Below are 57,032 nucleotides of genomic sequence, written 5' to 3' on the forward strand. Positions count from 1 at the left end.
TCACGTAGTGGGGAATAAAAAGAAAGGAAAGAAGCTTATAAATCCTTTCCAAGTAGGGTGTAAATGATGATTTTGATGTCATTCCAGAAGGACCAGTTATCCAAATATTCAATATTCATCCGTACCTTATCCGGAAACAATACCTCATCATTATATTTTTGAGGATTCTCCTGTTCCGCCAATATCTCTTCCTCATTCCGGTATTTTAAACTTGCAGGGCCGGTAATGCCGGGTTTCAAAAGAAGTATCCGCCTATTCTCTCCTTCAAGTTTGTCAGCATAGCCGGGAACATCGGGACGGGGACCGACGAGACTCATGTCACCTATCAATACATTCCATAATTCCGGCAATTCATCCAGTTTATATTTCCGTAATTTGGCTCCCAAAGGAGTAATGCGGCCTTCTCCTTTTACAGATACGGAACTGCCCGAATGGCTGACAGTCATAGATCGGAATTTGTACATGGTAAATAATTTCCCGTGTCGTCCCACTCTTCTCTGAGTAAAAAGCACAGGACCGCCCGGCATCTTGATGTGAATCAAAATACCAACTATGATCAAAACAGGAAACAAGAAAATTAGACCGAAAAAGGAAGCGATACGGTCAAAAATGGATTTTAGGAACATGAACAGAACTTTGTTTATGAATTTTACGCCATAAGTAAGAGCAGAAGGTCTCTTTACGTATAATAGCCATCATTCAAATTCTTTTTAATACTGCATGCAATACATATCCGCAAAAACAATACATCGCATATAAAACAGACAACCTTTCAATCTTTCGATATACTTTCCATACATCCTTTGCAGCTTTCCATTTTTTCGAAGTATTGGAAGTTGAAACCAAACGATAACCTGCCAACACTTCTTTCAGCCCATACGCTTTAAATCCTCGCTTCATAATCAATAACCACAAAGCCATATCATGACTGCTCTTTATCAAAGGCATTCTGAAGTCACCCGTTTGTTTTCTATCAATCATTACTGTCAGACAACCTATTATTGTATTCCGCAAATATTGATGATAGGTCAAAGAAATAGGAACTCTCACAATATTCCCTGTTTTTCTTCCATCTTCTTCCATCACATAATAATCAGAAAACACAAAAGCATAAGAATTTTGTTTCATAAAGGCCAACTGTTTTTCCAGTTTGTCTTCATTCCACACATCATCACTATCCAGAAAAGCTATATACTGCCCTTTTGCCTGTCCTATAGCTACATTCCGGGCTGCGGCTGCCCCTACATTCTTTTCTAACGGAAACAACCTAACCCTTTGGTCTATATCCACAAACTTTTGTACTATCCTTACAGAATCATCTTTTGAACAGTCATCCACTACTAATAACTCCCAGTTCAAATATGTTTGTAAAAGAACAGAATTAATACTTTCAGTAACGAACTGTGAAGCATTATACGATGGCATTATTATAGACACTAGCCCCTCTGTCATAACAATTATCCTATTTTTAAGTAAGTAATACCTTCCAATTCCGAGGCACTAAATACATTTCTTCCATCTATCAGTACCGGCGTTTCTTTCATAGCCTTCTTTATAACTCCCCAACTTGGCATGCGGAACTCTTTCCATTCTGTTACATGGAAGATGGCGACCGCATCAATGACCGTATCATACATATTTTTACCATAGGAAATCAAATTACCGATACGACGTTTACATTCATCCATTGCTACAGGATCATAAGCACAAACCTCACAACCGGCTTTCAACAAACTATCAATCAACACCAATGCCGGTGCCTCGCGCATATCATCGGTTTCAGGCTTAAAAGCAAGTCCCCAGACAGCTACTTTTTTCCCTTTTATGTCCCCATTGAAATATTTCTCGAATTTCTCAAACAAGATATTCTTTTGACTTTCATTCACAGCTTCCACTGCATTCAGTACACGCATATTGTATCCGTTCTTTGCAGCAGTCTTTATCAGAGCCTTTACATCCTTGGGAAAACAGGAGCCACCATATCCACAGCCCGGATACAGAAACTTACTCCCTATACGGCTATCAGTACCAATACCTTTGCGTACCATATTGACATCAGCCCCTACCAACTCACACAAATTGGCTATGTCGTTCATGAAACTGATACGTGTAGCCAACATAGAGTTGGCAGCATATTTTGTCATCTCAGCTGATGGAATATCCATAAAAATCACACGAAAATTATTCAACAGCATTGGTTTATAAAGACGAGTCATTAACTCTTTGGCTCTCTCGCTTTCTACCCCTACCACTACACGGTCAGGCTTCATGAAATCATCAATGGCATTACCTTCTTTCAGAAACTCCGGATTGGAAGCCACATCAAATTCCACTTGCACACCACGTTTATCCAATTCCGCCTGAATGGCAGCTTTCACCTTCCTCGCAGTACCAACTGGTACAGTACTTTTGGTCACCATTACCAGATATTTATTCATGTGCTGCCCAACAGTCCTTGCAACTTCCAGTACGTAACGTAAATCTGCACTGCCATCTTCATCCGGAGGAGTACCCACCGCACTAAATACAATTTCCACTTCATCCAATACTGAAGCCAGATCTGTTGTAAAGTGTAAACGGTCCGCTTTTACATTGCGTAATACCATACTATCAAGATTAGGTTCATAGATAGGTATTTCACCTTTCCTCAAACTTTCTATCTTCTGTGCATTAATATCTACGCACGTTACATGGGCACCCAGTTCTGCAAAACAAGTGCCTGACACCAAACCGACATAGCCGGTACCAACTATTGCTATATTCATAATTTATCTTTTTCTATTTGTAAGTGTATCGTACTTCCCGCATAATCTCCAGTAGGCAAATTTATAACCTGCTTATAATCATTTATTTTTAAATTTATTTTATTCTCCAATTGAGTTGGCTCAGCTATATACACATCTATATTTTTCATATCCACATTCTTCACCATCAGAATGCATGGAGTATCTACTGAAAAAGTGAAATTATTATACGAAAAGGTTCCCACAGAAAAAAAAGTCAAATATATAACAGAATCAATTTTATCAACTACAACCTGCATTTCCTGATCATTTTTCAAAATTTCAATATTCTTTTGCAAATCCTCTACTATATTCATACTTGAAGGATTAGGAATTACCATATAGGCATAATAGTTACAGAGAGAATGTTCTATAATTATAGAGAAAATAGGCTTTATTACAGGAGATAGATGATAAGAGGCTTCATTTATAGATGACCAACGACCAGTTTTATTTTCTATATCCATTAAAAAAGTATCTGGAGAAAGAAGTAAGTACCAAATATTGTTATGGCATATTTTGCCTATAACATTTTTATCCTTAATGTTATATATTTCAGAATTTCCTCTATATACACATTGTTCAATGCAAGTATGTAACAGATTATTATCCTGCGATTCTAAAGAATTTCCCAAACAAACAAGAGCATCTTTTGTTGTGTAATAGCCCTTTTTACCTCTCAATCCGCTATCATTCAATTCCAACACATATGAACTAACATTTCCATCAGAAACACCACCAGAGAAATTACTCTTTCCATAAACTCCTCCATCATATTCAAAAGAAGGTATTGTCATAGTAGAGGTTACTCCAGGAATCATATTCCAATTCCATACAGGAAATACATTATAATACTCATCACCTAATATTCTAAAAGAAGTAGCCCCTAATGATAATAATGAACCTAAGATATTTTCGCCGTTCATACGTTCAGGTTTTCTTATACGTGTAGAGGTTCCTCCTACACTTATATTATACCGTTCATTACAATGAAGTAAATAGTCTACCTTCCAAAAATAATGACTAAACTTATTATTACGAGGCTGTAAATCTTCCACGAAATATTTGAGATATTCATCATAAATATTTTTATTTTGCGAATCTATCAATCTCATATCTTTCAATAATGGAAGTAATGAAATCCGTTTTAGATAATTTTCTCGAGATATTTGCCTTCCCAATGCTATATAATCAATATATTGTCCTCTTAGGCTATTTAAATAGGTATTTATCAGATAGTCTGATATAAAATTTACATTATCAACAGACAAAGCATAGTCTGTGCCACGTGTAAACATCCCTATTTTTATTATACCCGAAAATAAAACTTCACCATAACCGCCAATATACCGAATATCATGTGATAGAGAACTTCCATCTACTTGTACGCCTTCATGATCAATGTATTTAAGTTCGCCATATGCAGCCTGTACACTCTTACTTAAAATACTATCATTACTTAAACAGACCCCTCTTAAAAAATGATATGTTGCTATATCTATTTTATTAGCACCTTGGAAATCATCAAGTGACAATTTATCCAAATACTTAACAAAATAGTTCCAATTCTCATCTGTTATATATTCATCTAATAAAACCAATATTTCACCAACAACTGTACAAACAGCGATTGAATTAAACCACCAATTATTAGAAACATACTTTCCAATTCTCCAATGTTCCAAAGCATCGTTAACAATATTAATAATTTCCTCATTTCTATTGGATAGTTTTAAATAATAAGCCACAGCTAGCTCTTTAGTTCTCAGCAAATGATAATAAGGTTCCCAATCGGCCATTCCTTGCTGATTTTCATAATTTATATCAAGCCATTTTCCATCTAAGAAATTATTTATATATACATCTACATTGGCTCTTATTGCTTGGCCTCCATCATCAGCAGCATAATTTAAAATAGTCGCTCTTGTTTGTTCCAAAATCAAAAACGCTTCTTCATTATTTATCGCAATATGAGTAGTGCTTACTTGCTCAACAGCTTTCTCTGAACATGATATGAACAAAAAGAATAAAATCATCAACGTTTTAAAAACTGCCAATATTCTTGACATATACAATAAAGCATTGTATTTAAAAGGATTCTTAATGTATATAAATGAAAAGGCCAATTGCTGTTTTACTACAGTAAATAGTCTATCTATTAATCGCATTTTTTTTCTAGATGCTGACATTTCCCTAATCCTTCTATAATAGATACAATTAACATCTGTTTTTTGTATTCGTTTGATTTCATCAGAAATGGCAAACATAAAAATAGCATCTTCTCCTTTCGTAAATTTTATGTCAAAACGCTTATCCCTTATTACAGATATAGGAATCAGTTTGCAACAAGCATTCGATAAATAACACCTGTTCTTGAAGATACCAGAACTATTATCTTCAAAAGTCAAATAGTCTTTTATTCTATCATTTATATTGGACTTAAAATTATAAACATTTGATACAACGATAGATGATTCCTGCACTTTTTCATATAAACATTCCAAATAATTATCTGAAACAATATCGTCATCGTCAACAAAACTAACATACTCTCCTTTGGCTTTTTCAAGACCAATATTTCTGGCATTAGATACTCCCTTTTTATTCGTGTAATACAGTGTCATATTACTTTTATCAGACAAAAACTGTAACAATTGATTATAATATGGTTCTTTAAAACCATTCAATACAATAATCACTTCATACAAGTCCAAATCTAATGTTTGAGAATGTAAAGAACACAAACATTCATAAATATATGCTTGTGGTCTATATGTTGGTATAATGACACTTATCATTTAGTAAATAAAAAAACTATTAATACTCTTAACAAGTCAAAAGACTACAAAACACATTAAAGAATAAGCATTTCAGAAATACGTAACAAAGACTGAACTATACAAATATTCTCCAATAGGAAATACAATAACCTTTAGGCTATACAAAGCTATAAGATATAATATGGATAATACGTATAATTTAAATTTACGTTTTTGTAAATCAACTAGATAATAAAAAAGCGGAAATATTGATAATATGAAAAAATAATGTCCAAATCTATAAGTTACAGAAGAAACTATGCATATTGTTTTTATTAAATAAGAAAAAAGTCCAAACTGAAATATCCGTATATCCTTAGCTGATATTTTGTGTGTCTCAATTATGGAAACAGAATAATAATATAAAGGAAACAATATCAACTTCGTTAATTTGTTAGAAACAGAAACACCTTGTTGCAAATAGTCACTTTCTGCATAATGAGAATATTGAGGAACTACTACAATTAATTGTTTAATGATTTCATCAGCAGGAATAAATGCTAAAATAGCTGTAATAATTATCAAAACCTTTGCAAGTCTTGATGTTAAGATAATATTCCTAAAAAAGAACAAAAAAATAATTGAAATAGCACTGATGTGAAAGCCTGTCGCCAAAATAACATAGACAAAAAATTTTTTTTTCTTCTCTTGCAACAATTCAAGTATAGCTAATGTCACAAAATATACAGCTGTACATTGCCTTATTCCATTCATCTGACTATGCAACATTGTTGAAACAGTCACAAATAAGAAAAATAATAATGTATAATTATGCCCGACAATTTTTGCTATAGCTAAATATAGAAAAACATAAAGTAATGCAAATAAATAAAAGAAAAATTGCCCTTCAAATCCCCAACTTTGAAAAGCATGAACTAATCCATAAAAAAAAACTTCTCCCTTATTTAAATAAAAACTTAAATCCGCTTTTCCATTAAAAATGCCTAAATAGCTATAGTAATCTGTTCCAACATTTAATTGTCCACCAATAAAAAAAGTCCATAATGCTATAAATGGAGAGATATACAATAATAAGAAACTATATGACTTAGCATGATACTGCTTATCATAAACATAAAAAGCCATTAATCCCGAAAACAGGAAAAGAATATATAACATTAACCGTTAACTTTTAACATTTTGTCATATTTTTCTATTGCAATAGAAATATTAGGAATATTCAAAATACGATATTCGTTAACTTTAAACATACGCCTTGACAATCTTATCATTGCTTTTCTATTCAAAAAGAGAAAGAAAGATAATAAAATACTTATCCTATTTCGCTGTCGATCCATACTTTTAACCTTATCCCTTATTAACGGAAACAGAGAAAGGTTATTACCTATAAGTCCAGCTAAAAAGCATCCTTGACTAAATTTCGGCAATAAGTCAGAACGTTTTAATTCAATAATAGCTTTCAATGCACTTTCAGCCCAAATTGTTTCAACTGAATACAATTCAGGGATTCTTCTATCCCAATGATATTGCCTTCCAAACAAATGAGGAGCAGAAGATAACTCTCCTCTGTGACCTCCTTTATGGCTTTCAGCTGTAGAACTGCGAGGACAAGCACCTGCCACTGTAATAGGATAGTCTATAACCACATACTCACGACACAATATGGAAGCAGCTACAGCCAAATAAATGTCCGGTGACAATCCACCTATATAGTGCCCTGTTATTTTTTTTATTTTTTGCAAAATATCATTTTTCACTATTCCATGATAAACTTTCGGTAAAAGGTAACTACTATAATTTATAATACCATTTTTAAGTAGCCGCTTCAACTGCTTCTCTCCATTAAGAGTTTTAGTTTTTAAAGTTCCTTTTCGCCATAATAATGTCCCAGATTCTCCAATTAATTTATCAGGCCAACTATATTTTAGCTGATAACTTGGAGAGACACACAAGTAACCATTATCTTTGGCCCAAACAGCAACATCAAAAATACAAGATAATACTGTATCATCATCCCCTATCATTACAACATATTCCCCTGTAGCCATAGACAATGCGTAATCCATATTAGTCACAGAGTTAATACGACCAATGACATGATTATACAATAATCGTGAGTCATCAATTTCTGCTACAAACTTTTCTACCTTATTAGAATCTGAATTATCTTGAATGACCAATTCAAAGTTCTTATTATCATGAGCTAAAATATTTTTTATAGCCTCAATACAATAATATTCTCTATTTCTCGTTGGAATAACGATAGTTAACAGCGGATTCATATGCATAAATTAACATGAAAAAAAATCTTTCAATTCGTTTTTACTAATCTCTTCAATCCCTTTAAAATAAAACCTGGTTTTAGCTTCTGGATTATCAATGAAATATTGAGTAATTTCTCTTTCTCTTTCAAAAGATATGACACGTTGTTTATTTCGTCGAACTATTTTAGCTGGCATTCCGGCAAATATACATCCAGAATCAGCTTCGCCATAAGCCTTGTTCAATAACGCATAGCGAGTTGTTATACTGCAATTTGGCAATTCACCTCCACCAAGTATGCTCGTATTCATTGAGAGCCAACAATAATCTCCTATCTGTATGCTTTGAGTTGGATTAGACACCACACCGGTTTCCGTATCACGTATGCAATGGATATTGGAATCCATAATAAAACAGCCTGATGAAATCATAGCATATTTACCTACTGTTACATGATGCACAGCCTTCAACAATACCCCACTACATATCAAAACACCTTCGCCTAATTCCATTACAGCTTGCGGCCATACCACTACACTAGCGCTCTGATTTATAATGCAAGTACCTTTTACCACTAATTTCCCTTGCAGAAAAATCTGTGCTGGCATATAAGAAATAGGCATATTATCCACATCTTTTCCTATAATAACCGTACCAAAACAAACGGGACACTGAAATTCCACTTTACCAATCAAACTTCTTAAATGAACTTTCCCTACTACTACAAAAGGAAAATGAATTGCCTGATTAATAGGCAAAAGTTTGAAATTTAAATAAAAAGTTTTCAGCCAATGTACTCGAATCCCAACACCAATCCAATGACGAAATTTTCTATAAGTGTTTTTTAATTTCATTTTTCAACGATGCAACAATATTAATACGCATTTGTTTATGCACATAGTATAATGAATAGCAACACGAAGTAATCAACAGCATACTTCCAACTAAATATCTCATCCAATCCGCCTCTATGTCTCTAGCTTGCTTAGAAAGAAAGGCAAAAGACAAAACTACGAATATCTTAAGAATCACCGACCAATTGAAAGAGATAGAAAATTTCCATTTCATTATGTAATTAAAAACCACTAATTGTATAAAACCGGATAAAAAATAGGCTATGCCCAATCCTTTCAATCCACAATATTGATACAACAAAATATAAAAAACTAACACAGCCAGATTTATCATCAATGATGAAGTTAAAAATAATTTAGAGCGTTGCTTAGCCAACAATATCATACCCATACTGTTGGAACAAATTATCACAATAGTTCCAAGAATAGCGTAGTCAATATATTGTGACACAACAATGAAATCAGATGAATATAAAAAAGTCAAAAAGAGAGGAGATAGAAATACGAATAAAACGACTAAAGGTAATGCCAATAACAGCCCTACTTCCGATTGAGAATTTACCGCATCATTCAGTTTTTGATTATCTTTGTTGACCGCTGAGATACGAGGGTAGTATTCTGTTGACATAGCAGTGATAATGATTCCAAAATAACTACCAATGATAGTTATTCCCGATTGATAGTAGCCCAAGACACCCAAACCTCCATAATTGCTGATATAACTTGCCACAATAAAATTAGTAACTTCAAGCATAAACGATAGTAGCATCAATGAGATTCCCATTTTTATCATAGGAAAAGAGCGAACAAAAACCTCTTTTATAGACATACAAAGAGAAAAGCATTCCACTTTCTTTACATAAAAACATGATATCACCAGGGTAGCAATAGCCGAGAATACTAAAGAAGGTGCAATCCCTTGTATCCCCCATAAAAAATAGAAAGGAAGAGCTATGAAAAGACCAACAAACGCTCCTAATATGCTAGCTTTAGCCAAAGAGCGAAGTTGTCTGGTACCAGTCAAGATAGCTCTCAGTCCATCATTAAAAATAGTAGCAGCTACTGCAACGGATAATAGCACATAAGAAAAAACATAGTCATAATTTCCAAAAGAATAGTTGCTCAATATTGGCGACAGGACTACCATTAATACAAGTCCCAACCCACACGTAAACCATATAATCCTTTTGACAAATGATATTGTTTCTGAGCAATTCTTACTATTTCCACTTCCATAAGCCTCCGAAATATCCCTCACCGCACTTTGATTGATACCCAATCCAGCTCCTGTTTTCACCATATTTATCGAAGTTTGAAACAAACTGATGATGCCCAGTCCTTCTGCTCCCAGCAAAAGTGCAACCACCTTGTTAATTCCTACCTTTACAATAATATTAAAAACCTGAACAAAGCCAAACAAAAAAGTTGTTTTGAGAATATTTTTATATGACACAGAGTCTGCCATATCAATCTTTTATAAAGTCTTCATCATCAAGCCACCACCCACAAGGTAAAGCTATAAAACGAGAATAAAAGTTTTCTACTCCGGACAAAGACAACTGTTTACCGAAAACCGAATAACAGTTATTAGGAAGGTGCACCCCTGAAGCATAATATCCCATTTCCCTAAAATGGGAAAGGTCTATACGCTTATTATTTGACAACAAACCATATACCCAATAATTAGGTTCCACATCCTCCCTGCCCATTAATTGACATTGCACATCAAATAATCGTTGTTCCCAATAATGCCCATTTCTAGTTTGACAAATTAACAAATTCACAATATTCTCCATAGCACAACAACCAATATAACTATTAATTTCACTCATAGTAGCCCCATAACCTTTCATATAGATGTCGCATGCAGAAGATATCTCTCCTATATCATCACGGAAAATCTGCCGCCTGATACCAAAATCTCGCATAAGCAGTGCCTTATTATAAAGTTCCTTATCTTTAAAAACCACAGCACCACCATCTATCGTGTTAGGTAATCTAACTGTCTGAAAAGAATAGATAGAGATATCAGTACCCAAATTTCCTGTATAGTTGCCTTTATATTTAGAGCCAAAGGCTTCTACGCAATCATCTATAACCGGAATACCATATTCCCTTCCTATCGCATTGATTTCATCCACATAACCTACATAGCCACAAAAATGGTTATGAAAGATCAGCCTTGTTCTGGATGATATTTTCTCTCTCACACTATCGGGCGATAGCGTTCCCGTAGTAGGATCTATATCTGCCCAAACTACCTTTAATCCAAAAGTAAGCAGAGGCATATTGGATGCAAGGCAACTCATAGGAGAGGTTATAACTTCATCCCCCTGTTGCAAATCCAATGCGGCCAATGCTATTTGTATGGCGGAAGCATAAGAATTCGTAGTCAACAGATAGTTGACACCAAGGAATAATGATAACTTCTCCTCAAACAAATGCCCCCACTTCCCATAAGACAAAGCACCGGAATGAAGAATTGCATCCAACTCCGGCAGTTCCTGAGGCATGTAAGGTTTATAAAGTGGTATCATAATTCAGAACTTTAATACTGTACCCGCCCAACTCAAGCCTACGCCGAAGCCTGTTACCATCACATCCATACCCGGTGTAATCAGACCGGAGGACACACAATCTTTCAGTCCTATCAGAACTGTGGAAGACACTGTATTACCCGTACTTTCAAGGTTTATGTAAAAACGGTCCTTAGGCAATCCACATACTTTCCGAATCGTATTGAGCATGAATTTGTTGGCTTGGTGGAAAATATAGTAATCCATACTTTCTTTTTCCATCCGATTCTTTGCCAGCACATCATTCATTAAAACAGGAACCGCTTCAAGAGTGAAATTGAAGATTCCTCCTCCATTCATATAAAGAAAGTCATCATAGCATGCATGTCCTTCATCATCTAAAGTGTGCTGACCCGTGGACTGTCTATAACGGGACGCGCCTGTTTTTACAATAAGATTTTCAGCACCGGCACCATCGGTACCCATGGAGAACTCTCCTATTTCAGCTATACCATCCGTTGAGACCAAACATGCGGCCGCCCCGTCACCAAAAATAGAACGGTTGCTCTTATCCGAAGGATGAAGATATTTATTATAGGTCTCAGCAGTCAGCAATAACACATTCTGTGCAATGCCACCTGCAATCAACCCTTTTGCAACAGCCAATCCATAGACACAGCCCGAACAACCCAAATTGTAGTCAAAAGCGCCTATATTGGTACGTAAGCCCAGACGATGCTGCAGGATACAAGAAGTGGAGGGTAGAAAATAATCTGGACTTTGGGTACAAAGAAGTAGGAAATCAACGTCTTGAGGATCTATACCATATTCCTCAAAAAGCATACGGGCAGCCTTTTCGGCCATGTCACCCGCTGTCTCGTCAACTGCAGCCAGATGACGGGAACTGACACCTACTTTAACAGCAACCTTATCAACGCTCCATTCCGGAAATTCTTGTAACAGTTCCTCATTGGTAACAACCCTTTCAGGCAAATAATAAGAAATCGCTTTTATATACGCATTCATGTATTCAGAATATTAAATGTCACTCCCCTCCCCCTGTCAGATCCACACACGTTCCCGTCATCCATGAAGATGCATCCGACAACAGATAAATGGCAAGATTCGCCACATCTTCAGGAGTACCATACCGCTTTAGGGGATATTGAAGCTGAGCCTTCTCCAAATCATCCTTTGTCAGCCCTCCTTTCAGAATCAGGTCGGTCCACACCATGGCCGGGCAAATACAGTTTACCCTGATTTTCCGGGAAGCCAATTCCAAAGACAGACACTTGGCATACGAGATGATTGCACCTTTGGATGCACTGTATATGGCATTACCGATACTGGGGGAAGAAGCGGCACGGGAAGCTATATATACCATCGAAGCGGAGTTCTTGACCTTCTTTGCCCGCAATAGTTCCGCCTGCAACAATACATGGGATTTAAAATTGACGTCCATGACAGAATCCACATCCGATGCCGTTATAAATTTGCAAAGTTGACGTTGTCCTATACCAGCACAAAAAACAACACCGTCAAGTGGGGGAAGTGACACTACCAGACGTTGTAGATCACTCTCAACTGTAAGATCCGCCACGGCAACATGGTGACCATCACCCCATAGTCTGCCATAGACCTCATTGAGCCGTCCTTCATTACGCCCTGTCAGTATGACATTCGCACCCATTTGGGAACATGCAAAGGCTATACCTTTACCTATACCGGCGGAAGAACCTGTAATCAGCAGGGTTTTGCCTCTGAGTGCAAACGGATTAAAAGCTGAATCTGGCATCATTTGGAAAACACCAAGTTAAATAAATCTTCTACGGTCTCACATGCACGTATTTCTTTTCCGGTCACGGTTTTGTCATAAGCAGTCTTTATAAATGCAATGACAGACATACCAACCAACGAACTCCATTCATCAAGCTCTTTAAAGTTTGTAGCCGATGTAATTTCAGATTGTTCTGTATCATCAAACTGCTCGGCAAACCCTGATACAAATTTCTCAAGTTCCTTATTTTCCATTATTCATCTATATTAGTTGCAGGCACCCCAAACATACGGGCACCGGATTTGACATTTCTCGAAATAAAAGAGCAAGCGCCTATAAAAGCATTATTATCGACAACAACCCTGTTCATGACAGCTGCATTAGGAGCCACCCAAACATTATCCCTCAGTTCGCAAGAACCAAACAGCGTACAATTGGCTGCCAAAACACTATTTTTTCCAACCGTGCAGTTATGGGCTATATGAACATGGTTGTCAATCTTCGTGTAATCCCCTATTGAAGTAAAGCCTTCGAAAAGGCTCTTAGATATGGTACTGTTATCGCCGATTGAGACATTATTGCCAATCTTGACTCTACCTACGTGGGGAATAGACATATTCATTCCCCGGATGTCCTTTATCAATTGAAAACCTTCACCGCCAATGACACTGCATGCTCCTATTGTTACATTGTTACCAATAATCGTTCCTGATTTGATTACCGAATTGTTACCGATCAATACATTTTCACCCAGCACCACACCGTCTTCAACAACTGCACCATCCATAACTGTCGCATTCTTGATATCCGTTTTCCATGTGTAATGTGGATAATGGGAATCTGACAACTTAATCAACAGTGTATAGAAAGTACTTTCCGGAAATTCATCAATAATAAAAGAACGGGATTGCCTTTCAGCATCCGACAGTTCATCATACATCGAGGCCGTTATTACAAGCGCCTTAACTTTCGGATTGGAAAAAGCCTTTCTTACGTATTTAAGAGAGGTACAATAAGACAAGACACTTGATGACAGAATTTCGCGATTAGAAAGATTCAAGCCATTAATCATGATATCATCGCCCACAAATGAAAGACCGGAAAGCCCGGTAATCTCGGACAAGCGTAAGTCAAGCAAGTCATATCCTTGAGTGATCATTACCAACCCTTTTTTATTACTTCAACTATTCTTTCACGTTCCTCTGCAGAAACCCACCAGCCACATGGAATATGTACAAAGCTATCATACCATTTGTCCATATTCGGCAGTTCACGTTGTGACTCCTTAAATATACTATGAGTATCACTACGGTGATGTAAGGGAGACGCCATTATACCTTCGGACTCCATCATCCTCATGAATTCCTCACGACGTTCCACCCTCATGGTATAAAGCCAATAGGAGGCTTCTGTATTGGGTGAGTAATCTACCATAGTGACACCATCCACACGCCCCAATACATTGTCATAGAACTTTCCATTATCAATATATTTGCCTACAATCTCGTTTACATAACGCATCTGTACAAGGCCGATCGTAGCGTTTACATTGTTCATGGAATATTTGTACCCGACCTCCGTTATATCATTTTCCAAACGGGAACGTTTTTTATCAAGTCCAAACCAACGTAATCTTCGGGCACGGTTCAGGTCCTCTTCACTTTTCACGCACAAAAAGCCACCGTCAACAGTGGTCATGTGCTTGATGGCTTGTAATGAAAAAATAGTATAGGGGGAATTACATCCGACCATTCTACCACCATATTTACTACCTAAAGCATGCGCGGCATCTTCTATTATAGGAATGTTATACTCTTCGGAAATCTGATTGAACGCATCCATATCACAAACCATGCCGGCATAATGAACCAAAACTATAGCTTTGGTTCTTTCCGTAATCAGACTACGGACGCTTTCCGGATTTAAAAGTCCATTATTAGGATTTACATCACCCCAGACCACCTTGCCTCCCACCATAGCTATAGATGTATTGGTCGGTTCGGCAGTCATCGGGGTACTTATAACCTCATCACCGGGCTTTATTCCGGCAAGGATAAAAGAAAGGTGGAGTGCATCAGTTCCGGAATGCAATGCCAATAAATAAGGATTGCCAATATAATCTTTAAACTTATCTTCAAAATCATATACAGGTTGTCCCTCAGCTATATAGCCACTATACAGTATCTTTTCCAGTTCCGGCATCAAGACATGGCTATCTGGTATATAAGGTTTTACTAACGGTATCATTGTTATTATTTGTTGGTGTAATCGGCAAGTTCATCTTTCACATAATCCAGAGTCAGCAGGAGTTCCTTCATTTGTTCCACGTCCAATCTACGAGTATTATCTGAATTATACTGTTCGCAATCAACCCGATGGCCAAAAATATCCACATACTTTGAATAGTTCAGATCGCGAAGGTCTGCAGGAACCCGATAAAAGTCTCCAAGGTCAACAGCCTTCGCCATTTCCTCATTGGTACAAAGCGTCTCGTACATTTTTTCACCGTGACGTGCACCAATCACTTGGATTTCATTATCCGCACGGAAAAGTTCCTTTATGGCCTGAGCCAATACCTCTATAGTGGCAGCAGGAGCTTTCTGTACAAACAGGTCACCAGGTTCAGCATGCTCGAAAGCAAACAGGACCAAGTCAACGGCATCGTCAAGAGACATCATAAAACGAGTCATCTCAGGCACCGTAACAGTCATGGGAAGACCGGCTTTAATCTGATGAATGAACAACGGAATGATAGATCCTCTGGAACACATCACATTGCCGTAACGGGTAGCACAGATCACAGTTCCGTTATCACGGGCCCTCGGATCACGGGCTTTAGAAATGGCAAGCTTCTCCATCAACGCCTTTGTCATACCCATCGTATTTATAGGATAAGCAGCCTTGTCCGTACTCAATACCACAACACGTTTCGCTTGGTTCCTGACAGCCGCTTCCAACACATTCTCAGAACCCACAATATTAGTACGGACTGCCTGCATGGGATAAAACTCGCAGGAAGGGACTTGCTTCAAGGCGGCCGCACTAAATACATAGTCCACTCCACGCATCGCGTTATTTATACTTTCAAAGTCACGGACGTCACCTATTATAAAATTCACTTTACTGTTTTGAAGCCGATGACGCATATCATCCTGTTTCTTTTCATCACGACTGAATATCCGGATTTCTTTCAAATCAGAATCCAAAAAACGATTGAGAACGGCATTACCGAAAGAGCCTGTGCCTCCAGTAATCAATAAAACTTTGTCTTTGAACATTTTATCTATTATTATAACTTTCCTGCCACAAACTCTCTAAGCTCTATCCCAATAAAGCATTTGACCACAAATGCCCATATCAGATACTCTGTATCTGATACATAAAATTACACAATAAACAGCACTTTGGATTTTATATTCCATTTACTTTCATTAGGGTAAACATAAGACTCCATTATCAGCAGTTACCACACTACTTATATACCCACGAACTATAAAATCAATTGAATAGAAACTTTATCAAATATTAGAATGCATCATCATCCTTCCACCGCCTCCACCAGCGACGGATGAATAAAAGTAGTAGCAACCGCCATCACCCCCTCTATGCTCACCACCACCCGGCGATCATGACGGATACGGACAAATTCCCCGATAACACCTTTGAAGATGCCATCCGTAATACGCACCTTCTGCCCTTTCACTAAGGCAAGTTCCATAGGCTCCAGATAAAGCACAGCCTCGTCGTAATTGCCGGAGACAAGAATAAAACTACGCATCTGCTCATCAGGGATAACAATGGGCTGGCGGGTTTCACGATCCATGATATAGCGTATAGGAACCTTGGCACCAAACAATTCCTTTATTTCATCCATTTTTTTACGGGTACAATGAATGAAAACGAGATTGTGGATAGCGGGAACAAGTTTGCGCATCCGCTTGCCATTCCTGGAAACGTACTCATAACGCATAGGGATGAAACTCTCTATCTTTTCCTCATCTAACATGGCTTTTAATACCAATTCACGGCCATAAGTGACACGGACGGCAAACCAATTATATAAAGTATTCATTGTCAATAAACAAAACTCGATTATCGCTATCGATTATTAGCTGAGAAAAGGATATTTTCGGGGGACACCGGAGTAGTGAAATACCTCCCGGTCAAATTATGTAATGCGATTATTTTCAATAACTTATTCTGCATTCATTTTATTTCAAGACTCCCCACTATCACAGAAAAAGAGCAGTGAAACACATATGTGGCCTTCCAAACCTGAAAGAAACCTTAAACAAATCAATTAAGAACAGCCTGTATTCAAAAGACATTCGCTTAATGGTCGCAAAGGTAGCTTCAAGAAATGAAATTACAAAATATTTTTATAATTAAAAATGAAAATCTTTAGGCTACAACCTACTAATATCATGTAGCACAAAGTATTAATATCATGCAGTACAAAAAATTAATATCGTGTCTGCATGATATTAACTTCCTGCAAACACGATATTAACTTTTTATTTGGACTTATCTTTAGAATGGCAACGGTCCATCCGTTCCTACTCCCCCAAAAGGATTGTCTGTCTGGGGAACGAAATCGGCCGATGAGGGCGGTGGCGGTGTAGAAGGACTCCCTATAGGAGTGTTCATGCCCGAACCGACCATATAGCCTCCCCCCTCCGTTGGAGGTGGGATAACCATATCATCTTCCGGATTCTGAAAACGGGTATATTGACCGATAAACCGCAGGCGTACATCACCTACAGCACCGTTACGATGCTTGGCTATGATAATTTCCGCCATACCACGCAGGTCACTGCCATCGGCAGAAGTATAGATTTTATAATATTCAGGACGGTGGATGAAGCATACCATATCGGCATCCTGTTCGATGGCACCGGACTCACGGAGGTCACTCAATTGGGGACGTTTGCCTTCCTCGCCTTCACGGTTCTCCACACCACGGTTCAACTGTGACAGCGCTATAATAGGAATATTCAACTCTTTGGCCAGACCTTTCAAAGAACGCGAAATGGTACTTACCTCTTCCTGACGGCTACCAAACGACATACCGCTTGCATTCATCAACTGAAGGTAGTCAATGATGATGATTTTCACCCCATGCTCACGCACCAGACGGCGTGCTTTGGTACGCAGCTCAAAGACCGACAAAGATGGGGTATCATCCACATACAAGGGGGCATCCAACAGGTCGCGCAACTTATAGTCCAACTGTTGCCATTCATAATCCGCCAACTGTCCACTTTTGATTTTCTCACTCGGAATCTCGCACGTGTTGGATATCAAACGATTCACCAACTGTACGTTACTCATTTCAAGAGAAAACAACGCAACCGGATTGCGGAAATTTACAGCGATGTTCTTTGCCATAGAAAGTACGAATGCCGTCTTACCCATGGCAGGACGGGCAGCTATAATGATAAGGTCGGACTTCTGCCAGCCGGAAGTCATCTTATCCAATTTGGTGAAGCCGCTTTCCAAACCGCTCAAACCATCCGTACGGGCAGCAGCTTTCTGGATAAGATCGTATGCCTCGGCAATGACAGGATTAATCTGCGTATAATCCTTCTTCATATTCTGCTGGGAGATTTCAAACAGTTTGCCTTCAGCTTCCTGCATCAAATCATCCACATCCAGAGTCTCATCGAAAGCCTTACTCTGAATATTGCTGGTAAAAGTTATCAGTTCACGAGCCAATGCCTTCTGGGCAATGATACGGGCATGATACTCAATATGCGCAGAAGACGCAACCTTACTACTTAGCTGGGTAATATAAAACGGACCGCCTATTTCCTCCAATTCTCCCCGCTTGGAAAGTTGTTCCTTCACGGTAAGGATATCAACCGGCTTCTGGTTTACAGCCAAATCCGTGATTGCGGAATAGATCAGTTGATGCCGATGCTCGTAGAATGACTCCGGACGAAGAATTTCACTTACTAAAGAATAAGCGTCTTTCTCAATCATCAAAGCACCCAACACCGCCTCTTCCAACTCCGGTGCCTGGGGCTGGATACGTCCGTAATCTGTAACGGGCTGCGGATTCTTGCTCTTCGGAGTGCGGAATGTTTTTCTTTGTTCTGCCACTTTATGAATTAAAAATTGAAAATTAGAAATTAAATGAACTCTCCCTTTTTCAAAAAGGGGAAGCAAAGATAATCGATTTTATTCATAGCGATAAATAAATCATTGTTAAGTTTTCAATCTATTATCAATCTATTATAAACAGAATTCACTAACTTTGCCTACGGAAGTCCTGCTCCGCCGCTTCCTCTTTTTAATTATTAATTATTCATTTTTTAATTTGCCTGTCAAATCATGCTTGTCTTTCCAAATGCCAAAATAAACCTGGGGCTGAATATTACTGAAAAGCGCCCTGACGGATATCATAATTTAGAGACGATCTTCTACCCGGTTCCCGTTGAAGACGCACTGGAGATAAATATACTGAACGAAGGAAACGAAAAGTTCCGCCTGCATCAGGCAGGTATGGAAATAGCCGGAGAGGCAGAGAACAATCTGGTGGTAAAAGCTTACAAATTATTGGATGCCCGGTTCAATCTCCCACCGATAGACATCCACCTGTTTAAGCACATACCGTCGGGGGCAGGACTGGGAGGAGGATCGGCAGATGCGGCTTTCATGCTGAAGTTGCTGAACGAGAAGTTCAATCTCGGACTGGCAACTGAGGAATTAGAAGATTATGCCGCCAGACTGGGTGCAGACTGTGCATTCTTTGTCCGGAACCAGCCTACATACGCCGAAGGGATTGGCAATATCTTCTCCCCCATTACATTTTCACTGAAAGGATATCAGATATGGTTGGTCAAACCGGATATTTTCGTATCAACCAAAGATGCATTTGCCCGGATCAGACCGCATCGCCCGGACAGATCCTTGAAAGATATCGTACAGTTGCCCGTAGAAGAATGGAAAGGGATTATGGTCAATGATTTCGAAGAGAGCGTATTTCCCCAGTTCCCGGCTATAGGAGAAATAAAAGAAGAGATGTATCGGCAAGGAGCTATCTATGCCTCCATGAGTGGATCCGGCTCATCGGTTTATGGAATATTTAAAGAAGACGCTTCATTACCGGAAGTGAATTTTGGAGAAAAGGCATTTGTCTATCAAGGGAAATTTGAATGATAATCTATGGTTAATGATTAAAGTGGGTTGGCAATCATATGATAAGATTACCCGCCCACACTAATCATCAAGTACGAATTGTTTAATATACTTCCACTTTGGCGGCAATACCCTTACATTTATCGCGTAAGGCATCAAGATCACTGCTCAACGGTGCATAGCATAATACAACCCCCATACGCCGGTTCACACGGGTAGTAGGTTTGCCGAAGATCCGAAGATAAGTATCCTCCTCCTTGGTTACTTCCTCCAGACCGCGATAGTTGGGACGTTCCTGACTGGCAATCGGTGAAAGGATTACAGCGCTGGTACCGATACGCTCTTGCTTGATACCCGGAATAGGCAAACCAAGCACTGCCCGGCAATGGAGCTCGAATTCATTGAGATTCTGTGTTCCCGCCAAAGTTACCATGCCTGTATCATGCGGACGCGGAGAAAGTTCGGAGAAGTAAACTCCATTTTCATGGCTGAGGAAAAATTCCACTCCCCAAAGTCCTGCGCCGGTCAATGCACGGGTCACTTTCTCTGCCATATCCTGTGCTTCTACCAGATGGGCGGGATCGATATGGGCAGGCTGGAAACTCTCACGGTAGTCCCCACCCTTCTGCACGTGTCCGATAGGCGGACAGAACAAAGTGGGACCATTCTTTTGAGTCACGGTGAGCAAAGTTATCTCACTGTCAAACTTGATAAATTCTTCAATGATAAGTTCCTTGATATCACCCCGGCTCCCATTACACCCATATTCCCAGGCATGTTCCAACTCGTCGGCGCTCTTGACCAGTGACTGTCCTTTACCGGAAGAAGACATCAGCGGCTTTACCACACAAGGAAAGCCTATTTTCTCGGCAGCGGCTTTCAACTCATCCAAAGATTTGGCGTAGAAATATCTAGCGGTTTTCAATCCGAGTTCTTTGGCGGCAAGATCGCGTATAGCCTTACGGTTCATGGTGAAGTTTACGGCACGTGCACTGGGTACCACCTGGATTCCCTCCTTTTCAAAGTCATACAGACGTTCCGTACGGATAGCCTCTATTTCCGGTACAATAATATCCGGCTGATGCTTACGCACCACACGTTCCAAGGCGTCACCATCCAACATGCTGAACACTTCACACTCATCTGCCACCTGTATGGCGGGAGCTCCGGCATACGAATCACACGCAATGATATACTGGCCTTTGCGTTGGGCGGAGATCACAAACTCCTTGCCCAGCTCACCGGAACCTAACAATAAAATTTTCTTCATCTATTTATTTACGATTTAACGATTTTATAACCTTATTGATGTTGTTCTCTCAACAAATCATTCACCGTCTTCACCGGATTGAATGTAGTCAAAGGAACTTCCACGAATACCGTATTCCAGTCGCTCATGGCACCGTTCCACAAACCGGGAAGTTCAAGAGCCTTCAGATCCTTGCCGTTCTTGGATTTATAGGAGATAAAGCCAGTCTCCTTATCCACATACTTTACAAGATCGAATTTATGTCCTTTATAATCTCTTACGGCACATACCAAATCTACCGGGTTGAAATGGGTACCCTTTTCAAACATATCCTTTTTCTCCGGATCATTCATGTCAATCTGTGAACTCTCAAGAATCTGCAGAGAGATGGTACCGTCACTGTTGTATGCAAGGAACGGACCGCCACCGGGTTCACCCACATTCTTCACCATGCCACAGACACGCATCGGACGGTTCAGTTTTTCCTTCAGATAGATGACCAGTTCAGAATCTTCAAGGTTCTTGACCTCAGGGTTCTTACAGTAAAGTTTCTTCTGCAGGAACTGCAGAATATCAAGAATCTGCTCATGCGTGTATTTACCGCTATCCAGCAACTGCAGATAAGCAAAGGCCTGCTGCTGTAAAGCAACCAGTACACCGGCTATCAATTTCTTATATAATACGGTATCGCCTTTCAGTTTATCGGGCACCACGTTATCAATGTTCTTGATGAAGATAACATCCGCATCAAGATCATTCAGATTTTCAATCAACGCACCATGACCACCGGGACGGAACAGCAGTTTACCGTTATCGCGGAACGGATTGTTCTCCATATCGGCAGCCACCGTATCAGTACTGGGCTTCTGTTCAGAGAAAGAAATGCTGTAATCCACACCATACTTTTTGGCGTATGCGGCTGCTTTCTCGTCAACCAATGCCTTGAACAGGGCGCGATGTTCGGGAGAAACCGTGAAATGTACATTAACCTTGCCGTTCTTGTTGGCCGCATACAGCGCACCCTCCACCAGATGTTCTTCCAATGGAGTACGGTTGCCGTCCTCATATTTATGGAACTTCAGCAAACCTTTGGGAAGAGCGCCATAGTTCAGTCCCGCCCCTTCAAGCAGCGCAGCGACTACGGCTTTGTAGTTACCTTCAGCCACCAAGGTAGGAATCTCTTTCCCGGCAGTTTTCTGGCAAGCGGCATTCAAATCATCATAAAAGGCGAACTTCTCTATTCTTTCAAAGAAAGTCTTTTCAAAATTGGTCTGGGGAGTATCATAATCAGCTCCCAAGAACTCAAACAAATTCTTAAACATACGGCTGGCAGCTCCCGAAGCCGGAACAAACTTCACTACCGTCTTGTCCGTTTGAGTATATGCCTCCCATGCATCCAAATATTTCTTTTGTTCATCAGTATCCGGAGCCAGTATGCCATTCTCCACAGAAGCGGCTGCAAACAGCTTCAGATAAGGAAAACCTTTTTTGAAACAAGCCAACTGGGCGGCAATCTGTTGTTCAGAGATACCCTTCTTTGCGAGCAATTCTTTGTCTTGCAGTGTCATCATAATATCTTGTTTTATTAATTTATGCCCAAAAATACAAAAAAATAAACCGACTCTCCAAAAGAAAATGCAAAAGTTATTTTTTTCTTTATATAGCGTCACAGTATTCATATCTTGCGGTTTCTTTCCTAAAATAGAGATTTGATTTCATATTAGTATTGATTTGGTTTCATATCCTTTCTCAACTTTAAAACATTCTAAATATCCAATTATATTTGCTAAAAAAAGATGCATCAGAACTTTTTTCCACTCCTAAATGTTAATATTATATGGAAATGCTATTTTTATTAGAGAAATTATATCGTGATCCTCTTGCGTTATCCAGATTCAGTCAATTCAGATGTTTTCAGATGAGCAAAGGGGAAATAATCCAGGACCTAAACGAAAATCATGAATTCCAAGTTTGTTTCGTGCTAAAAGGCTCATTGTGCCTCTTCAAAGATCAAATTGAGTCGATGCCGCTGATAGCAATCCAGAATGAATTCTTCTTTATCAGCAGTTTACATAAATGTAAAATCAAGGCCATGAATGACGTACAAATCGTTGTCCATGCATGTAACATTGTGGCTCCTTATCTGCACAACAGGATAATAGAATATCTGAAAGACGTAACAGTAAAGGATATAAAACCCATAGAGGTACTTCCTGTCCATCCACTGATGCGCTCTTTCCTGGATTTATTGGTGGATTATATGAAAAACGGAACGGAAATCCCGGATTTACACAGGGCGAAGGAATATGAACTGTTCTCATTGTTCAAGATTTGCTACAGCAAGCATCAGATAGCTTCTATCTTTCATGATGCCTTATCAAACGACTTGCAGTTCTTCGTTGCTGTCATGACGCACTATAAGAGTTGCAGAACAGCTAAAGAATTGGCTACTTTATGTGGATACAATGAACCTGTTTTCACTCAATTATTCAAAAGGTGTTTTCATGGAACTACCCCGTACCAATGGTTACAAAAGCAAACATCTTGCGACATTGAATTCCAACTGAAAGAAAGCACATTGCCTATTAAACAGATAATGTTGGATTATCATTTCAAGACTTTTTCCCACTTCACCACCTATTGCAAAAGAAATATTGGAGCCACACCCAATGAAATACGTAAAAAGGGAGAAGTGCTGAAATGCCAAACTCCCCTTGAATAATGCAGCCACAGACAATGTCAAGCCAGCATTCAATGTCTCAAAAGACAACAAATATAGATAATATCGTATTACCGCTGAAGGACAAGGCATAGGAAATATGTTCTCAGAAACTGACTGGAACCGTGTCAGTATCTGCACCATCTTCCATAAAATAAGAAACAAATTCTGTATAAATATGAAAGAAAGGTACGGTTATACGCAACCGTATCTCTGTGATATGAAACTCTCCTTTATGGCAAAACAAAGAAATTTGCACCGATATAAGCACTGATATCATTGCGATCCAAATCGCATAAGCACAGTAGTTTAAGATGTAAAACGAATCAAACCGCCTGTTGGGGAATGTTTTATTTTAATTATTTATAATTATGCATACAAAAAAAGAACGTAAAAACTATTTGTTGGTATTACTACTATGTATTCTCTATTCTTCATGTAGTAGTATTGATTTTGAACTGCCTCAGGGTCCTCAAGGCCCCAACGGTAAGTCTGCCTATGAAATATGGAAAGAAGAAGTGGAGGCCGGCCATATAGACTGGCCTTCCGATAAAATCAACCTGACTGACTTTCTGGTTTACATCAAGGGGGAAAAAGGAGACAAGGGAGCAGACGGTATGTCTGCATACGAGCAATGGAAAGCCATGCTCGCCCAAGGCAATGTAACCAACCCTCATGATCCTTCCCAAAATTGGCCTTCCTCAAAAAATACAGAATCTGATTTCTGGGATTTCCTCAGCGGAAGGGATGGACAGACACCTCATATCGGCGAAAACGGAAACTGGTACATCGGTAATAAAGATACCGGCATAAAGGCTACAGGCAAGGATGGGAAAGACGGAATCAACGGAAAAGACGGGCTTTCCGCCTATGAATTATGGAAACAATCTGTTGTTGAAGGAAGTATAGACTGGCCCAAGGACCAAACAACCATGGAACATTTCTTCTTATACTTTAAGGGGAAAGATGGTGAGAACGGTATCACTCCGCATGTGGGTGAAAATGGTAACTGGTACATCGGCAGTCACGATACCGGTATCTCTGCCCAAGGAGAAAAAGGGGAAAACGGTAAAGACGGAGCATCTCCCTATGTAGGTCCGAACGGAAACTGGTGGATCAATAATTCTGATACAAAAGTAAAGGCCCAAGGAGAAAAAGGCAGTGACGGACTTACTCCTTATATCAAGGATGGGTATTGGTGGATAGGAAACTCCAACACAGGAATTGCAGCACAAGGTCCCAAAGGGGAACAAGGGGAAAACGGTAAAGACGGACTTACTCCGGTCATCAAGAATGGAACATGGTGGATAGGAAACGAAGATACCGGAATTGCAGCACAAGGTGCCAAAGGAGATGACGGAGTATCACCACAAATAGGCACTAACGGCAACTGGTGGATAGGAAACAAGGATACCGGGATAAAAGCACGGGGTGAAAATGGAGTGAACGGAGCATCTGCCTATGAATTATGGGTAAATGACGTCAAAAATGACAAAATCAAAGACAAGAACAATGTTCCATGGCCAAAGGATCAAATCACAATGGCGGATTTTTACACTTATCTAAGTGGAACAAACGGCAGTAACGGAAAATCAGCTTACGAGCTATGGAAAGAAACCGTAACTGCAGGCAATGTGGATGACCCCAAGAACCCCGGACAGAAATGGCCTTCCGATAAAGTAGCAGAAAAGGATTTCTTCGACTATCTGGCAGGAAAAGACGGCATAAACGGAACGAACGGTCTATCAGCCTATGAATTATGGAAAAACGACTTAGCCAAACGTTGCGGAACATTAGACGCGCTTACCGACCATAGAAACGGTGGCGTCTGGGACTGTGACAAAAATACTCCGGATGATTTTTACGACTACCTGCGCGGAAAAGACGGTAAGGATGGTGAAGACGGTAAAGATGGAAAACCGGGAGAACCGGGCAAACCGGGAACGGAAGTAACCATCATCAAAGGAATACCCAATGTCATTGCGCAATATTCCCAATCGGAATATGGTGAGTATGTACGTACCTCTGACGGTGGAGTACTTTATAAAGTCTATGACGAAACCGGACAAATCGCGCCCAAAGCCCAAGTGAAAGGCATGCCCGGTATCAGCGCGGAAAAGGTATATACCGCCGATGATAAGGGAGAGTTCATCGTCCCTAAAGAAGACCTGCCTGAAATTCAGGATATAAACCTGCGTTGGGGAACGGTAAAAGAAGTCACCATAGCAGGAAAAGAGCCACAGCAATCTGCCAAAAACACGTATGTACCTAATAGAGTACGCATGAGAATGGTCCTTAAGGACAACTCTAACTCATTAAGCAGTTATCAATATTTATATTTTTATATACAACGGAGACTAAACCCGGAGGATGAGTGGCAGATAATTCCTTCCTATTTGCCGAACAGTGCTTCAAGATATCTGGATGCTTATAGAATCTCCGATAAAAATAACCCTAAAAGTATTTTATCAGATAAAAAATTATATTCATCTCAAAGTAGTAGTTCAAGTAGTGGAGGGTATTATTACTATATTTATACTTATCGGTTTGTTCAGGAGAATCCCGGAAAATTCAAGAACAACCAATCTGAATATTGGGATGGTACCGATGTTTACTACACGGTAAAATCCAGAGATCCTTATTATGGAGAAAGTTTCCAATGGAACGGTGTATGTTTATTGGCTCCTTACCAGATGGGACCTACATTAAAAAAGCTAAAGTTGAAAACAATCTCAAATGGTGAGGCACCCAGTTTCTCATCTGTTGAAGGTGAATTTGATTTTTCAAAGATGGATTTTACAAAAATCTATAAGTCATCAACTAAACGTACCGTAAAAGAAAACGAGATGGATTATGTAGAACCCGTTACCTATACGGAAGAAGAAGCTAGAAAACTTAAAATGGCATACGTTACATTCAATTATACTTCATCAGCCGGTTCACAGACGGCCTCAAGTTCCAACAACACTTCTTCTGCCGAAGTCCCGAATTTTAAAGTGTTTGCACCATTCCTCAACGCAACCATTGGCGTAAATAATAATGGTAGTGTATATTTCTATTCGTACACCCAAGGTTGGCTCAGAAAAGGAAAGGATGACAAGACATTCGTTGTTGAAAACTATAACAGTTCCTATGAATTACCAGAAGTAGAAGTTACCTATGAAGAATAAGAATATGAAGAAGATATACATACATAAGATTTATGCAACACTATTCCTTGTTCCTGCTTTGTGCATCGGCGTACCGGCCAATGCACAAAAGTCCTCAGGGAACAGTGCAGAGGAAGACAATGTCCATACAGGCATGGAACGCACTAAAAAAGCCTGGGAAATTGGTGTAGGAGGTACAGGACTCCAAATGACACGGTTCAATGTGATTAATTTCCAGACTAACCACAAAGGCGGCTATACCATAAATACCAGCAAGAAGGATCTCCTTTTTGGAGGACACCTGTATGTTGCCCGGGAACTTAACTCTCATTTTTACCTGGATTTGCAGGGGATGTTGGATTATAGTTCAGACCCCGTACGCAACGGACACGAGTCAAGATGGGTAGGTATGGCAGGCCTGGGACTTCAATGGCGTCTGGGTGAGTACTTTCACTCCAGCTATATCGATCCTTTTCTGCGGGCAGGAGTGAACTACATGTATAAGAACTTCAACGTCAATTACAACGGGATAGAAGAGTTCGACAGCAAGGAAATGGGCTGGAATTTGTCGAACGACTACAACAAAGAAGGAAGCGACAAGCATAATCTGGTCCCTGTTTCGTTGGGAGCGGGAGTAAACATGTGGTTGAATGACAAATTCGGCATGGGGCTCCAAGCAGACTATCTCATAATGCCATACAAGCACATCGCCAATTCATGGCAAGGAACCGTGAGGCTTATATGGCGTATTGGAGGCAAATCCAAAAAGGCAAAACCGGAAATCCAATATGTAGAAAAGATAGTAGAGAAAGTAGTGGAAAAGCCTGTAATCATGGAGAAAGTGGTGCAAGCTCCCGCCCATGCAAACGTATTGTGTGATTTGTTCAACAATATATATTTTGAGTTCGACAAGGCAGAAATAACAGAGAAATCGGATGCTGTTATCGACCAGATAGCCCGAATCATGCTGGCCGACACCACTAAAAGATACCTCATAACAGGATGTACGGACGCCAAAGGATCACCGCAATACAACATGGGGTTGTCACGGAGACGTGCGGACGCCGTTGTCAATGCCCTCCTGCAAAAAGGTGTTCCCGAAGAAATGCTGAAATCAAGAGGAGTCGGCAAAAAAATATCTTACGCCTCGCAAGATGCTTCCAATGAGATACGGGAAGGAGACCGTAAAATCATAGTGGAAATCATTACGAACATGGATTACTGGAACCATCTGCGGTAAATAATCTTTTTATCTATTTAAAAACGGTGTATATCCCTTAATTGTGCGGGGATATACACCGTTTATTTATTTTTTTCACTTACCTTTGAAGCACAAAATACGGACGATTATGGAAACAGATGATTTTTTCACTACTGACGAGAAAAAACGACTTTTCTCTCTCTATCGAAAATTATTGCAGCTTTCCGGAGAAACTCTCTTGAAGGGTGACTGCAGGAAGCTGAAAACACATCTTGTCAACACTATACAAAACCACTATATCCGACGGGATACGTTTGGCCTGAATCCGGTTATCAAGGATATGCAGACAGCGGTTATCGTTGCAGAGGAAATCGGCATGAAGCGGGCTTCCATTCTGGGGCTCATGTTGCACGACTCCGTACGATGCGGCACTTGTACCGCCGAAGAGGTGGAACAGAATTATGGAGAGGATGTAGCAGGCATCATCCGCGGACTGATACGCGTCAACGACCTGTATTCCAAAAGTCCCACCATCGAGTCCGAGAACTTCCGCAACCTGCTGTTGTCCTTCGCTGAAGATATGCGCGTCATACTCATCATGATTGCCGACCGCGTGAACATCATGCGGCAGATCAAAGATTGCGGCAATGACGAAGCACGCCGGCAAGTAGCCAATGAAGCGGCATATCTCTACGCTCCCCTCGCCCATAAGTTAGGCCTATATAAACTGAAGTCCGAACTGGAGGACCTCTCGCTGAAATATACCGAAAAAGAGGTTTACTACCATATTAAGGAAAAACTGAACGAAACGAAAGCATCGCGTGACAAGTACATCGCCGCTTTCATTGCTCCGGTACAGAAGAAATTAGAAGAAGCCGGACTTAGCTTCCACATCAAAGGACGTACCAAATCCATTCATTCCATCTACCAGAAGATGAAGAAGCAGAAATGTCCTTTTGAAGGAGTATATGATTTGTTTGCCATACGTGTCATCCTGGACTCACCCCTGGAAAAAGAGAAACTGGAATGTTGGCAGGCTTATTCCATCGTGACGGATATGTACCAGCCCAATCCCAAACGATTGCGCGACTGGCTCTCCGTTCCCAAAAGCAACGGATACGAGTCACTGCATATTACCGTTATGGGTCCCGAAGGCAAATGGGTGGAAGTACAGATACGTACCGAACGCATGGATGAGATTGCGGAACGCGGTCTTGCCGCCCACTGGCGTTACAAAGGCATAAAGGGTGAAACCGGCCTGGACGAATGGCTGACCTCCGTACGCGAGGCCCTTGAAAACTCCGACAACGGACTGGAGGCAATGGACCGCTTCAAATTGGACCTATATGAAGACGAAGTTTTTGTCTTCACTCCTAAAGGTGACCTGTTCAAGTTGGGCAAGGGTTCTACCGTGCTCGATTTTGCTTTCCATATCCATAGCAAGTTAGGATGCAAATGCATCGGTGCCAAAGTAAACGGCAAGAACGTACAGCTGAAGCAGATACTCCAAAGCGGCGACCAGGTAGAAATCATGACTTCCAACACCCAGACTCCCAAACAGGACTGGCTGAATATCGTGACTACTTCCAAAGCCCGTACCAAGATACGCCAGGCATTGAAAGAAATGGCTGCCCGCCAGCATGCCTTTGCCAAGGAAACTTTGGAGCGCAAGTTCAAGAACCGGAAGATAGAGTATGACGAGGCAACCATGATGCGCCTTATCAAACGTCTCGGTTTCAAAGTAGTGACGGACTTCTACCAGGCCATTGCCGATGAGACACTTGATGTGAACAACATCATCGACAAATATCTGGAACAGCAGAAGCGTGACAATGATGTGCGTGACGAAATAACCTACCGTTCCGCCGAAGGCTACAACCTGCAGCAGAGTTTGCCGGAAGAGACGGGAAGCAAGGAAGATGTTCTTGTCATCGACCAGAACCTGAAAGGGCTGGATTTCAAACTGGCACGTTGCTGCAACCCTATTTATGGGGATGACGTATTCGGCTTTGTCAGTGTCACGGGCGGCATCAAGATACATCGCTGCGACTGCCCCAACGCCAGTGATTTGCACTCACGCTTCGGCTACCGTATTGTAAAGGCGCGCTGGGCGGGAAAATCACAAGGTACCCAATATCCCATTACCCTGCGTGTGGTAGGCCATGATGATATCGGTATCGTGACGAACATTACCTCCATCATCTCCAAGGAGACGGGAATTACGTTGCGGAGCATCGGAATCGACTCTCATGACGGCTTGTTCTCCGGCACACTGACCGTTATGGTAGGTGACACGGGACGACTGGAAGCGCTGGTCAAGAAGTTGAGGACAGTGAAGGGAGTGAAACAAGTAAGTAGGAACTAAGGTTCAGGAACGGATTCCACCTATAATCATGAAATACGACTTCAGAAAACAACTTCGCAGTTTTGGCTATGCCTGGAAAGGCATCTGCTGTTGCATAGGGAAGGAACAGAACCTGAGTTTCCACCTCATTGCCACGGCGGTAGTGGTCATTGCCGGATTTGCATTGGGAATCACACGTACAGAGTGGACGGTCATTCTCCTTTGCATAGGAGTAGTGATAGCTGCGGAATTGTTCAATACCGCCATTGAAAAGTTGGTTGACTTGGTCTCACCCGAACGTCATCCCATTGCCGGACAAGTAAAAGACATTGCCGCCGGAGCAGTACTGGTATGCGCTGCGGCGGCGGCAATTATAGGATTGGTCATTTTCATTCCTTACCTCACCCGCTTCTTCTTACAATAAGGATAGGTCAGCAGGACAAAGAAGAATATGGAAAATATGGCCGCCGTCATGGCAACATGATAAATCGCAGTAACATCCATCATACGGCATGACACTGCGACACCAATCAGCAAACCGGCTTCCATTGACAGCTGGCAGGTGGTATTTGCCGTTCCCCGCTGGCAGTGATAAGAGAGCTTCACGAACATTCTTGTAAACGGTACGGTGACAAAGGCCAACACAGCCAAAGCCAACAAAGACCAGTAGTCCCCCGTGAACATCAGCGGCAACAAGACCCCCGGCACAAAGGCTATCAGCATCACGTTGGCTGCCGGCAGCCATGCACGCGGAAGCAGGAAACGATCCACACTGCACAAGGACATCCCCATCGGGGCACGGAACGCAACATACACTCTTGATACAAGAAACATGCTGAGCAGTCCTATGGCAACGGAAAGATAAGCCATCATACGGAAACCGTACATCCGGTACAGCCACACGCCCAATGCCACCCCTACCAACATACCCAGACGAGCAGCCCAGGCATAAATGACATTGCCCTCGCTGCGGCGTGCAGAAGTAGTGATATCAATGGCTACGGTAATGCCCGCCGTCGTAGCCAACCCGAAACAGCCTCCCTGCACGAACGCGAGCAGCAAAAGTTTCGGATAACTATCTACAAAAGCATAGCCCAAGGTAGCGGCAAGCATAACAAGCATGGAATATAAAAACACATTCTTCCGCTTGTATGCATCACCTAAATAAGCATGGAACGGTCCTACCACAAACAAAGCCGCAGCAAACGCCAGAAACATGCCACCCGTTTGCGTAACGGGAATACCCAATTGCTGCCCCATCATAAAAGGCAGTAAGGGAAACAGCATGTAAACAGATGTAAACAGCAACAAGTTTGCTACACACACCCGCCAGAAATTCAGTGTCATAAGTCCGTTAGTACTGTTCTTTTTCATTCGGGAAGTCTAAGTTCTTCACATCCGATACATAACGGCTGATGGCATCCGTCATCACCGTATGCAAATCGGCATAGCGACGCAGGAAACGGGGACGGAAACCATTGTTCATGCCCAACATATCCTGTACGACCAAAACCTGGCCGTCCACATCGCCACCGGCACCGATGCCAATGACAGGAATAGTCAGTTCACTGGATACACGGGCAGCCAAAGCGGCAGGAATCTTCTCCAGCACCAGCGCAAAGCAACCGGCCTCTTCCAACAAATGTGCATCACGCACCAGTTTGTCGGCCTCGGCCTCATCCTTGGCACGTACCGTATATGTACCGTACTTATTGATGGATTGAGGCATCAGGCCGAGATGTCCCATAATGGGAATACCGGCACTGAGAATACGTTTCACCGTCCCGATGATTTCTTCGCCTCCTTCCAGTTTCAAAGCATCGGCATGACTTTCCTTCATGATGCGGATGGCAGAAGCCAGTCCTTCCATTTCATTTCCCTGATAAGAGCCGAAAGGCATATCCACCACTACCATGGCGCGCTTCACGCCGCGCACCACGGACTTGCCGTGATAAATCATCTGGTCCAGGGTGATGGGAAGAGTAGTCACATTACCCGCCATAACATTGGAGGCGGAATCTCCTACAAGAATGACATCTATACCGGCGCCATCCACAATCTGCGCCATAGTATAGTCGTATGACGTCAACATTGATATTTTTTCGCCTCTCTGTTTCATCTCAACAAGGCGGTGCGTAGTCACTTTACGATTGTCATCTGAAATATATCCAGCCATATTCATTTCTTTTTTTTTCGCCGCAAAGGTAATCCTTTTTCTGATTACTTGTGCAATTGAGTTAATTTATCGTAAGTAAAGCCCGTGAAATCATCCAGTACATAATGGCACAACGGAGCGATATCCTCACGTGAGTTGGTGGTTGCCAAACCGATAACGGTTGCTTCTGAAGCCATGCCTGCCTTCAGGCCATTGAACGAGTCTTCGAATACATACGTGGTGTCGGGAGTAGCGCCGAATACTTCCATACCCAGCAAGAAGCAATCCGGTGCGGGCTTGGAAGCGGCGAACATCTCGGCTGTAAGGATACGGTCGAAAAGCGTCTTTATTTCGGGATGGACACGATAGACAGCCTCCATCTTCGCCTCGTTGGAGCTGGTAACGACCGCAGTCTTTACATGATGCCGGTGAAGGTCGGTTATAAAATCAAGTACACCGGGAATAAAGTCAAACGACATTTCCTGCTCAAACCGGTTCAGACATTCCGTAATTTCAGCCTGTTCCTTCATCATGCCCGGAAAGAAGGTATCATAGATATAAACCAGCGTCTGTCCCTTCACTCTGCCTTCTATATCGTCAATTCCTAAATACTTCTTTCCCATCTGATGCCAAAACCGGCTGTACTGCGTCTCTGTATCTACCACCACGCCGTCAAAATCAAAAAGGACGGCCATTGATTTCACTGTGTCCATAAACTTTCTTTTACCTAATTCTGTTAATACCATAATTATACGGGCTACAAAGGTCTGAATAATCATCGAATGAAGCAAATATTTCATATCTTTGCATGTCTTAATTGATTAAAATCAATGAACAATCCGCATATTTTAGGAACCGAACGCATTGGCAAGCTGTTGTTACAGTACTCTATACCCGCCATTATCGGTATGACGATTACCTCGTTATACAACATTATCGACAGTATATTCATCGGTCATGGCGTAGGGGCCATGGGTATTGCGGGACTTGCCATCACTTTCCCGTTGATGAATTTAGTTGTGGCCTTCTGTACGATGGTATCGGCAGGAGGTTCCACCATATCGTCCATCCGTCTGGGTCAAAAAGACCAGGAAGGCGCAACAGAGGTGCTGGGAAATACGCTGATGTTCTGCCTGGTCAATGCTTTCGTATTCGGCGGCATCTCATTTATATTCCTGGATGATATCCTGCGCTTCTTCGGTGCCAGCAACGGCACGCTGCCATACGCCCGCGACTTCATGCAAGTGATTTTGCTGGGTACACCCGTCACTTATACCATGATTGGTCTGAACAATATCATGCGTGCCACGGGATATCCCAGGAAAGCGATGCTTACATCCATGGTAACGGTGGTCTGCAACATAATCCTCGCTCCCATCTTCATTTTCCAGTTTGACTGGGGCATCCGGGGAGCAGCGACGGCAACGGTTATCTCACAGTTCATCGGCATGGTGTGGGTGGTGAGCCATTTCCTGCAAAAGACAAGTGTGGTACGTTTACATTCCGGATTCTGGAAAATGAAGAAGCGCATAATCGGCAGTATATTATCCATCGGCATGTCACCATTCCTGATGAACGTAACGGCATGTGTCATTGTAATCATCGTAAACAACAGCCTGCAACAGTACGGAGGTGATATGGCTATCGGGGCATACGGCATCATCAACCGGTTGCTGGTGCTTTATGTAATGATTGTATTAGGGCTGACGATGGGAATGCAGCCGATTGTAGGCTATAACTTCGGTGCGCAGAAGCATGACCGTGTGAAAGCCACCCTGCGCCTGACCATCATTGCCGGAGTGTGCATCACCAGTACCGGATTCTTGATTTGCGAATTGTTCCCCCATGCCATATCCGCCATATTCACCAGTGACGACGAGTTGATAGATATCGCTTCCAGAGGTGTACGCATCGCTGTTGCCATATTCCCATTGGTAGGTGCGCAGATTGTGATCGGCAACTTCTTCCAGAGCATAGGCAAAGCGAAAATAAGTATCTTCCTCTCCCTGACACGCCAGTTGCTATACCTGCTGCCGGGACTGTTGATTTTTCCGCATTACTTCGGTCTGGACGGTATCTGGATATGTATGCCTGTATCGGATTTCTTCGCGTTCGTGACGGCTGTCATCGCTTTGTGGATCTATATAAAAAGACTGCCGGTCCGCACGGCATAGCTCTTCATATTGTCAAGAGCAGATTTACGGAAGATTAACAGACGCATGCGGCTCCCATCATTTCTTTTTTCAAAACACATCATGCATTTCTATTGAACAGATCATCTGTTTGCCCCGAACAGATGATTTGTTTCACTGAAACACATCATCCGAAACCATACACCTTATCGTCCGGAAGTACAAAGTTTAATCACCTGAAGTACGGAGGTTTTCAGTACAAATCCCTCTCATTTCAACGGATAACCCGCTTGGTTTCAGCTGCCAAAATATATCATTGAAGGAATAAATGCACAACATTGCAAAACAGATCCGACGAGGGGGAAAAAGAAAAGGAGAAGCAATGCCTCTCCTTTTATGACCAATTAAATAAGAAATATCTATAAATTCACCCTACAAATATACGGCATTCAAAAGCCGATGTCAAGTGTTTCGGGATATTTATTCGCTCTTGATGCTGTTTACCGGATTCTCATTAGCGATATGCCATGCTTTCAGCACTACCGCCAACACGATAAGGGTCAACAGACAGATGCCCAACAGAATAAACCATACAGGAGAAAGCAGTGTGCTGTCCGGAAACTGTTCCATCCAAATGTCTGAAACATACCAGGCAAAGGCAATGCCTATCACAACCGCACCGATGGCTACCTTCAAGATGCCGGCTGAAAGCAACCGCAAGATGGAAGATGCTTCGGCCCCGTTCACTTTGCGGACGGCAATCTCTTTTGAACGGCGCTGTGTCTCGTCACTCACATATCCCACCAAACCTGTCAGCACAATAAGAAGGATACAGACAGAAGTCATATAAACCGTATTACGGAAACGAAGCACAGAAGCATTGGCATTGCTGCGCACTTCCTCATAGCTGAGAAAAGAAATACCGGATTGGGGATAAGCTTGCTTTACAAAGTCATTCAGACGGACCAGATTTTCATGTTGAGGTGCCTTGAGACGTACATGGAAGGTAGCGCACAAGGACGGATCAAGGATAAAAGCCACACAGGTCTTTCCTTGGAAGAAACCCATATTGCGTACATCACGTACCACACCCACGACTTTGGCACGCCCATCCCGGCTACCGCGACGGGCAGACAGGAGTTCACGTCCCATCACCTGGTCACCCCAATTCAGCTCCTTCACCAGATTCTCGCCTACCAACGCCTCGCCCGGTTGCTGCGGCCAACGTCCCTCCACAAGTTCCAGCCCCACAGCTTCGGGAAAGCCTTTGGCAAAATACTGGTAGTGCACCAGACTGCGCTTGCTTCCTCCTTCTGCCTCCACCGGCTGCGAAGAGTAATGTTCCAACATACTCTGCTCGCTGCACCCTACGGTCTCCACAAACGGTTGGCGACGAATGTCGTCGGCTACATGCTGCGCCCCTTGCACAAACTCTTCCGAAAAGAATTCACCGAAGCCTGCGGTAGCAGTACCTACACAAAGGCGTTCAGAGCTAAAGCCTATGTCACGTTTCATCAAGTCATGATATTGGTTTACACTGGTTGCCAGCATTCCCGATATGAACGCCACTCCCAGAAACTGCACAAACAGCAACCCGCGTTTCCAAGAGCGCTTGTCGTCCATATAACGGCGGAAAACCTGCGTCACAGGAATACGGGCAAACATCCGTCCCGGCAGTACCCCCGCCACAAGAAAAAGCAAGACCACGGTCAGCGCAGGTACCCAAATCGTCTGCCATGTGAAAATCTCACCTATTCGCGACAGCCCCAGCATATCTTCTATAGGATCGCTGAAAAGCCGCATGAGCAACAGGCTGCCTGCAACAGCAAGCGCCATCAGCAATCCGGTCTCCCAAAGGAACATGCCCATGATGTGTCCGGTATCCGCACCACAACATTTATGTACCCCTACCATCTTGGCCCTGCGCCCTATAGTAGCAACAGCCGCCAACGCATAATTCATGCCGGCTACAAAAAAGATGGAAAAGCCCAACACGGCAAGAATGACCAGCCGCCGCACATTGTCCGAACTGCTGAAGTAGAAGTCCGTCACCGGAAGAACCCGGCACTCCATACTTTCACCGTTGTAACGGCCTTTCACGTCCGTATAACGTCCTATGGCTTCGGTAATTCGGCTGTTTAATTTTTCCAGATCACCCTCGTGGCGCAAACGGACATAAATCATATAGATGTCGTTGCTGTTCCATGTGCCCCGCCCGAAGTTTTGCTCTACCGTAGGCAAGGAGATAAGGACATTGCTGGGAAAGGATATATTTCCGGGTACATCCTCGTAAACACCCCGCACAGTAATATCGTAGCGTTTATCCATGCTGAAAGTCTTTCCGACAGGATTTTCACTGCCAAACAATTCCTGTGCCTTGCTCTTCGAAAGGAAGGCATTACCCGCCTGTGCCAATTGCCGGGGATCACCGTTCAATACCTCAATGCCCATCGTCCGGAAATAGAGAGTATCGCCAAAAAGCACTTTCGTCTCTTCCAACTTCTTGTCGGCTATGTATAAATCCGGCTGATACCAGAAGAAGACAGGAGTGGCACATTCTACCAACTCCGGGAAAGACTCCGCCAACGCAGCTGCCGCAGGACGGTAAGTGTCATATTCCCAATGTCCGGCAATGCCTTCGGCAGAAACCTCACGGGTTCCAAACATGGCAAGCCGTTCATGTCCTTTGTAGAAAGTGTCATAGTTCAGTTCATAGACAATCTGCGAAAACAGCAGGATGCCCACCAACAATCCCAGTGTCAATGAAATCAGCTTGACGGCATTACTTCCACGTCCGCGAAGCAATGTTTGTATCGTATAATATAGTTGTCTCATAATAGCAGTCCTGTTTTTATCAGATTCCTTGTGCCGCCACACTTGCCACCACGCTACCGTCAAACAGATGTACCGTACGGTGTGCAAAGCTAGCGTCATGCTGGCTATGGGTTACCATAATGATTGTAGTGCCTTCCTTGTTCAACTCTGTCAACAGATTCATTACTTCGGCACCGTTCTTGGAATCCAGATTACCGGTAGGCTCATCGGCAAGGATCAGTTTAGGATTGGTAACCACCGCACGGGCTATGGCGACACGTTGCTGCTGACCGCCGGAAAGCTGTTGGGGGAAGTGCTTGGCACGGTGGCTGATATTCATCCGCTTCAAGATATCTTCCACCATACGCTTACGTTCACCCGCCTTTATTCCGAGGTAAGTCAAAGGAAGTTCCACATTTTCATAGACATTCAGTTCATCTATCAGGTTGAAACTCTGGAAAACAAAGCCCAACTTTCCTTTGCGTACACGGGTACGTTCTTTTTCTTTCAGATCACCTACTTCTTGCCCCAGCAATTTGTAACTTCCTTCCGTAGGATTGTCCAATAGCCCAAGGATATTCAGCAAGGTGGATTTACCACAACCCGACGGTCCCATAATGGCTACAAACTCTCCCTCCTTGACTTCAAGGTTTACATGGTTCAATGCTACTGTCTCTACTTCCGATGTACGGAACACTTTACTGATGTTGTTAATTTCAATCATGATATTTACTGTTTTATATTATATATTGTTTTATTCACTCTTTATGCTATCTACCGGGTTCTCATTGGCGATCTTCCATGACTTCCACAAGACACAACCTACGATGACCGCCAGATTCGCCATTGCAATCAGCGTATACACCACCCAGCCCAACGGAATCTTTTCCGCGAACTGATCTATCCAGATACTGTTGACATACCACGAAGCTATCGTACCGGCAAGCACTGACGGAGCAGCCACGTAGAGCACGTCGCGCGAAAGCAATTCAAGTATCATGCTCGCCTCCGCCCCGTTCACTTTACGAACGGCAATCTCCTTTGAACGGCGGCGTACCTCGTCGGTAGTATAACCTATCAACCCCATCAACATGACGAAAAACATGGTGACAGTAGCCAGCAACGTGGCATTGCGGAATACGCGGACACTGTTGTATTGCTCCGTAATCACCTGCTCGTAGCCCTTGAAATCAATCGTCTTGTCGGGGAACGCTTCTTTTGCCGCTTGATTCAGTTTCTGGAGATTATCGGCAAAAGGCTCCTTCAGCCGGATATGTACGGCACCATAGAACATTTTACCGGGCACTGCCATGAAAGGCTTCTTCTCGCTGGTAAAGGTTTCTATCTGGAAATCTTTCAGCAGTCCCACTACTTTAAGACTCTCCCTGCCCATGTTGACGTTACGCCCTATCACCTCGTCGCCCCAATGCATTCTTTCCGCAAAGATCTCGTTCACCACCGCTTCGCCTTTTTCGCGTGCCATGCGTCCCGCCTTGAAAGGTATGCCCATCATTGCCGGATAATCTTCGCGCATAAAATAGCAGAAACGCGTGGAGAACAACGAGTTGCCGGCCTCATCATAAACGAAGTTTCCACTGTATCCATAAATCGGCGTACCTTCGGCACTGCTTACTGCCTCCACGTACGGCAATCCCTTGAAGAACTGATATGCCGCGTCACAGGAAGCTTTCTTGTCCAGATAGAGTTCACCCCCGACAAGATTCTTCGGATTGTACCCCATATCCTTGCTCAACACGTATCGGTATTGCGCCATTACCACACACATCAACCCGCAGATGAAAGCCACACCGGCAAACTGTATGAAAAGCAACGGACGCTTCCAACCTTTCTTGCCTTCCGTGTAGCGATGGAAAACCTGCGAAACAGGAATACGTGAAAACAGCCTTCCCGGCAAAACGCCACCCACAACAAACAGTGTCGCTACCACCGTGACCGATACCCAAATACGTTCCGGCGCAAACAGCATGGAGAGTTTCGCCACTGTAGTGTCCTCCACAAAATCACGGAAATTAACCAGCAGCAACACCATCAGCAACAATGCGCCCAATATGATGAAACCCGTTTCCAGAAGAAACATCCGGAAAATAGTGCCACTCCCGGCACCGCTACATTTATGCACCCCCACCGCTTTGGCACGGTAAATCAGGGAAGAGATGGAAATCAGTACGTAATTCAGCGCAGCCATAAAAAGAATGGCCAAGCCTAAGACACCCATGATATTCGTCATGCGGCGCACATCTTCATTGTTGCGATAAGTATCGCGGATAGGCTGCACAAAAGCCGTATAGCCAACCTCCTTCTTGTCCTCTGCCGGACGGTATTTGTCTATCATCGCATCGATACGCGCATTGACAACCGCCTTGTCCGCACCGGGGCGAAAACGGATGTATTCCGTCCAGCTGTCTCCCCCACTCCACGAATAGTTCAGCCCGCCACGGCTCAAGGAAGTGGGCAGAGAAACAACTCCTTCGGGATTCATCGTGGCGTTGTCGGGCAAAGTGGCATACGTACCCTTCACAGTAAGGTTTATCTCATGATTGTAGCTCAGAACTTTACCGATGGGATTCTCGTCACCGAAAATTTTCTTCGCGAAACGCTCGCTCAAATAAATGACATCGGGCTGTACCAAATCGCGCTCCGGATTACCGCTCAGTACCTCAATCCCCATCGTGCGGAAAAAGAGAGAGTCGGCGGACACCTTTCGGTCGTCAAACCGCACGTTACCATTGTAAAGAGGCTGGGATACCATCCAGTGTCCTATACAGGCTGCAGCTTCCACCTCCCGGGGAAAATTCTCAAGAATGGCTCCCGCCAAAGGCCCTAAGTTTGCCTGCGACGGCTCGTATTTCTCTCCGTTAACGGTAAATACCGACCACACTTGATAAAGATTGTCATAATCCTTAAAACACTTGTCGAAACTTTGCTCATAAGCCACACGGGCAAACAACAGAATACTCATCGTCAATCCCAACCCCAAAGAAATAATCTTGATAATATTGGAACCACGTCCCCGCAGCAAAGTCTGAATTACATAATAGATTTGTTTCATTCCGTTTATAGTTTATTAGATATATTTTCCTGCTTTTTATATTGCAGAAAGCGTGCCAAAACAACTATCAAGCAGATTATCAGCAACATGCAAATATGTATCATTCATACAGATGTCTAATAATTAGACACCGATGTCCAAGAATTAGACATTCTCCCGCATGCCGTAAAATCCGGCACGGGAAAAGGGGTTTCCCTCACCAGAAAACGCACTGCCTCCTACCGAAGCACGGCATATCCGGCAACAGAAAGCAGGAGGTTCGGCAGCAAAGGACAGAAAAAAAGAATTTTAGAAAAGTTTTTATCAAAAGAAAACTCTACCTTTGCACACAGTTTTCACCCGAACGTAATACAAATGCCTTACGTATGAAATTACAAAAACAACTATTCTTCCTGCTGTCCTGTTTATTGACAAGCAGCTGCAACTTGATAGACTACCATCCTTACGATGTGCACATCAGCGGAGAGACAGACGTCAACGCACACAACATCGAGCAAATAGAAAAAAACTGCAAGGGTAAGACAACGCTCCGCTTCGTGACAATGGGTGACTCCCAACGCTGGTATGACGAAACTGTCGATTTTGTAAACCACCTCAATCAGCGGGACGACATAGATTTCGTGATCCATGGCGGTGACATGAGTGATTTCGGCGTAACCAAAGAATTCATTTGGCAGCGGGATATCATGAATAAGCTTAAAGTACCCTATGTGACCTTGATCGGCAACCATGACTGCCTCGGTACAGGAGAAGAGACTTACCGTGCCATTTTCGGTGATCCCAACTTCGCATTCATTGCCGGGCGGGTAAAGTTCGTCTGTCTGAACACCAACGCCATCGAGTATGACTACTCCCGGCCCATTCCGGATTTCGAGTTTCTTACAAACCAGATACACGACCGTGAAGATGAGTTCGACAAGACCGTCATATCTATGCACATCCGGCCGTTCTGTGGAGAATTCAATAATAACGTGGCTCATGTATTCCAACGCTACGTGACCGAATTCCCCGGGATACAATTCTGCACAGCCGCTCATGAACACCATCTGTTTGAAGAAGACATTTTCGATGACGGAATCATGTATTACATGAGCGACTGCATGAAAAAACGTTGCTACTATATATTTACCATAACTCCTGATGGCTATGAGCGTGAAGTGGTTTATTACTAATCGTCTGCTGTGCATGGCGGCCATCCTGGTCGCATTGCCTTCTTTCCTGTCCGCACAAGAGTCCGGCAACATTCATATAGAGCCGTGCGGCATCTTCCGCGACACGGTCATTCCGGTGAAGCACGACACCGTTTGGGTTTATTGTAAACGGGATACCGTGGTTCAGAGCAAGGGAAGCACCAGTCGATATGACCGCCGTGTGCACCGTTACCGTAAGCATTGGGAGGCTCTTATTCCGACACATACCAAGATACAGTTTGCCGGCAATATGGGACTGATCTCCTTGGGTACCGGTTGGGATTATGGCAAACACAACCAATGGGAAACGGACTTGTTTCTGGGAGTACTGCCCAAATATGAATCCAATCGTACAAAACTCACTTTTACCCTGAAACAGAACTATATACCTTGGAACCTGCAAATCAAGGAAAGCCGTTTTTCTGCAGAACCCCTGTCTTGTGGCATGTATCTGAATACCGTATTCGGGGACGAGTTCTGGGTTAACGAACCGGAACGTTATCCGAAAGGTTATTACGGTTTCTCGTCGAAAGTGCGTATCCATGTCTTTCTGGGGCAGCGTATCACTTACGACATAGACCCGAAGAGACGCTTCACGGCCAAAGCTATCACATTCTTTTACGAACTGAGCACCTGCGATTTATATGTTGTCAGTGCTTTCACCAACAAATATCTCAAACCGAAAGATTATTTAAGCTTGTCTTTCGGATTGAAACTGCAACTGCTATAAACCTCTGTACTGTAATCGTAAACCTCTACTTTCCGGTTGCCAAGTAGAGGTTTACGACGTGCAAACCTCACGTGGGCGTCTTGACGTACTTTGGGGAAACTGTACGGATATTGAAAATTATTATTTAACCGGAAAGGCTCCTTCGATAAAATCCACTAACTTTGCCTGCAAGAAATCAGATTGACTCATGGCAAAAAAATCAGGAAATATCCTCATCGTAGATGACAACCGGGGCGTGCTGACCGCCTTACAACTTCTGCTGAAACCCTACTTCGAACAGATAACCACTCTTTTTTCCCCTGTTACCTTACCCAGTGTATTGCGTGAAGGAGACTGGCAGGTCGTCCTTCTCGACATGAATTTTACTTCAGGCATCAATACGGGAAACGAAGGGCTGTACTGGCTGCATGAGATCAAAAAACTACATCCCGCCCTGCCTGTCGTGCTTTTTACGGCATACGCCGATATCGACCTTGCCGTACGGGGCATCAAAGAAGGCGCTACGGATTTCATAGTAAAGCCATGGGATAACCAAAAGTTAGTGGAGACATTGCTGAACGCCGCATCGGCAAGCCATAAAAAGACCTCTGCCATCCCCGGCAAGGCAACGGGAAGCAACAATGCCTCAATGACGCCGCATGCCATGTATTGGGGAGAAAGCCCCGCCATGCAACGGCTCCGCCTGCTGGTGGAGAAAGTGGCCGTTACCGACGCCAATATCCTAATTACCGGTGAGAATGGTACAGGAAAAGAAATGCTGGCACGCGAGATACACGCACTTTCTCCGCGCCACAAGCAAGATATGGTCAGCGTGGATATGGGTGCCGTCACCGAAAGCCTTTTTGAAAGCGAGCTGTTCGGCCACATGAAGGGTTCTTTTACCGATGCCCATGCAGACCGTGCCGGTAAATTCGAAGCCGCCAGTCACAGTTCACTCTTTTTGGATGAAATCGGAAATCTCCCCTATCACCTGCAAGCCAAACTGCTGACCGCTATCCAGCGCCGCAGTATCGTCCGTGTAGGAAGCAATGCACCCATTCCCATAGATATCCGCTTGATTTGCGCCACCAACCGCGATCTTCCGGAAATGGTAGCCAAAGGAGAATTCCGCGAGGACCTGCTCTACCGTATCAATACAATACACCTTGAGATACCGTCATTGCGCGAACGCCCCGAAGATATCATCCCTCTTACCGAACGGTTCATTTCCCGCTTCTGCAAGCAATACGACAAAGCTCCCGTCAAACTGACTGACGGTGCCCGCGAGAAGCTGATGCTTCATCCGTGGTATGGCAACATCCGCGAACTGGAGCATGCCATCGAAAAAGCCGTCATCATCTGCGACAATGCTTTCCTGCCAGAAGAATTGTTCCAGTTGCCCCGCCGTACAAATGTTGCAGAAACCGCCGCATCCACACTTGAAGAGATGGAGATGCAGATGATTCGGAAAACCTTGGATAAATGCAACGGGAACCTCTCTGCCGTTGCCGCGCAGCTGGGAATCACAAGGCAGACCTTATATAACAAGATGAAGAAGTATGGAATTTAAAAGTATATGCAAATATTATCCGTTCCGTGTCACGGTCAGCTTACTGGCAGCGTTTCTGGCAGGAGCCTTATGGACACTCGTCTTCACCGGAGGTAACGTAGCAAATGGTCCGGGGAATCCGCTATTTTGGGCCATTGTCTGCACACTTTTCCTTCCGGCTGTCCTGTACTGGCAACAAAAACGGTATCGGCACCATGTACAGAAAGTGCTGTTCATGCTTGATGCCATAGAGAACAACGATAATGCCATCCATTTTTCCGAAACAGAACCCAACATGGATTCACATCTTGTAAACCGGGCCTTGAACCGGGTTGCCCACATCTTATATAATGTAAAAAGTGAAACAGCCCAACAAGAAAAATATTACGAACTTATTCTGGATTGCGTCAACACCGGCATACTCGTACTCAATGACAATGGCGCAGTATATCAGAAAAACAGTGAGGCACTGCGGCTACTGGGGCTGAGCGTATTTACCCATGTCAGCCAGCTGAACCGTGTCGATCCACGTCTGACCCAGGTTCTCACCAATTGCCATCCGGGTGACAAGCTGCAAATAACCTTCAGTAACGAGCGAGGTACCGTCAACCTTTCCGTCCGCGTCAGCAATATCACCGTACGGAAAGAACATTTGCGGATTCTTGCCCTGAATGACATCAACAGTGAACTGGACGAAAAGGAGATTGACTCCTGGATCCGTCTGACTCGTGTATTGACTCACGAAATCATGAATTCCGTCACTCCGATAACCTCTTTAAGCGAGACTTTGCTGGGGCTTACCACTGAAAGTCCCGAACCTTCAGACAGTAAAGGATACAATACGGAATCCTGCAACATTAAGGAAGAAATACGTAACGGACTGCAAACCATCAGTAGCACAGGAAAAGGACTGCTTGCCTTTGTTGAATCTTACCGCAAGTTTACACGTATTCCTACTCCCGAACCCTCCCTGTTTTATGTCAAAGGATTTATAGAACGTATGGTGGGGCTGTCCCGCCACCAGCACCCAGGTTTACAGATTACCTTCCATACCCACATAGCACCGGACGATCTGATTTTATACGCGGATGAGAATCTGATTTCCCAGGTAGTCATCAATTTACTTAAAAATGCCATACAAGCGATAGAATCAGACAAAATGCCGGATAAGGAAGGACGTATCTGCATCCGGGCCTATTGCAATGAAGCCGAGGCCATCTTGGTTGAAATATCCAATAACGGCCCTGCAATTCCCCAAGACATCGCCGAACATATCTTCATACCTTTCTTTACTACCAAAGAAGGCGGCAGTGGTATCGGTTTAAGTATTTCACGACAAATCATGCGGCTTTCCGGAGGAAACATCTCTTTACTCCCCGGCAAGGAAACTACTTTTGTCTTGAAATTTAATTGAACTATTTGGAAGTTGCATTTGTTAAGTATTATATTTATCTTTGTCCACGAAGACAGTGGAATCATTATTTCTATAACCTTATAATATTCTTTATATGTTATTTACAGCAGAAAACATACTACTTACAGGTTCTATTTTACTTTTCGTCAGTATCATTGTCGGCAAGACAGGTTACCGGTTCGGTGTTCCCGCCTTGTTGCTTTTTCTTGTAGTGGGCATGCTCTTCGGCAGCGACGGGCTTGGACTACAGTTCCATAATGCAAAGGAGGCACAATTCATCGGTATGGTTGCACTTAGCATCATCCTGTTTTCAGGCGGCATGGACACTAAATTTGCGGAAATAAAGCCCATTCTCACGCCCGGTATTGTTCTGTCCACCGTAGGGGTATTGCTGACGGCCTTATTTACCGGATTATTCATCTGGTGGCTTTCAGGCATGAGCTGGACCAATATCCATCTGCCGCTTATCACATCGCTACTGTTGGCATCCACCATGTCATCTACTGATTCCGCCTCCGTCTTTGCCATCCTGCGTTCACAGAAGATGAACCTAAAACACAATTTACGCCCGATGCTTGAGTTGGAAAGCGGCAGCAATGACCCTATGGCATATATGCTGACCATCGTACTTATCCAGTTAATCCAATCTTCCGGAATGGGAATCCCTCAAATAGCAGGCTCATTTGCCATACAGTTCATTGTAGGTGCGGGAGCCGGCTATCTGCTCGGAAAATTGGCAATCCTCATGCTCAATCGTCTGAATATCGACAACCAGGCACTCTACCCCATCCTGTTGCTATCATTCGTATTTTTCACTTTCTCCATAACCGACCTCCTGAAAGGAAACGGTTATCTGGCAGTATATATCGCCGGCATGATGGTAGGCAACAACAAAATCATGTACCGCAAGGAAATCTATACGTTTATGGACGGACTGACATGGCTTTTTCAAATCATCATGTTCCTTTGCCTCGGTTTACTTGTCAATCCTCACGAAATGGTCGAGGTTGCCGCCGTAGCATTGCTCATCGGTGTATTCATGATTGTCATCGGGCGTCCTCTCAGCGTTTTCCTCTGCCTGCTGCCGTTTGGAAAGAAAATAACCTCAAAGTCACGTCTGTTTGTATCCTGGGTAGGACTACGCGGTGCCGTTCCCATCATTTTCGCCACCTATCCCGTAGTGGCCCAAGTGCCCGGTGCAGGAGTCATTTTCAATATCGTATTCTTCATTACCATCGTTTCACTCATCATTCAAGGTACTACGGTTTCATGGGTCGCACGTCTGTTCGGCCTCTCTACACCTATGGAGAAAACCGGAAATGATTTCGGTGTGGAACTGCCGGAAGAAATAGACTCCGACCTGCGTGACGTGACAGTCACCCAAGAAATTCTGGAACGCGGAGATACTCTGAAAGACATGAATCTGCCTAAAGGTACTCTCGTCATGATTGTGAAACGCGGCGATGAATATCTCATTCCCAACGGTACCTTGAAACTACATGTCGGTGACAAGCTTCTGCTCATTTCAGAAAAGACAAAATGATAATTCAGCGAATAAAAAGATAAAACGGAACTTGTTTTGCATTAGTATAAGCCCTATATTTGCGCAGTTTTAACTAAAGTGTGCAGAATACGAATGGAACAGGAACAAGGGTTCATCGACTACATAGAACAAAGTATCATCCGAAATTGGGATCGCAACGCTCTTACAGATTATAAAGGAATCACCTTACAATACAAAGACGTAGCAAGAAAAATAGCCAAATTCCATATTGTACTGGAAAGCGCAGGAATCCAACCCGGCGACAAAATTGCCGTCTGCGGCCGCAACAGTGCCCATTGGGCAGTTGCTTTTCTCGCTACTCTCACCTATGGTGCCGTTGTAGTCCCTATCCTTCATGAATTCAAGGCCGACAATATACATAATATTGTCAACCATTCGGAGGCCAAACTTCTTTTTGTCGGTGACCAGGCATGGGAAAATCTCAACGAGGAAGCGATGCCATTGCTGATGGGCATTGCATTGCTGACAGATTTTAATCCGGTAGTCTGCCGCAACGAACAGTTATTGGAAGCTTTCGAACATCGTAATGCTATTTACGGCGCACGATACCCCAAGAATTTCCGTCCCGAACACATTTGCTACCGTAAAGAGCAGTCACCCGAGGAACTGGCTGTCATCAATTATACATCCGGCACCACGGGTTATTCCAAGGGAGTCATGCTCCCCTACCGCAGCCTTTGGTCCAACATCGCCTATTGTCATGAAATGCTGCCTGTACGTCCGGGAGACCATATCGTTTCCATGCTTCCACTGGGACACGTGTTCGGTATGGTATATGACTTTTTATATGGTTTTTCTGCCGGTGCGCATCTGTATTTCCTGACCCGCATGCCGTCACCCAAGATCATCGCACAATCATTCTCTGAAATCAAGCCGCGTGTCATCTCATGTGTGCCGCTCATCGTAGAGAAAATCATCAAGAAAAACATTCTGCCCCTGATAGACAATACCATTGGCAAAATACTGCTGCGAATGCCCATCGTCAACGACAAGATTAAGGCAGATATGCGTAAAAAGGCAATGGATGTATTCGGTGGAAACTTCGATGAAATCATTATCGGCGGTGCGCCTTTCAATGCAGATGTAGAACGGTTCCTCAAGCAAATCGGTTTCCCCTATACCATTGCCTACGGCATGACGGAATGTGGCCCTATCATCTGCTCCAGTCGTTGGGAAACCTTGAAACTGGCTTCGTGCGGCAAAGCAACCACCCGCATGGAAGTGAAGATAGACTCCCCGGATCCGCAGAATGTGGCAGGCGAGATTATCTGCAAAGGAGCCAACCTGATGTTGGGATATTACAAGAATGCCGAAGCCACCGCACAAATCATTGATGTCAACGGCTGGCTACATACCGGTGATCTTGCCACCATGGACACCGACGGCTACGTAACCGTACGCGGCCGCAGCAAGAACATGCTGCTTACTTCCAGCGGACAGAATATTTATCCGGAAGAGATTGAAAGCAAACTGAACAACATGCCCTATGTATCCGAGTCCCTGATTGTACTGCAACAAGAGAAACTGGTTGCACTTATCTATCCGGACTTTGATGATGCTTTTGCCCACGGATTGGAACAGACAGACATCGAAAAAGTCATGGAAGACAACCGTAAAGAGCTGAATATGCAACTGCCTGCCTACTGCCAGATCACCAAAGTAAAAATATATTTTGAGGAGTTTGAAAAGACAGCCAAGAAGAGCATCAAACGTTTTATGTATCAGGAAGCAAAAGGATAACCTGCTATGAATATACAGACATTCATTACCAACTACCGCGAGGCATTCGGCACACAGGCTGAACTTCCCATAGCCTTTTGGTACTCCAATCAGCCGGAAATCACAATAGAGAAAGTAAACGGCTGCTTGTTCAAGTGTATGAAGCAAGTGCGAGACGGTAAAAGTATCAGTCTCAGCAATGAGACCATAACCTGTGGAGGCGGCAAATTCTATACCGGATTCAGCGAGATGCCAGAACGTGTTCCGGGCTTTGTTTCCTTGAAAGAAAAATATAAGAAAACTCCCGAAACGGTGATTGACTTCCTCCAAGAGTTGCAAGTACCCAGAACGGAGTACACCTATCTACACTTTGCCCGTATCGACAAGATTCCTTCTTTCGAGATTGCGGAGGGCATTCTTTTTCTGGTTACTCCCGACATGCTGTCGGGACTGGCAACATGGGCTTATTTTGACAACAATGCACCGGATGCAGTGGCAGCCCCATTCGGTTCGGGATGCTGTTCTGTTGTCACCCAAGCCATCCTTGAAAACAGGAAACAGGGAAAACGGACCTTCTTGGGATTTTTTGATCCTTCTGTACGTCCTTATTTTGAGAATGACATATTGAGTTTTACCATCCCCATGTCCCGCTTCAGAGAAATGTATTTCACAATGCGCGAAAGCTGCCTGTTTGATACACATGCCTGGACGAAGATCAAAGAAAGATTGGAATCCGTAAAGAAAGCTGCATCTCCCGTTACCGCTCCGCTCTCCTTCCCTATTCTACCCGGCATTACCTTACGTGAAGTAACAATGGCAGATGCCGCCGCCATTTACCATGCCATCGACACACACCGCGAATACCTGCGGAAGTGGCTGCCCTTTGTGGACAACATGTCCTCGGTGGCCGATGAGGAAGCTTTTCTGGAGAGTGTACTCCATGTTCCTTCAGACCGATATGAACCCATATTCGGAGTATGGAACAATCATGATGAAATTTGCGGATTAATAGGATTCCACTTCTCTGATTTTGCCAATCACCGTACCGAAATCGGCTATTGGCTTCTGCCGGAATATCAGCACCGGGGTATCATAACCACCGGAGTCCGCAGCCTATGCCAATGGGTGGTAAAAGAGAAAAACATGAAACGCATACAGATCCGTTGCGCTGTCGGCAACAAGGCAAGCAATGCCATCCCGCTACGTCTCGGTTTCCATCATGAAGGAACGGAGCGTGCCGGTGAACTGCTGTCCACAGGCGAATATACAGACATACATGTGTACAGCATTCTGAAAGAAGAAATACTTGCGGAAAGGTAATTCATCAGCCGGAAAAAGTGTTTATCAGAAAACTTGTCTATTATGGAAATAAATCAAGCAGCCCCAAAGTTTCAGGATGTGTCAATCGCACCTATGCACACCACAGAGCACATTATCAATCAAACCATGATAAGGCAGTTCAATTGCGGGCGCTCCATCTCTGCACATATTGAACGGAAAAAAAGTAAGCTGGATTATCTCCTTGCAGCCTGTCCCACGGAAAAAGAAGTGAAACAACTGGAAGAAACGGTTAATGCGGTAATCGCACAACATTTGCCCGTCACAACAGAATTTATCACACAAGAAGAAGCAAAAGGAAGATTTGATCTGGAACGTTTGCCTGAAGATGCTTCGGAAACGGTACGTATAGTCAAAGTCGGAGAATATGATGAATGCCTTTGCATCGGTACACATGTAGCAAATACATCCGAAATAGGTATCTTCAAAATCATCAGCCATGATTGGGATGAAGAAAACAAACGTTGGAGAATGCGCTTTAAATTAATATGAAAATCTATCAATTTTAAATAAATTGATAGCAAAAATGGCATTAAACAAGTAAAACAGTCAGTATCCTAATGACAAATCGTCAACAAAATAAGTAAAAACCTGCTGGCACAAGGTTTGCAATATAGTCAGTGAACGATGGTTCAAGAAACAGACGGCAAAGGTCGGAAGACCAATTCCCGAAGTAGTTGAACCGACGTCCAAACCTAAATTGAATGTTTAACTTAAACGAATAGGAGACTATAACTATGATGCCTGTAAGAAGAAACCAGAATTGGTTACCGAGTATTTTTAATGATTTCTTTGACAATGACTGGATGGTAAAAGCAAATGCCACCGCCCCTGCCATTAATGTATTTGAAACCGAAAAAGAATACAAAGTAGAATTGGCTGCTCCGGGGATGACAAAGGAGGATTTCAACGTTCATATTGACGAAGAGAACAATCTGGTCATCAGCATGGAGAAAAAGACAGAAAACAAGGAAGAGAACAAGAAGGAAGGCCGCTATCTTCGTCGCGAGTTTTCATACTCCAAGTTCCAACAGACAATGATTTTGCCGGATGACGTTGATAAGGACAAAATCTCTGCCCAAGTTGAAAACGGTGTCTTGAATGTCAATCTGCCCAAGTTCACCGAACAAGAGAAAGAAAAGGCCAAAAAATTCATTGACGTGAAATAAGCCGACCGGTAATAAGAAGAATTCCCCGTTGCATTACTTTTTGCAACGGGGAATTTCTTTTATAGCCAATTCCATTTGATTATGCTTTCTTTCTTTTCAAGAAACGATCCGTCAGCCATTTACGTACCGGCTCATCATAGAGTTTCAAACTGGCATAAGCAACCACAAAGGAGCCTATAAAAGCAAGTATCATATAGGGCAATCCCTCAACAATCGTCGCATTATGATTGCAAGCCCATGCCGTATAAGTATATATCAACGGATAGTGAGTGATATAAATAGGATATGAGATATCTCCTAAGAATTTGCACACAGCTACGGAGCGTTTACCGGTCACTTTCCCTCCTGCACCCATTGAAACAATAATCGGGAAAATACAGATAATGCAGAAAGCTTCATAAAGCCCGTTCATCCAATAACCGTCCTCACCACCGATACGGGGAATGGAAAGCACAACCACAACCATCAGGCTGCACCACCAGAAAGCACGTTTCCGAGTACGTATCAGCCAGCCAAGACGAGACAGAAGCAGACCGCCAAAGAAAGGATACATCAGCCGCACCATGCCCACATACTGTTGTTCCCAATTCAAAGCCCAGCCGCCTACAATGTCACCGGTCGGAGCTGTAAGGCAACGATAAACCGTAAAACAACCTGCTGTCACAACCAGAATAGTCAGCGCCACTTTGTTGAACTTACGTACAAACAAAGCATACAATATATTACCGATGTATTCATAGTAAAGCGACCATGCCGGACCATTCAGCGGATGCATTTCCGTCCAACCGCGGATATCCCATTTCAAGGGAAGAGGAAGCAAGGTACAACCCAACAGCATTACCAGCAGCACCGTAGAAACAGGCGTATCTGCAATAGCTGGGAAACAGGGAGCCTTCTGGAAATAGAAAAATGCCGCTCCTACGATACTTCCCATAATAACCATGGGCTGCAGACGGACGAGACGGCGTTTGAAGAAAGTGCCTACACTCATCCGGTTCCAGCGATCATCGTATGCATAACCGATCACGAAGCCCGAAAGCATAAAGAAAAAATCCACTGCCAAATAACCGTGGTTAATAATCTGATTGAGATGGCTACCTCCTGAATGTGCCTCCAGAAGATGAAAAACAATCACCATAACGGCCGCTACGCCTCGCAACCCGTCAAGAATCTCATAATGTGGCTTCGAAGCCAGATAAGTGGTTTGTGTGTTCATTTTGGTATAAGATATTAAAATAAAAGAATCAAACTAAATCTATTATTGTTAAAAACGCAGTCTCCATTGCTTGTAAAGCCTCGTTGCGCTTGCTTATAAACACGGAGAATTCTTGATTAAAATAAGCCTTCATCATTTCTTCCGACAAACAATACTTCTCATACTCACTGCTCCATTCAGTAGTACCTTTAAACAATTGGGATAGTTTCAAAGCATCAGTCTTTGAACTACATACTATTGTATTGGAACAATTTCTATTTTCCAATCCCTCAACCGGCACCGTAATCGTCTCAAAGACAGAACTAAAATCCTTATCCACTCTAATTGCCAACATAGCAACAGCCACAAGACTGCATACCCTTACAGACCGGAGTGAATATTTTTCCGGGAATGGAGTTACCACAACAGCATCATAATTATCTAAAGGTAACGTTTCTGATCCATCAGCAAAACGCCGGAACCGATAAATATCATTTCTGATTCTTGCCAAAGAAGTATTGGTAAAATAATTTACATAAGTGGTATAAAAGAACCATCTCTTCAGTTCGTGTAATTGTTCTCTTGTGGGATGTGATACGATTCTAAAGAAATCAGCCAATATTACCAAATGATAAGAATATGGGAGTATTTTACTATCTATCACTCCACATTCCATATACAGAAACTCTACAGCTTTTCTAATGTTTTTATTCACTTCACGCATTGTCTGAGGAAGTTGCTCCTTAATAGCTAAAATATCTTGAATCTTACCATCGATAAAAATCTTGTCAGTGTGATTAAATACACACTTAAAAATCAAATCACGGCTAATGTCTGCAAAGTTATATTCAGCCAAACCGTTCTTAATATTTGTAATAGCTTGTCCAAAAAGAAAATCAGAATCCGTATTGTATGCCAAAGCCTGAATCATATAATCCTTGCTAATGACCGTTGCTTTAGAATTCAAACGAGAAAAAATTTCTACTGCCTCATCAATAGTTCCGCCTTTGACGTTAATATATCCCAATTCATACGATTGCAGAATCCTATTCACATATTTGGCCCTATCCGCATATTTCTGTTTTACTGTTTCCGGCAAACTACTCCCTCTCAGCCGTTCCAAATAGCCCACTAAAGAATAGGTATCAAATGCCTCTGAAAAAGCCAGATTATTGAAACGTTCTCTCTTAAAATTAGGTTGTCTGAAAGGTCTCATGTCATCAAGATTAACAAAAAAGTCCTTGGAAAAATCACCTTCCTCAAACAAAGACCCAAGCAATACAGTCACCCGTTGCCGTCCATCCAATATATAACACACATCTTCCAGTTTACCGGCAGTTATTGGAACATCCACTTTCACACCCTCAATATTATCTATGGTCATGAACCGTTCCTGTTCCGGAGTCCATAAGATAAGAGAACCTATAGGAAATCCCTTCAATATACTATCCAACAAATCAAGCATTTGCCCCGTATTCCATACAAAATCCCGTTGGAATTTAGGTATCATAATTCTACCATTTTTAATTCTGTCCAAAATGGTAGTCATGTAATCTCTGTCTGCTTTTATATTCATCATACAAGTTTGGCAAATTTCAATATTAACGACTGTACCTCGCTTATGCTCATCCCATTATGTATTAAAGGATGGTGAGCTGTTATATTCATCAATTCCTGCTTGTTTATATAATTGCTTAGTACGGGTAAATTTTGTTTTTTATAGTGTCTTTTAGAATTATTTTTAATGTATTTCTCCACATCCTCAAAGTCCCAAGCCAGAACAGATAAAGGATAAGCAAGGCAATCATCGGCCAGTTGAGCTTCTTTATAGCATTCAATATTAAAATAGTTTTCCATTTCCCGCTTATATAACCGATGATGCATCAATCGATTATCTATTGAAAAGTCCTGAATCTTTTTCTTTTCATTGCTCAATTCGGCATCTTCTGCTTCTTTGTCACTATCATATACGGCTATCAGTTTATAGACACTTAACTCTCCAAATTCAGCCATACGCTCCGAAAGGGTATTGATAATCTGACCGGCACTCCCCGCATTATAAGGTCTGATGCCTCCAGTGCATTTCTTCTTTTCAACAAGCATATTTACACTCTTGAATATGCGGTCATTCTTCATCAGTTCTATCCATTTCCTCAATACAGGCCAGTCATTCGCTTCATTCTCCACCACTATATAAGATGGAGTATTAACTAATAATATTGCCTGGCATGGCTCAATGTATCCCGATCCGAACCCTACATTAACTTGTGAAAGATGGGCAGCCATAGTTCCCGTTATATCTCTGAACTCATTGTTTTTTCTAATAAGCTCAATATCCATCATCCCCAGGAACTGAGTTGTCAACACCTCTCTTTCCACCCATTGCCATATATGAATAGAGGCTTTCACATAGTGCATCTTTTCCACTATAGCGGCAATAAACTTGGCAAGTATGCCTTTGGCCTTTACATCAGAACCTTCCAAAGACTCATCAAATACAAAAATCATTCCACTTTGTTTTTAGAAGCCTTATTTTTTATTTCATTCAAAATTTCATAAGACTCATTGAATACTCCTGTAGGCCAATCACTCAAATCTCCTTCCGAATTGATTTCAATCCTCCTTAAATAAGCACTTCCATCTTCATCCTCATCCACAAAATAAATCAATACATCTTTCTCTGTCAAAGGATTTTCTCTATCCACAACAGCTTCTCTAATTCCAAGCAAGAGATTTTCTGAATGCGTTTCAATCAGATAACAATGATTCAGTTCCTTTGCTGTACAGGCAAACAATTTGGCTAAATTCAAATGAGCCGCCGGATGCAGATGCAATTCTGGCTGCTCAACAGCTATTACCGTATTATCGTCAGGCATGAAACAACGAACTACAATCGGAAGTACTTGGCCCATTCCTTGCCCTTCATCAGCAATATTCACAAAAAAAGGAATACCTCTCTTTTGCATTCTCACTTGATACATTCCTTTATCCAAGGATTTGATATCCATTCTCGTTCCACTGAAATTATCAGCATACCATGCCGACACCTTTTCCTGCAACTCTACAGAATCATACAAAATATCATAAGCCGCAGAACCGTTAAGTCCTACTTTTTCATAAGACTCCATCCCTCTATAAGAATACGCACGCATAGGAGACTGCCGAAAAGGTCCTATATAATCCACCTTGACACCCCCGAACCATAATGCTTTGGGACACTTCAGTTCTTCCAAGACCTGCGAATTGATAAACCCTGCAAAACTATCGACTGAATATTCTTTTCCTGTTCCTTCACAAATATACAAATAAGTATCATTTTGCTTTTTCAATCTCAACAATATCTCCCGTCCCTGATAACTTGCACTATATTCGTTAATTATCACGTCCCCCTCTGCCTTCATAGAAAGTAAAGAAACACGGATAACCAATCCAGACTCGAATTCCACACAAAAAGAAAGCCCTAAAGAATTACCATTATAAGCTATATCAGAAAAAGATGATCCAAGTGTCACTCCATCATTATCAAACTTAATCACCGATTTTTTCAGCAATCCCGAAAAAGAAGTCTCCAACATAGGAAGCAACTTCAAAACAGAACTCTTGCCACTACTATTTTTCCCTACTAATATAGTAACCGGAGCAAGTTCTATCTTTTCAGAACCTGCAAATCTTTTATATGACGAAAAAGAAATACTTTTTAAACACATACCACTTATATTATTTCTCTAATTTCAGCAATCTTCTTGCAAAGATACTAATTTGCAAAAAGAGAAGCGACTAATTACCAAAGAAAAAGCGATGACGATTATAAATCTTCACCGCTTTTTGTCATACTCATATTTTAGAGTTCATTCCTACCCTCACTAATTTCTTGCCGTCGAGTATATATAGGGAATCAGATAACCCTTTCCATCTATCTGTTACCCCCTCAAAGCAAATACCACATAAAAGATAGCTTGATAGTAACGCTCTGCATATAAAATACAGGAAGTCATAACGCACCTCATCGTTTGGGAACCGCAAGGTATAGAAGAGAACCTTCCTTATCATACCCCTTAATGGTCAGACAACCAATCTGTTTCAATAAATCCACTAGAGTAGCGATTTATATAAATAAAAAACGCTGAAACCATTTACTTTTATAAGTAGCTTCAGCGTAAGTACTCTTTGCATGATCATGATACTGTCTATGCAGATTGATGAAACCCAAAATATCTCTTCATAAAACAGATGTAAACCA

The 57,032-nt window shown here is 42.6% G+C and carries 45 protein-coding genes; 16 read left to right on the forward strand and 29 right to left on the reverse strand.

Annotated features, from left to right (window positions below):
- Positions 1–35: 35 nt before the first annotated feature.
- The 17 genes from HMPREF9446_RS02035 to dnaB form a co-directional block, all read right to left on the reverse strand.
- Positions 36–626, reverse strand: a complete 591-nt coding sequence (locus HMPREF9446_RS02035) for a sugar transferase (protein WP_009123718.1) — start codon at positions 624–626, stop codon at positions 36–38.
- A 73-nt stretch (positions 627–699) separates the two neighbouring features.
- The gene (locus tag HMPREF9446_RS02040) at positions 700–1,452 is read right to left on the reverse strand and encodes a glycosyltransferase family 2 protein (RefSeq protein ID WP_009123719.1); all 753 of its coding nucleotides are present in this window, start codon (positions 1,450–1,452) and stop codon (positions 700–702) included.
- A gap of 5 nt (positions 1,453–1,457) precedes the next feature.
- Positions 1,458–2,765, reverse strand: coding sequence for a UDP-glucose dehydrogenase family protein (locus tag HMPREF9446_RS02045; protein ID WP_009123720.1), 1,308 nt, complete (start codon positions 2,763–2,765; stop codon positions 1,458–1,460).
- The gene (locus tag HMPREF9446_RS02050; protein WP_087943526.1) at positions 2,762–5,581 is read right to left on the reverse strand and encodes a polysaccharide lyase family 8 super-sandwich domain-containing protein; all 2,820 of its coding nucleotides are present in this window, start codon (positions 5,579–5,581) and stop codon (positions 2,762–2,764) included. Before HMPREF9446_RS02050 ends, HMPREF9446_RS02045 begins: the two co-directional genes overlap by 4 nt.
- A gap of 72 nt (positions 5,582–5,653) precedes the next feature.
- Positions 5,654–6,721: an EpsG family protein gene (locus HMPREF9446_RS02055; protein ID WP_009123722.1), complete on the reverse strand. Its 1,068-nt coding sequence runs from the start codon at positions 6,719–6,721 to the stop codon at positions 5,654–5,656.
- Positions 6,721–7,845, reverse strand: coding sequence for a glycosyltransferase (locus HMPREF9446_RS02060; RefSeq protein ID WP_157243313.1), 1,125 nt, complete (start codon positions 7,843–7,845; stop codon positions 6,721–6,723). The genes HMPREF9446_RS02055 and HMPREF9446_RS02060 overlap by 1 nt, the downstream gene beginning before the upstream one ends.
- Before the next feature lie 9 nt (positions 7,846–7,854).
- Positions 7,855–8,679, reverse strand: coding sequence for an acyltransferase (locus HMPREF9446_RS02065; RefSeq protein ID WP_009123724.1), 825 nt, complete (start codon positions 8,677–8,679; stop codon positions 7,855–7,857).
- Positions 8,657–10,144, reverse strand: coding sequence for an oligosaccharide flippase family protein (locus tag HMPREF9446_RS02070; RefSeq protein WP_009123725.1), 1,488 nt, complete (start codon positions 10,142–10,144; stop codon positions 8,657–8,659). The genes HMPREF9446_RS02065 and HMPREF9446_RS02070 overlap by 23 nt, the downstream gene beginning before the upstream one ends.
- A 1-nt stretch (position 10,145) precedes the next feature.
- Positions 10,146–11,216 (reverse strand): DegT/DnrJ/EryC1/StrS family aminotransferase, encoded by a 1,071-nt coding sequence (locus tag HMPREF9446_RS02075; protein WP_009123726.1) that lies wholly within the window; start codon positions 11,214–11,216, stop codon positions 10,146–10,148.
- Between the two features lie 3 nt (positions 11,217–11,219).
- Positions 11,220–12,221: a 3-oxoacyl-ACP synthase III family protein gene (locus HMPREF9446_RS02080; RefSeq protein ID WP_009123727.1), complete on the reverse strand. Its 1,002-nt coding sequence runs from the start codon at positions 12,219–12,221 to the stop codon at positions 11,220–11,222.
- Positions 12,222–12,240: 19 nt separating this feature from the next.
- Positions 12,241–12,993 (reverse strand): SDR family NAD(P)-dependent oxidoreductase, encoded by a 753-nt coding sequence (locus HMPREF9446_RS02085; RefSeq protein WP_009123728.1) that lies wholly within the window; start codon positions 12,991–12,993, stop codon positions 12,241–12,243.
- Positions 12,990–13,226, reverse strand: a complete 237-nt coding sequence (locus HMPREF9446_RS02090; RefSeq protein ID WP_009123729.1) for a hypothetical protein — start codon at positions 13,224–13,226, stop codon at positions 12,990–12,992. Before HMPREF9446_RS02090 ends, HMPREF9446_RS02085 begins: the two co-directional genes overlap by 4 nt.
- Positions 13,226–14,131 (reverse strand): DapH/DapD/GlmU-related protein, encoded by a 906-nt coding sequence (locus tag HMPREF9446_RS02095; protein WP_009123730.1) that lies wholly within the window; start codon positions 14,129–14,131, stop codon positions 13,226–13,228. The genes HMPREF9446_RS02090 and HMPREF9446_RS02095 overlap by 1 nt, the downstream gene beginning before the upstream one ends.
- Positions 14,131–15,219 (reverse strand): DegT/DnrJ/EryC1/StrS family aminotransferase, encoded by a 1,089-nt coding sequence (locus HMPREF9446_RS02100; RefSeq protein WP_009123731.1) that lies wholly within the window; start codon positions 15,217–15,219, stop codon positions 14,131–14,133. Before HMPREF9446_RS02100 ends, HMPREF9446_RS02095 begins: the two co-directional genes overlap by 1 nt.
- 5 nt (positions 15,220–15,224) lie before the next feature.
- Positions 15,225–16,250 carry a polysaccharide biosynthesis protein gene (locus HMPREF9446_RS02105; RefSeq protein ID WP_009123732.1) on the reverse strand — a complete coding sequence of 342 codons (1,026 nt, stop codon included), beginning with the start codon at positions 16,248–16,250 and terminating at the stop codon, positions 15,225–15,227.
- Positions 16,251–16,510: 260 nt separating this feature from the next.
- Positions 16,511–17,044 carry a UpxY family transcription antiterminator gene (locus tag HMPREF9446_RS02110; protein WP_009123733.1) on the reverse strand — a complete coding sequence of 178 codons (534 nt, stop codon included), beginning with the start codon at positions 17,042–17,044 and terminating at the stop codon, positions 16,511–16,513.
- Positions 17,045–17,502: 458 nt separating this feature from the next.
- Complete coding sequence (dnaB, locus tag HMPREF9446_RS02115) at positions 17,503–19,074, reverse strand: replicative DNA helicase (RefSeq protein ID WP_039968270.1); 1,572 nt, start codon at positions 19,072–19,074, stop codon at positions 17,503–17,505.
- Positions 19,075–19,305: 231 nt separating this feature from the next.
- Between dnaB and ispE the strand changes: the two genes are divergently transcribed.
- Positions 19,306–20,133, forward strand: coding sequence for a 4-(cytidine 5'-diphospho)-2-C-methyl-D-erythritol kinase (gene ispE, locus HMPREF9446_RS02120; RefSeq protein WP_009123735.1), 828 nt, complete (start codon positions 19,306–19,308; stop codon positions 20,131–20,133).
- Between the two features lie 82 nt (positions 20,134–20,215).
- Here ispE and purT read toward each other — a convergent pair whose 3' ends face one another.
- Entirely contained in the window at positions 20,216–21,382 is a 1,167-nt protein-coding gene (purT, locus tag HMPREF9446_RS02125) for a formate-dependent phosphoribosylglycinamide formyltransferase (RefSeq protein ID WP_009123736.1), read from the reverse strand.
- Positions 21,383–21,414: 32 nt separating this feature from the next.
- Positions 21,415–22,932: a DUF4301 family protein gene (locus HMPREF9446_RS02130; protein ID WP_039968271.1), complete on the reverse strand. Its 1,518-nt coding sequence runs from the start codon at positions 22,930–22,932 to the stop codon at positions 21,415–21,417.
- Positions 22,933–23,198: 266 nt separating this feature from the next.
- Between HMPREF9446_RS02130 and HMPREF9446_RS02135 the strand changes: the two genes are divergently transcribed.
- The 5 genes from HMPREF9446_RS02135 (at position 23,199) to HMPREF9446_RS02155 (ending at position 31,198) form a co-directional block, all read left to right on the forward strand.
- A complete protein-coding gene (locus HMPREF9446_RS02135; protein WP_009123738.1) occupies positions 23,199–24,083 on the forward strand; it encodes a helix-turn-helix domain-containing protein in 885 nt (294 codons plus the stop codon).
- A gap of 368 nt (positions 24,084–24,451) precedes the next feature.
- Positions 24,452–27,250, forward strand: coding sequence for a collagen-like domain-containing protein (locus HMPREF9446_RS02140; protein ID WP_009123740.1), 2,799 nt, complete (start codon positions 24,452–24,454; stop codon positions 27,248–27,250).
- Positions 27,251–27,254: 4 nt separating this feature from the next.
- Positions 27,255–28,469 carry an OmpA family protein gene (locus HMPREF9446_RS02145; RefSeq protein WP_039968275.1) on the forward strand — a complete coding sequence of 405 codons (1,215 nt, stop codon included), beginning with the start codon at positions 27,255–27,257 and terminating at the stop codon, positions 28,467–28,469.
- A gap of 109 nt (positions 28,470–28,578) precedes the next feature.
- Entirely contained in the window at positions 28,579–30,795 is a 2,217-nt protein-coding gene (locus tag HMPREF9446_RS02150; protein ID WP_009123742.1) for a RelA/SpoT family protein, read from the forward strand.
- A 28-nt stretch (positions 30,796–30,823) separates the two neighbouring features.
- On the forward strand, positions 30,824–31,198 hold the full coding sequence (locus HMPREF9446_RS02155) for a diacylglycerol kinase family protein (RefSeq protein WP_009123743.1): 375 nt from the start codon (positions 30,824–30,826) through the stop codon (positions 31,196–31,198).
- Here HMPREF9446_RS02155 and HMPREF9446_RS02160 read toward each other — a convergent pair.
- From HMPREF9446_RS02160 to HMPREF9446_RS02170, 3 genes are read right to left on the reverse strand one after another with little or no spacing between them, the layout of a single operon-like run.
- On the reverse strand, positions 31,171–32,148 hold the full coding sequence (locus HMPREF9446_RS02160) for an MFS transporter (protein WP_009123744.1): 978 nt from the start codon (positions 32,146–32,148) through the stop codon (positions 31,171–31,173). The genes HMPREF9446_RS02155 and HMPREF9446_RS02160 overlap by 28 nt on opposite strands.
- Positions 32,129–32,950, reverse strand: coding sequence for a 3-methyl-2-oxobutanoate hydroxymethyltransferase (gene panB, locus HMPREF9446_RS02165; protein WP_039968278.1), 822 nt, complete (start codon positions 32,948–32,950; stop codon positions 32,129–32,131). Before panB ends, HMPREF9446_RS02160 begins: the two co-directional genes overlap by 20 nt.
- A 44-nt stretch (positions 32,951–32,994) precedes the next feature.
- Positions 32,995–33,642 (reverse strand): HAD family hydrolase, encoded by a 648-nt coding sequence (locus HMPREF9446_RS02170; RefSeq protein WP_039968279.1) that lies wholly within the window; start codon positions 33,640–33,642, stop codon positions 32,995–32,997.
- 117 nt (positions 33,643–33,759) lie between these two features.
- Here HMPREF9446_RS02170 and HMPREF9446_RS02175 point away from each other — a divergent pair, with 117 nt between their 5' ends.
- A complete protein-coding gene (locus HMPREF9446_RS02175) occupies positions 33,760–35,103 on the forward strand; it encodes an MATE family efflux transporter (RefSeq protein ID WP_009123747.1) in 1,344 nt (447 codons plus the stop codon).
- Positions 35,104–35,541: 438 nt separating this feature from the next.
- Here HMPREF9446_RS02175 and HMPREF9446_RS02180 read toward each other — a convergent pair whose 3' ends face one another.
- The 3 genes from HMPREF9446_RS02180 to HMPREF9446_RS02190 are packed head-to-tail and all read right to left on the reverse strand — an operon-like array spanning position 35,542 to position 40,945.
- Entirely contained in the window at positions 35,542–37,896 is a 2,355-nt protein-coding gene (locus tag HMPREF9446_RS02180) for an ABC transporter permease (protein ID WP_009123748.1), read from the reverse strand.
- A 19-nt stretch (positions 37,897–37,915) separates the two neighbouring features.
- On the reverse strand, positions 37,916–38,599 hold the full coding sequence (locus HMPREF9446_RS02185) for an ABC transporter ATP-binding protein (protein ID WP_009123749.1): 684 nt from the start codon (positions 38,597–38,599) through the stop codon (positions 37,916–37,918).
- 30 nt (positions 38,600–38,629) lie between these two features.
- Positions 38,630–40,945 (reverse strand): ABC transporter permease, encoded by a 2,316-nt coding sequence (locus HMPREF9446_RS02190; protein ID WP_009123750.1) that lies wholly within the window; start codon positions 40,943–40,945, stop codon positions 38,630–38,632.
- 365 nt (positions 40,946–41,310) lie between these two features.
- On the opposite strand from HMPREF9446_RS02190, the gene HMPREF9446_RS02195 reads away from it, so the two are divergent.
- The 9 genes from HMPREF9446_RS02195 (at position 41,311) to HMPREF9446_RS02235 (ending at position 51,597) form a co-directional block, all read left to right on the forward strand.
- Positions 41,311–42,117 (forward strand): metallophosphoesterase family protein, encoded by an 807-nt coding sequence (locus tag HMPREF9446_RS02195; protein WP_009123751.1) that lies wholly within the window; start codon positions 41,311–41,313, stop codon positions 42,115–42,117.
- Positions 42,092–42,865, forward strand: a complete 774-nt coding sequence (locus HMPREF9446_RS02200) for a hypothetical protein (protein ID WP_039968280.1) — start codon at positions 42,092–42,094, stop codon at positions 42,863–42,865. Before HMPREF9446_RS02195 ends, HMPREF9446_RS02200 begins: the two co-directional genes overlap by 26 nt.
- A gap of 187 nt (positions 42,866–43,052) precedes the next feature.
- Positions 43,053–44,414 carry a sigma-54-dependent transcriptional regulator gene (locus tag HMPREF9446_RS02205; RefSeq protein ID WP_009123754.1) on the forward strand — a complete coding sequence of 454 codons (1,362 nt, stop codon included), beginning with the start codon at positions 43,053–43,055 and terminating at the stop codon, positions 44,412–44,414.
- Positions 44,404–45,807, forward strand: coding sequence for a sensor histidine kinase (locus tag HMPREF9446_RS02210; RefSeq protein ID WP_009123755.1), 1,404 nt, complete (start codon positions 44,404–44,406; stop codon positions 45,805–45,807). Before HMPREF9446_RS02205 ends, HMPREF9446_RS02210 begins: the two co-directional genes overlap by 11 nt.
- A gap of 94 nt (positions 45,808–45,901) precedes the next feature.
- A complete protein-coding gene (locus HMPREF9446_RS02215; RefSeq protein ID WP_009123756.1) occupies positions 45,902–47,350 on the forward strand; it encodes a potassium/proton antiporter in 1,449 nt (482 codons plus the stop codon).
- A gap of 93 nt (positions 47,351–47,443) precedes the next feature.
- Positions 47,444–49,111: a long-chain fatty acid--CoA ligase gene (locus HMPREF9446_RS02220; protein ID WP_009123757.1), complete on the forward strand. Its 1,668-nt coding sequence runs from the start codon at positions 47,444–47,446 to the stop codon at positions 49,109–49,111.
- Positions 49,112–49,117: 6 nt separating this feature from the next.
- The gene (locus HMPREF9446_RS18060) at positions 49,118–50,410 is read left to right on the forward strand and encodes a GNAT family N-acetyltransferase (protein ID WP_009123758.1); all 1,293 of its coding nucleotides are present in this window, start codon (positions 49,118–49,120) and stop codon (positions 50,408–50,410) included.
- 42 nt (positions 50,411–50,452) lie between these two features.
- Entirely contained in the window at positions 50,453–50,920 is a 468-nt protein-coding gene (locus HMPREF9446_RS02230) for an alanyl-tRNA editing protein (RefSeq protein ID WP_009123759.1), read from the forward strand.
- Between the two features lie 245 nt (positions 50,921–51,165).
- Positions 51,166–51,597 carry an Hsp20/alpha crystallin family protein gene (locus tag HMPREF9446_RS02235; RefSeq protein ID WP_009123761.1) on the forward strand — a complete coding sequence of 144 codons (432 nt, stop codon included), beginning with the start codon at positions 51,166–51,168 and terminating at the stop codon, positions 51,595–51,597.
- Positions 51,598–51,676: 79 nt separating this feature from the next.
- Here HMPREF9446_RS02235 and HMPREF9446_RS02240 read toward each other — a convergent pair whose 3' ends face one another.
- Genes HMPREF9446_RS02240 through HMPREF9446_RS02255 form a run of 4 tightly spaced genes read right to left on the reverse strand, consistent with a single transcriptional unit; the run spans position 51,677 to position 56,499 of the window.
- Positions 51,677–52,813 (reverse strand): acyltransferase family protein, encoded by a 1,137-nt coding sequence (locus tag HMPREF9446_RS02240; protein WP_009123762.1) that lies wholly within the window; start codon positions 52,811–52,813, stop codon positions 51,677–51,679.
- A 28-nt stretch (positions 52,814–52,841) separates the two neighbouring features.
- The gene (locus HMPREF9446_RS02245; protein WP_009123763.1) at positions 52,842–54,371 is read right to left on the reverse strand and encodes a DUF262 domain-containing protein; all 1,530 of its coding nucleotides are present in this window, start codon (positions 54,369–54,371) and stop codon (positions 52,842–52,844) included.
- Positions 54,368–55,300: a hypothetical protein gene (locus HMPREF9446_RS02250; RefSeq protein WP_009123764.1), complete on the reverse strand. Its 933-nt coding sequence runs from the start codon at positions 55,298–55,300 to the stop codon at positions 54,368–54,370. Before HMPREF9446_RS02250 ends, HMPREF9446_RS02245 begins: the two co-directional genes overlap by 4 nt.
- Positions 55,297–56,499 (reverse strand): DUF3696 domain-containing protein, encoded by a 1,203-nt coding sequence (locus HMPREF9446_RS02255; protein WP_009123765.1) that lies wholly within the window; start codon positions 56,497–56,499, stop codon positions 55,297–55,299. The genes HMPREF9446_RS02250 and HMPREF9446_RS02255 overlap by 4 nt, the downstream gene beginning before the upstream one ends.
- Positions 56,500–57,032 lie beyond the last annotated feature (533 nt).

Origin of the sequence: Bacteroides fluxus YIT 12057 (genome assembly GCF_000195635.1) — a bacterium.
In the GTDB taxonomy this organism is placed as follows: domain Bacteria; phylum Bacteroidota; class Bacteroidia; order Bacteroidales; family Bacteroidaceae; genus Bacteroides; species Bacteroides fluxus.

Excerpts from the sequence above, each read along its gene's own strand:
- HMPREF9446_RS02035 (WP_009123718.1), bottom strand. The coding sequence starts at position 626 with ATGTTCCTAAAATCCATTTTTGACCGTATCGCTTCCTTTTTCGGTCTA.
- HMPREF9446_RS02040 (WP_009123719.1), bottom strand. The coding sequence starts at position 1,452 with ATGACAGAGGGGCTAGTGTCTATAATAATGCCATCGTATAATGCTTCA.
- HMPREF9446_RS02045 (WP_009123720.1), bottom strand. The coding sequence starts at position 2,765 with ATGAATATAGCAATAGTTGGTACCGGCTATGTCGGTTTGGTGTCAGGC.
- HMPREF9446_RS02050 (WP_087943526.1), bottom strand. The coding sequence starts at position 5,581 with ATGATAAGTGTCATTATACCAACATATAGACCACAAGCATATATTTAT.
- HMPREF9446_RS02055 (WP_009123722.1), bottom strand. The coding sequence starts at position 6,721 with ATGTTATATATTCTTTTCCTGTTTTCGGGATTAATGGCTTTTTATGTT.
- HMPREF9446_RS02060 (WP_157243313.1), bottom strand. The coding sequence starts at position 7,845 with ATGAATCCGCTGTTAACTATCGTTATTCCAACGAGAAATAGAGAATAT.
- HMPREF9446_RS02065 (WP_009123724.1), bottom strand. The coding sequence starts at position 8,679 with ATGAAATTAAAAAACACTTATAGAAAATTTCGTCATTGGATTGGTGTT.
- HMPREF9446_RS02070 (WP_009123725.1), bottom strand. The coding sequence starts at position 10,144 with ATGGCAGACTCTGTGTCATATAAAAATATTCTCAAAACAACTTTTTTG.
- HMPREF9446_RS02075 (WP_009123726.1), bottom strand. The coding sequence starts at position 11,216 with ATGATACCACTTTATAAACCTTACATGCCTCAGGAACTGCCGGAGTTG.
- HMPREF9446_RS02080 (WP_009123727.1), bottom strand. The coding sequence starts at position 12,221 with ATGAATGCGTATATAAAAGCGATTTCTTATTATTTGCCTGAAAGGGTT.
- HMPREF9446_RS02085 (WP_009123728.1), bottom strand. The coding sequence starts at position 12,993 with ATGATGCCAGATTCAGCTTTTAATCCGTTTGCACTCAGAGGCAAAACC.
- HMPREF9446_RS02090 (WP_009123729.1), bottom strand. The coding sequence starts at position 13,226 with ATGGAAAATAAGGAACTTGAGAAATTTGTATCAGGGTTTGCCGAGCAG.
- HMPREF9446_RS02095 (WP_009123730.1), bottom strand. The coding sequence starts at position 14,131 with ATGATCACTCAAGGATATGACTTGCTTGACTTACGCTTGTCCGAGATT.
- HMPREF9446_RS02100 (WP_009123731.1), bottom strand. The coding sequence starts at position 15,219 with ATGATACCGTTAGTAAAACCTTATATACCAGATAGCCATGTCTTGATG.
- HMPREF9446_RS02105 (WP_009123732.1), bottom strand. The coding sequence starts at position 16,250 with ATGTTCAAAGACAAAGTTTTATTGATTACTGGAGGCACAGGCTCTTTC.
- HMPREF9446_RS02110 (WP_009123733.1), bottom strand. The coding sequence starts at position 17,044 with ATGAATACTTTATATAATTGGTTTGCCGTCCGTGTCACTTATGGCCGT.
- ispE (WP_009123735.1), top strand. The coding sequence starts at position 19,306 with ATGCTTGTCTTTCCAAATGCCAAAATAAACCTGGGGCTGAATATTACT.
- purT (WP_009123736.1), bottom strand. The coding sequence starts at position 21,382 with ATGAAGAAAATTTTATTGTTAGGTTCCGGTGAGCTGGGCAAGGAGTTT.
- HMPREF9446_RS02130 (WP_039968271.1), bottom strand. The coding sequence starts at position 22,932 with ATGATGACACTGCAAGACAAAGAATTGCTCGCAAAGAAGGGTATCTCT.
- HMPREF9446_RS02135 (WP_009123738.1), top strand. The coding sequence starts at position 23,199 with ATGGAAATGCTATTTTTATTAGAGAAATTATATCGTGATCCTCTTGCG.
- HMPREF9446_RS02140 (WP_009123740.1), top strand. The coding sequence starts at position 24,452 with ATGCATACAAAAAAAGAACGTAAAAACTATTTGTTGGTATTACTACTA.
- HMPREF9446_RS02145 (WP_039968275.1), top strand. The coding sequence starts at position 27,255 with ATGAAGAAGATATACATACATAAGATTTATGCAACACTATTCCTTGTT.
- HMPREF9446_RS02150 (WP_009123742.1), top strand. The coding sequence starts at position 28,579 with ATGGAAACAGATGATTTTTTCACTACTGACGAGAAAAAACGACTTTTC.
- HMPREF9446_RS02155 (WP_009123743.1), top strand. The coding sequence starts at position 30,824 with ATGAAATACGACTTCAGAAAACAACTTCGCAGTTTTGGCTATGCCTGG.
- HMPREF9446_RS02160 (WP_009123744.1), bottom strand. The coding sequence starts at position 32,148 with ATGAAAAAGAACAGTACTAACGGACTTATGACACTGAATTTCTGGCGG.
- panB (WP_039968278.1), bottom strand. The coding sequence starts at position 32,950 with ATGGCTGGATATATTTCAGATGACAATCGTAAAGTGACTACGCACCGC.
- HMPREF9446_RS02170 (WP_039968279.1), bottom strand. The coding sequence starts at position 33,642 with ATGGACACAGTGAAATCAATGGCCGTCCTTTTTGATTTTGACGGCGTG.
- HMPREF9446_RS02175 (WP_009123747.1), top strand. The coding sequence starts at position 33,760 with ATGAACAATCCGCATATTTTAGGAACCGAACGCATTGGCAAGCTGTTG.
- HMPREF9446_RS02180 (WP_009123748.1), bottom strand. The coding sequence starts at position 37,896 with ATGAGACAACTATATTATACGATACAAACATTGCTTCGCGGACGTGGA.
- HMPREF9446_RS02185 (WP_009123749.1), bottom strand. The coding sequence starts at position 38,599 with ATGATTGAAATTAACAACATCAGTAAAGTGTTCCGTACATCGGAAGTA.
- HMPREF9446_RS02190 (WP_009123750.1), bottom strand. The coding sequence starts at position 40,945 with ATGAAACAAATCTATTATGTAATTCAGACTTTGCTGCGGGGACGTGGT.
- HMPREF9446_RS02195 (WP_009123751.1), top strand. The coding sequence starts at position 41,311 with ATGAAATTACAAAAACAACTATTCTTCCTGCTGTCCTGTTTATTGACA.
- HMPREF9446_RS02200 (WP_039968280.1), top strand. The coding sequence starts at position 42,092 with ATGAGCGTGAAGTGGTTTATTACTAATCGTCTGCTGTGCATGGCGGCC.
- HMPREF9446_RS02205 (WP_009123754.1), top strand. The coding sequence starts at position 43,053 with ATGGCAAAAAAATCAGGAAATATCCTCATCGTAGATGACAACCGGGGC.
- HMPREF9446_RS02210 (WP_009123755.1), top strand. The coding sequence starts at position 44,404 with ATGGAATTTAAAAGTATATGCAAATATTATCCGTTCCGTGTCACGGTC.
- HMPREF9446_RS02215 (WP_009123756.1), top strand. The coding sequence starts at position 45,902 with ATGTTATTTACAGCAGAAAACATACTACTTACAGGTTCTATTTTACTT.
- HMPREF9446_RS02220 (WP_009123757.1), top strand. The coding sequence starts at position 47,444 with ATGGAACAGGAACAAGGGTTCATCGACTACATAGAACAAAGTATCATC.
- HMPREF9446_RS18060 (WP_009123758.1), top strand. The coding sequence starts at position 49,118 with ATGAATATACAGACATTCATTACCAACTACCGCGAGGCATTCGGCACA.
- HMPREF9446_RS02230 (WP_009123759.1), top strand. The coding sequence starts at position 50,453 with ATGGAAATAAATCAAGCAGCCCCAAAGTTTCAGGATGTGTCAATCGCA.
- HMPREF9446_RS02235 (WP_009123761.1), top strand. The coding sequence starts at position 51,166 with ATGATGCCTGTAAGAAGAAACCAGAATTGGTTACCGAGTATTTTTAAT.
- HMPREF9446_RS02240 (WP_009123762.1), bottom strand. The coding sequence starts at position 52,813 with ATGAACACACAAACCACTTATCTGGCTTCGAAGCCACATTATGAGATT.
- HMPREF9446_RS02245 (WP_009123763.1), bottom strand. The coding sequence starts at position 54,371 with ATGATGAATATAAAAGCAGACAGAGATTACATGACTACCATTTTGGAC.
- HMPREF9446_RS02250 (WP_009123764.1), bottom strand. The coding sequence starts at position 55,300 with ATGATTTTTGTATTTGATGAGTCTTTGGAAGGTTCTGATGTAAAGGCC.
- HMPREF9446_RS02255 (WP_009123765.1), bottom strand. The coding sequence starts at position 56,499 with ATGTGTTTAAAAAGTATTTCTTTTTCGTCATATAAAAGATTTGCAGGT.